Origin of the sequence: Pseudomonas sp. EA_35y_Pfl2_R5, assembly GCF_963970805.1 — a bacterium.
In the GTDB taxonomy this organism is placed as follows: Bacteria; Pseudomonadota; Gammaproteobacteria; order Pseudomonadales; family Pseudomonadaceae; genus Aquipseudomonas.
Window position 1 is genome coordinate 110,746 of the sequence record NZ_CAXAOW010000003.1, and the last position, 57,671, is coordinate 168,416.

A 57,671-nucleotide genomic window follows, 5' to 3' on the forward strand; every position below is an offset into this window, starting at 1 on the left:
CGGTGGCGAACTTCTTAGATTGGCTGGGTGATCACCTGGCTGACTGATGAATTGATTTCAGCTATTCCGCAATAATCGTCGTTGGAAGCCCGGCTAAAGCGCCGCGTACTGTGTGGCCATCTCCCCCACAGGCATAAGGTGCATTCGATGGCGCGTTCTCTGACTTCCCTCCCCAAAGCCGATGGCTTCCGTCTGCCCGGCGAATTCGAACTCAAGGCCGGCTGCTGGCTGGGCTGGCCGGAGCGTACCGACGTGTGGCGCAACGGTGCCAAGCCGGCGCAAAAGGTCTGGGTGGATATCGTCACGGCGATTGCCAGCAGCGAGTCGGTCACCGTATGCGCCTCGGGCAGCCAGTACGGCAATGCTCGTCGCCAGCTGCCGGCCCATGTGCGGGTGGTGGAGATGACCTGCAACGACACCTGGTTCCGCGACAGCGGCCCGGCCTTTCTGGTCAATGACGACAGTGGCGAGGTGCGCGGCGTGGACTTCGAGTTCAACGCCTATGGTGGCCTGGATGGCGGCTTGTATTACCCCTGGGACAAGGACGACCAGATCGCGCAGAAGATCCTCGAAATCGAAGGTTATGACCGCTACCGCGCGCCTTTTATCGCCGAAATGGGCGGTATCCAGACTGATGGCCAACGTACCCTGCTGACCACCGAGCAGTGCCTGCTCAACCGCAACCGCAACGCTCACCTGGGCAAGGACGAGATGACTCGTAGGCTCAGCGACTACCTGGGTGCCGAGCAGGTGATCTGGCTACCACGCGGCTGCAAGTTTGATGAAACCGACGGCCATATCGACGACCTGGCCTGCTTCGTCCGCCCCGGCGTGGTAGTGCAGCAGTGGACCGATGATCGCTCTGATCCGCAGTGGGAAATCTACCAGGAGGCCTACGACATCCTGCGCAGCACCCGCGACGCCCGTGGCCGCGCGCTGGAAGTACACAAGCTGCCGCAGCCGCGCGTGCTGGAGTGGACGGCCGAGGAGGCCGAGGGCCTGGATCAGGATGAATCCACCCACACCCGTCAGGCTGGGACGCAGATCTGCGCCTCCTATATCAACTATTACGCCGGCAACTCGGCCATCGTCGTGCCGTTGTTCAACGACCCCTGCGACCGCGTGGCTCAGGCCACTCTGGCCGAGCTGTTCCCCCAGCACCGCATCCTCGGCATCGACAATTCGCGGGAGATCCTGCTCGGTGGCGGTAACGTTGCCTGCATCACCATGCCGCAGTACGCCGCGCCCAAGCGCGCCTAGGAGGCTCTGATGAAAATGCATGTCAGTCTGTTGGCCTTGAGCCTGGCCGTGAGCGCGCAAGTGCTAGCGGCCGAAATTCCGAAGCAGGTCAATCTGTTTATCTGGGGCGAGTACCTGGCGCCGGACACCTTGAGCAGTTTCGAGGAGAAAACCGGGATCAGGGTGGTGGTCGACCATTTCGACTCGCTGGAAACCGTGGAGACCAAACTGCTTACCGGACGCAGCGGTTATGACCTGGTGCTGACGGCGGGTCAGCATCTGCAACGGGCGATCCAGAGTGGCGCACTGCAACCGCTAAACAAGGCCGCATTGCCGCATTTCAGTGGACTTGATCCGGAGTTCACCGGGCATATGGCTGCCTTTGATCCAGGCAATCGCTATGCCGGTTTGTATGTCTGGGGCACCACGGGTTTTGGCTATCAGCAGCAGGCCATCGCCAAGCGTATGACCAATGCGCCGACTGATAGCTGGGCAATGTTGCTCGATCCACAGGTAGTGGCCAAGTTTACCGACTGCGGGGTGAGTTTTCTCAACGATCCCAATGAGGTGTTCGCAGCGGCGTTCCGTTACTTGGGCCTGGATATCAACCAGCAGAGCCTGGAAGATCTGAAACTGGCCGAGGCGCATCTGGCCAAGGTGCGGCCGTCGATTCGCTACTTTGACAACGACCGTAATATCACCGATTTGGCCAATGGCGATACCTGCTTGGCGATGTCGTGGAACGGCAACGTCTCGATCGCCGCCGGCCAGGCGCAGCAGGCGGGCAAGCCCTATAGCCTGCACTACAGCATCCCGCGTGAAGGCACGCTGATCTGGTTCGATGCGATGGTGATTCCCAAGGATGCGCCGCACCCTGAGGCCGGGCTGGCATTGATGGACCACCTGATGACGCCAGACGTGATCGGCGCGATCACCAACAGCATCTACTACGCCAACGCGGTGCCGGCGGCGAATGCCACAGTCGATCCAGCCATCCTCGGCGACCCTGGCACCTACCCACCGGCCGCCGTGCGTGCGCAGCTATACACTAAAAACGACAACGCCAAGGCGTTCAACCGCGCATTGACCCGCGCCTTTAGTCGGCTCAAGTCGGGGTTGTAGCAGCTGGGTTACGGCCTACTTGAGACCAAGGCCGGATTTGGTGTTCAAGCCCTTGGCCATACGGTCGTAGAGCACCACATTGACGGTGGCGGCGAGGTTCATGCAGCCCTGGGTAGGGATGTAAATTACGTCCTCACACCAGTCGAGAACTTCCTTGCTCAGCGAGCCGTCTTCGGGGCCGAAGATGTAGATGGCGCGGTCGGGGTGGGTGTATTGCGGCAATGGTCGCCCACCTTCGACCAGTTCTACGGCGACCGGCGTACAGCCGATGGGAATGATCTGCTGCAGGTCTTCCACGCCAATCAGCGGAATATCCATGTAGATGCGCTGTGTGTCGGTAATAAAGTCGCGGGCACGGGCATAGCGTTTGCCGCTGTAGAACACCGAGGCGGCGCTATAGCAGCCGGCTGCGCGCATCACTGAGCCGACGTTTTCCGGGGATTTGGGGTTGAACAGGCCGATGCAGGCGTATCTCTTGTTGGCCACGGTGGCACTCGCACAGAATTTTCGAAGGGATGATTGAAGCCGCGCCAAGGGTGCGGGCGACAAAAAAGACGCGAGTATACCTGTATGGTAGCGAGCTGATTTTTTGGAGGAGTCAGCTTGCTGGCGATGCGACTAACCCGTAGATCGCCAGCAAGCGGGTTTCTAGAGGCTTGCGCTACTGCTTTTTCAGCCTTGCAGCCAGGTCGGCGAAGGGGTTATGGGTCGCCTGAGCAGTCTTCGGTGTGCTCAGCGAACCTTCGCTAAAGTACTGCTGGTCGGTGTAACGCGCATGTTCGTTGTCATGACAGTACAGGCATAACAACTCCCAGTTGGAGCCGTCCTGCGGGTTGTTGTCGTGGTTGTGGTCGCGATGGTGCACGGTCAGCTCGCTCAGGCGCTTACCGGAGAACTCGCGGGCGCAGCGGCCGCAGACGTGCGGGTACATTTTCAGTGCCTTGTCGCGGTAGCCTTCTTCACGCGAGCGTTGGGCCTCGGCGAGGATGCGATCAAGCTTGCCTGTGGCGGAAGTGGAGTTATTGCTGCTCATCTGGAGTCTCGTACGCTGGGGCTTTGCGATCAGTCTAGCCCTGCCGGCGGTCAGTGAGAACTGCCCATATGGCACTTAACGGCATAGCCGAGGCTCAAATCAGTAACTGTATGGGAGATAGACGTATGCGTCTGACCACTCTGCTGTTCGTTCTGATTACGTTAGCCAGTACTTCGCTGCTGGCTCAGCAATCGCCGAAAATGCCCGCTATTGCGCCTGCACCAGGCTCCCCAGGGACGGCCACGCCGCAGCCCTATCCGCCGACCGCGCCGCAGCATCTGCCTGCCCCATCCCGCAATAACCCACCGCTGCTCAAGCAGGCGCCGCAAGAGAGCAACCCGCTTCGCCGTGATCAAGATCTGCCGTTGCTGCGAGAACAGCGCGAGCGCAATGCGCAACCCGTGCCGAAAGCCGACGAGTGAGTTACAGGCGGCTAGAGCTGCTGCTCAACCAGCTGCCCATCGGCCATGCGCAAGCGTCGGGACATCGCAATGGCTATGGCGCGAATTACCTTGGCGGCGGTCTTCGGGGCTTCACCGAGCATCTTGTCCAGTGAATCCTTTGCCAGCATCAGCAGGCAGCAGTCACTCACGGCAATACAGCTGGCCGAGCGGCGTTCACCATCGAGTACCGCCATTTCGCCAAAAGCGCGACCCTTGCGCAGTTTGGCCAGTTCGATGGTTTCACCGCTGGAGTTGATCTTGCGCACCGATACCGCCCCTGCGTGGATGATGCACATAAAGGTGCCGGGGTCGCCTTCGCGGCAGATGCTTGCTTCTGGTGCGCATTTGCTGAGGTTGAAATAACCGGCGGCGCAGAGCAGCTCATTGGGCGTGAGGCTGTCGAGCAGGCCGCAATCGAGCAGCATGTCGCGGATTTCATCAATCAGTTGGGATTGGGCGGGCATGGACGGCAGCCTGGATAAACGTAGCGTGAGGTCAGTCGCATAGATTGACCTTAGCCGCCTGCCACTTGGCTCGCCAGCGCCACTCGCGACCTGCTGCCGAGTGGCCTGGACGGTCTAGAAACTGAAGCGCCGCATCACCCCTTGCAAGCGCCCGGACATGGCTTGCAGGGACTGGATGGCCTGGACGATGCCGCCTTGCGCGGCGGAGTTTTCTTCGACGATTTGCGCCACCCGCTCCACGCTCATAGCCACCTGTTCGCTGGCGGCGCGTTGTTCCTGCAGCGACAGCGAAATCACGCTGACGGCCTGCAGCGATTCATTCAGCGCCAGGCGAATTTCCGTCATTGAGCTCCCCGCCTGATCGACCAGCTGAGTGCCGATGATGACCCGTTCACAGCCAGCGGCCATGCTGCTTTTTGCCTTGTGCATGCCGCTGTGAATGGCCTCGACCAGGGTGATGATTTCAGTGGTGGAGTGGGCGGTGCGTCCGGCCAGGCTGCGCACTTCATCGGCGACCACGGCAAAGCCGCGGCCTTGCTCGCCGGCACGTGCGGCTTCGATGGCAGCGTTGAGGGCGAGCAAGTTGGTTTGTTCGGCAATGCCGCGAATCACGTCGACAATCGCGCTGATATTGCGTGATTGCGCGGCCAGGGTTTCGACATCCTGCGAGCTCTCGGCCACCAGCTCGGCGATCTTGTGCATTTCTGTGGTGGCTCGGGCCATCACCTGAATGCCCTCATCGGTCATGTCGCCGGCTTTTTTGGCCATATCGTAGGTTTGCTGAGCGTTTTCGGCGATATGGTTGATGCTCACCGCCAGTTGTTCAACGGTGGCAGCCATGGCCGACGCGGTATCGCTCTGCACGTTGGCGCTGGTCAGCACTTGCTCGGAGGAGGCGGCCAGTTGCAGGGTGGCGCATTCGATCTGCTCGGAGGCTTCGCCAATGTTGCCGATCATGTCCTGCAGACCACGGCGCATGCTCTGCACGGATTTCATCACGCCGGTCATCACCTGATTGCCCAGGCTTTTGCCACCACCTAGACGGCCTTCGGCGATGCGCGCGCTGATTTCCTCCAGCTCGCCGGGCTCGGCGCCCAGCTGCCGGCCCATCAGGCGAATAAAATACAACACCTGCGCCAAACCAATCAGCAGAGCAATCAGCAATACGCTGATGCTCAGGTTGAGGTTGCTGGCATAGGCGGCTTCACCCAGCTGGTATTGATGCTTGGCTTCAAGCAGTTGCACGTCGATCAGTTCGGCAAATTTCTCCGACAGCGGATCAATCAGTGGGTAGAGGCGCTGACTGGCAAAGGCGTCGATGGCTGCTTTATCGCCACGGTTGAGCAGGCTTTGCAGCTCATTCAGTGGTTGCCGGGCCTGTTGCATCAGCGGGTTGATTTGCTCGATCAGCTGGCTTTCTTCGCGGATTAGTTCGGTGGCCAGATACGCCTGCCAGGTTTCCTCGATCCGCACCTGGGCTTGTTCGATGAGCTGTTGCGCGTTTTTTTCATCCAGCTCGCCGCTGCGCGCCTTGTGGGTTGCATCGACGATATTGACGGCGTACAGGTCGGCAATCAGCTTGAGGTCGCGCAGCGGCACCACACGGTCGAGGTAAACCGTTTGCAGTCCTTTGACGGTGGCCTGCAAGCCATACAGGCCAAGGCCGCCGACGCAGAGCAGGCCGAGCAGCAGGCAACCGGAAAGCAGGAATAGGTGGGTTCTGATCTTCCAGTTTTTCATCACAGACCGTCCATGGTGAGCAGGCAGTTGAATGGGTGAGATAGCAGTACGCCAGCGTGTCATTCAGCCTAGCCGAACTTGCACGTCAGACAGGTTAAATCTGCATGAACGGTCAAGTAATTTTTCGCCCTAAACGTCCGCTGTTTAGCGCGAATTACTCTGAGCTTGCGCCGCTCCGTTAGCCCGCATAAGAACGTGCGGCAGAGCGGCGGGCTCTCAAACCAAGCCCAGTACCTTGAGGATAAAGGCGTATTCCAGAGCTGCGTCCTTGAGGGCCTGGTAGCGGCCGCTCATGCCGCCATGGCCGGCATCCAGTTCGGTTTTCAGCAGCAGCAGATTGCTGTCGGCTTTCTGCGCGCGCAGCTTGGCCACCCATTTGGCGGCTTCCCAGTACTGCACGCGGCTATCGTTGTAGCCGGCCACCGCAAGAATCGCCGGATAGGCTTGGGCTCGGACGTTTTCGTAAGGTGCATAAGCTTTGATCCGTTCGAACACCTCGGGCTGGTTGGGATCGCCCCATTCGTCGTATTCGGTGACGGTCAGCGGCAGGTCGGGGTTCTGCATGGTGTTGAGCACATCGACAAACGGCACCTCGGCGATAGCGGCAGCGAATAGCTCGGGGCGCTGATTGAGCACTGCGCCCATCAGCAAACCGCCGGCGCTGCCGCCGCTGATCACCAGCTGCTGCGCGCTGGTGTAACCCTGCGCGATCAGGTGTTCGGCGCAGGCGATAAAGTCGCTGAACGAGTTCTGCTTGTGTTCCAGCTTGCCGGCGCGATACCAGGCTTCGCCCAGCTCGCCGCCGCCACGCACATGGGCGATGGCGAAGATAAAACCGCGCTCCAGCAGACTCAGACGCGCATGGGAAAACCAGGGGTCGAGGCTTTCGCCGTAAGCGCCATAACCGTACAGATAGAGTGGGGCGGACGTGCCGAGCACATCGCGTTTGGCCACCAAGCTGATTGGCACCTGGCTGCCGTCGGCGGCTATAGCCCACAGGCGTTGGCTGACGTAGCTGTCGGCATCGAACGGCCCGAGTACCGGAGTTTGCTTGAGCACCACTTGCTCGCCCGTGGCCAGCTCCAGCTGACGTACCTGCGCCGGGCGATTGAGCGCTTCGTAGCGCAGGCGGATCGCGGGGCTGTCGAATTCCAGGCTGTCTTGTACATACAGGCTGTAGGCGGCGTCCGGTAGCTGCACGCGATAGGCCGCTTGCCCCAGCGGCTGCACTTCGATAATCGGCAAGCCGCCTTCACGCAGGCTAAGCACCAACGCTTGCTGATTAAGGCTAAAGCCTTCCAACATCACTTCTGGGTCATGGGCGCGTAGCAATTGCCAGTGGCTGCGGCTCGGCGCTGCTTCGCAGGCAGCGAACAGGGCGAAGTTGATGCCGTGTTGGTTGCTACGGATCAGCCAGCTCCACTCGCCATTCAGCGTGCCGTGGTCGACGTCATATTCGTGACCTTCTTCGCGCGGGGCCACACAGCTAAAAGCGGCTTGCGGGGTAGCAGCGTTCAGTACCCAGGCTTCGCTGGTGGTCTTGCTACCCAGTTGCAGAATCAGCTGGCGCTCGGAGCTGCTGCGATAGCAACTGAGGAAGAAACGGCCGTCGGGTTCATGGAACACCAGCTCGGCGCTATCTGTGCCGAGGCGGTGGCGATACAGCTTGTGCGGCCGGTGGGTGTCGTCCAGTTCGCCGAAGAACAGGGTTTGGCTGTCATTGGCCCAGGTCATGCTGCCATCGCATTCCTCGAACGGCAGCTCGATCAGGCTGTCGTCGGCCAGCTCTTTGACAAACAGCTGGTAAGTTTCCTCGCCGCTGGTGTCCAGGCTGTAGGCCAGGCGCTGGTGGTCAGGGCTGATGCTGAAGGCGCCGAGCGAGATAAAGCCACCATCGGCCAGGGCATTAGGGTCGAGCAGCAGCTGCTCGCTGGCCTCGTCGACAGTCAGCGATCCATCGGCGGGTTTGCGGCAGCGGTAATGCCGTGGGTATTCATCACCGGCTGTGGTGCGTTGGTAATACAGATATGGCCCCCAGGGCGACGGCAGGCTGAGGTCAGTTTCGCGTATGCGCCCCTTGATCTCCTGAAACAGTGTTTCGCGCAGTTGCAGTTGCTCCCTGAGCTGCTGTTCTAGGTAGGCATTTTCCGCCTTGAGGTAATCAAGCACCTCAGCGCTGTCGCGGTTTTCCAGCCAGCGATATGGGTCGGCAGCGTTGTCGGCGCGGGCGATAGGGGCGTGTAACATGAAACAACTCCTGTAGATGACGGCCGACAGCGGGGACGCCGAAGAACCTGTGCAAAACCTGCTGCGCGTCGGCCCTGCTGCGTTAAAAACAGGCTCGGCAAACTGCTTGTAGCTAACGCGCTTTAGCGCGGCCCGCAGGGCGAGCGAAGCGAGGACTGCTCATTTACAACTTGTAAACTCCGCGCCCTCGCCGTTTTGACCAGCCGGAGGCTGTTACTACATAGCGTCTTGCATGTTTATGGCTCGCGAGCTTTTGAACAGGTTCAAAGCAGGCAAAAGCCGTTATCATAAGCGCCACTTCGCCCGTCGGCTGCTGAAATCTGTGCACTTCTGCGCGTGCGCCGTCTGGTCTTCAATGCCAGAGAATTTGCGTTTTATGATTGAAAACGACTACCTGCTTGCCTGGAGCGCCTATCTGGTGGCTGCCCTTGGCTGCCTATTGGTGTGGTTTCGCCTGACCGGCTGGATGTGGCGCTATGTGCGCGAGCCGCTGCGTGTGCTGGTTGTGGTGCTGCTGTTCAGCCCAACCATCGTCGAGCCCGCTAAGGAGCAGTTCGCCCCTGCGGTAGCGATCACCGCCATGGATCTGCTACTGGGCGTGGGCAATAACGTCTGGCGCGCGGTGGCGGACCTGAGCATGTATGGCCTGATCATGTTCACCCTGTACCTGCTGTTTGTCGCCGTACGCTGGCCCGTGGAACGTTGGTGGCAGGCGCGCAAAGGGCCTGCCCCGATTGCTGCTGACGAGCCGACCCTGCGCGAGATGATGGCGCGCGACGAACAGCGTTTCGGCGACACCCGTTACGATGCCCGTGGCGACCGTCGCCTGCGCGTAGAGCCACGTTTGTAAGTCGCCTAGACGGCGTCGCTCGACGCCGCTGCCCTTGCGCCAAAGCACGCACCCGTTCAGCATGGCCTCTCATTGACTAGGGAGGGGTTTATGGCGTGTGTGTTCTGTGCAATTGCCGCCGAGCGATTGCCTGCTGAGCGTATATATGAGGACGAGCACTTTATCGTCCTGCTGGATATCTTTCCCCTGCGTCCGGCCCATGTGTTGATTGTCAGCCGCGAACACGCGCCCTTTCTCAAAGACCTCTCCGCAGCTGCTTGTGCGCAGCTGCTGCCGCTGGCGCAACGCATGGCTGCCGGCTTGCGCGCGGCTGGTTATGGCGAGCAGGGTATCAATTTTTTGATCAATGACGGGCCGACCTCCAACCAGCATGTGCCGCACCTGCATCTGCACCTGATTCCACGACGCCGCGGCGATGTCACGCAGTTGCTCTGGCGTGCCCTGACGCGGTTTCTGCCGTTGGCGCGTAAACGCATCGAGGCGCGTCTGGCAAATGAAGCGCAGCAGTTGCGCGAGGCGTTACGCAATGTGTGAACTGCTGGGCATGAGCGCCAATGTGCCGACCGATATCGTCTTCAGTTTTACTGGCCTGATGCAGCGCGGTGGACGTACCGGTCCGCACCGCGATGGCTGGGGCATTGGCTTTTATGAAGGGCGCGGTCTGCGCTTGTTTCAGGACCCGCGTGCCAGCAGCGAGTCGGAAGTGGCGCAGCTGGTGCAGCGCTACCCAATCAAGAGCGAAGTGGTAATCGGCCATATCCGCCAGGCCAATGTCGGCCGCGTCTGCCTGGCTAATACCCATCCGTTTGTGCGCGAGATGTGGGGGCGCAACTGGTGCTTTGCCCATAACGGCCAACTGTCCGATTTCGCCCCGCAATTGGATAACTACCGGCCGATTGGCGACACCGACAGCGAAGCGGCGTTCTGTGACCTGCTTAATCGCCTGCGCGATGCCTTTCCCGAGCCGGTAGCGGTAGAGCGGTTGCTGCCGACTCTGGTCAGCGCCTGCGCCGAGTATCGTCAGCACGGTGTATTTAACTGCCTGCTGAGCGATGGCGACTGGTTGTTCAGCTTCTGCAGCAGCAAGCTGGCGCATATCACCCGACGCGCGCCGTTTGGCCCGGCGCACTTGAAGGATGCCGATATGCAAGTAGATTTCCAGGCGGAAACCACGCCCAATGACGTTGTCAGCGTTTTGGCCACCGAGCCGCTGACCGATAACGAGAGCTGGACGCTGTATCAGCCGGGCGAGTGGCGGTTGTGGCGCGGTGGCGAATGTGTGGCGCAAGGCCTAACGGACTGAATTGGGGGGGAGGGGACATGTTAAGAAGCTATCTGCGGTTGGCCTTGTTTGCCTTGGGCTTGCTGGTTGGGGTGCAGGTGCCGGGTTTTATCGATGATTACAGCAAGCGCGTCGAAGCCCATCGCATCGAAGCGGAGCGGGGTCTCAAGGGCTTTCGGGAAACTGCAAAGCGCTTTTTCAAGGGGGATCTGGTGGCTTTGGTCGCCCATTACCAGGCCAGTGCAGACCCGGTGATGCGTAGCGACGCGCAGAGCCTTGGTACGCTGGTCGAACGCTCGGCATTCCTTGAGCGCGAATCCAGGGCCATGCAAGGGCCTTGGTACGGCCAGGTCTGGCATCTGGCGACAGCGGCAGATCATGAGCTGATGGAAGAAACCTTCGCCGCCTACCGCTACCAGGTGCTGCTGGCCCCTGAGGCCATAGCTTGGGGCATTGCCTGCGCCATGTTGCTGGCCTGGTTGCTGGAAAGCCTGGCACTGCTGATCGGCATGCTGTTTGGCGTGGGCCGCAGCCAGAAGGTGCAACAGCGACACTGGCGCTAAGTTGACTCACCCAAGGGCTCGCAACAGCCCTTGGGTGCTTTTGCTGATTCGCGTCTTAAGCCTGCTTGCTGCCTTGCACGCAGGCGGTCTCGCTAACAGTCGGCAGAATCGGCAATCTTTTACGTCTCGACACCAGCAGCACCCCCGCCAGAACCAGCCCGGCACCCGCTAGCTGGGCAAACGACACCGGCTCCGACAACAGCAGCCAGGCGAAGACAATCGTCAGAATTGGTCCCAGTGTGCCAATCAGCACCGTGCGTGCTGAGCCAATCAGGCGCAGTGCTGCGGATTGCCAGAATATCGGCAGCACAGTGGAAAAAATCGCCATCGCCGCGCTGTAGGCATACACCTCTATCGGCTGCTGCAATGCGACAAGCGGCTGAGCGGCGAGGAAGTGAATCTGTGTGGCGAAGGTGGACACGATAATCGCCAGGGCAGCAAAACGAATGGTGCCCAACCGGTGAATCGCCACTTCGGCCCCGGAGCTGTACAGCGCGTAGCACAGGGCAGAACCGAAGACGAAAGCAGCGCCGATCAGCACGGTATGCAGATCCTCCGCAACATGCAGGTCGTGGGCGAACGCCAGGCCGATACCGGCGTAGGTCAGCAGCAGCGCCGCAACCTGGCGTTTCTCCAGGCGCTTACCCATAAACAGCACGCCGATCAGCACGGTCATGGTCGGGTAGATAAACAGAATCAGCCGTTCCAGCGCCGCCGAGATGTACTGCAGGCCAATAAAATCGAGGATGCTGGCACCGTAGTAACCCAGCATGCCCAGGGCGATCAGCATGCCCCAGTCTCTACGCGTTAGCGGCGGCGCGGCGCGGCATAACCACAGGGTGACCCACAGTGCGATTGGCAGGGCAAAGCTCATGCGCAGTGCCAGCAATGTGATCGCGTCCACTGGCGCGGCGGCGTAGGCCAGCTTGACGAAAATCGCCTTGAACGAGAAACCGAATGCGGCGAGCACCGCGAGTGCGATGCCCAACCGTTCGGCTGACCAAGTTTTCCATGGCATGTTGAGTGAGTTTCCAAAGAGTTGTGCTGGGGCGAATGATGCTGGGTATAAAATCCCTATGGAATTGGCTATTTCAGAAGTGATCGTTCGGATCTGACTAATGCTATGCACTATGACCTGATTGATCTACGCCTGTTTGTCGCGATTGCCGAAGCGAAGAATTTAACCCGTGGCGCCGAGCGTGTGCATCTGGCGGCGTCTTCGGCCAGTCACCGCATGCGCCTGTTGGAAGAATCGATTGGCACGCCGCTATTGCTGCGTGAGCCGCGCGGCGTCAGTCTGACCCGCGCCGGCGAGGCGTTGCTGCGTCATGCGCGCCAGGTGTTTGCCCAGCTTGAGCAGATGCATGCAGACCTTACGCCCTACGCCAAAGGTGTGCGCGGCCATGTCAGCCTGTGGGCTAATACCCACGCCACCCATACTTTTCTGCCTGACAGCCTTTCGACCTTTTTGCAGCGTCACCCGCAAGTCAGCATTTCTCTGGAGGAGCACACCAGCCCGGATGTGCTGATGGCGGTAGCGCGAGGGGAAGTGGAGGTCGGCGTGGTGGCCGGGTCGATTGAAGGCGCTGAGGTCGAATTGATCCCGTATCGCGCAGACCGGCTAGTGCTGATTGCCCCGGTCGATCATCCCTTGGCAACGCAGCTCAGCAGTCTGTTTGCCCAGGTGCTGGATTACCCCTTTGTCATGCTGCATTCAGGCTCGGCCATTCACACCTTTACGATGAACGCCGCCGCAGCCCTGGGGAGGCACCTGGAAGTGCGGATTCAGGTGCGCAGTTTTGAGGCGGTGTGCCGCATGGTCAGTGCTGGCGTTGGTATCGGCCTGGTGCCGCGTAGTGCCGTCACCGCTGGCGCGCACCTGGCGGTGATCGAGCTGGAAGAGTCGTGGGCGCAGCGGGACTTGAAGGTCTGCGTGCGTAAGCGCGAGCTGTTGTCGGGGTTTGCCGCAGAGCTGGTCGACTGTCTGACTGGCAGCGATACCAATCCCAGTTAAAGCGCCTCTTGCTCGTTCTTCACCAAAGTGCCTGCCAGCGGCGGGATGCCCTTGGTCTGATCGCGCTCGCGCAGTACCGCTTCGTCATGGTGATCGGCGCCCGGTACGAGGGCTAGTCGCTGTCGTTTGATCTATTGGTGTATTCGGCGCTTCTGCTGGCAGGGTTTGCGATCACCAAGCTGCCAATCGAGAAGCGATCAGCAAGTTTGTGAAAATGTTTCAAAAAGCGTCAAGAAACAGCCAGCAGCTCTATCTCCGCGTGATAGCGTTGTGCCTTCAATTATCTCGTTGTAATGGAGTGTTTATGTCGATCAAGGATCTGATCCTTGCAGCCTTTTTGGCTGTTTCCCTGCCGTTTGCCCACGCCGAATCAACCGAGCCGCAAGCTGAATCTGCGGTTCCGGCCGAGTCGATGGCAGAGCAACAACAAGAAGAGCTGATAGAGGAGCAGGAAGAGCAGGGTATGAGCGAAGAAGAGTTTCTCGCCAGCCTGAACTTTCAAACCGGCAAGGTGGTACTGGGCGACAACCTGGCGAGCCTGAATCTGCCGGAAAACCTGGTGTTCCTCGATAGCAAGGATGCCAACCGGGTATTGGTCGACGCCTGGGGTAACCCACCGACTGATGAGCTGCCACTGGGGATGATTCTGCCGGCCGGCATTTCGCCACTGGCTGATGAATCCTGGGCGGTGACCGTCGAATTCGAAGAAAGCGGTTTCGTCTCCGACGAAGACGCAGCCGATATCGATTACGCCGAGATGCTCGAGCAACTGCAGCAAGAGACGGTCGAGAGCAACGTGTGGCGCGCCGAGAATGGCTACGAGTCGATTGAATTGTTGGGCTGGGCCGCACAGCCGCACTACGATGCCCAAGGGAAGAAGCTGCACTGGGCCAAGGAGCTGCGTTTCGGTGACAGCGACATCAATACCCTGAACTACAACATCCGCGTATTGGGCCGCAAAGGTGTGCTGGTATTGAACTTCATCGCCAATATGGACCAACTGCCGGAGATCCAAGAGAGCGTGCCGGCGGTGTTGGCGATGACCGAATTCAACGACGGCAGCCGCTACGCCGACTTCGATCCGGATATCGACCAAGTGGCTGCCTACGGCATCGGTGCGTTGATCGCCGGCAAACTGGCGGCTAAAGCCGGCCTGTTCGCCACCATCCTGCTGTTGCTGAAAAAGTTCTGGCTGGTACCGGTGCTGCTGTTCGGCTGGTTGGCCAAGCGCCTGACCGGCAAGAAATAAAGTTGTTGCATAAGCCCGCCCCGGTCTGGGGCGGGTTCACTATTTGGAGAGAAACTTCATCCCGTCTTCCAGACCCTGCAGGGTTAGTGGGTACATCTGGTCTTCCAATAGCTCGCGCATGATGTTGGTCGAGGCCGTGTAGTTCCAGGTGTCCTTGGGGTAGGGGTTGATCCAGATAAGCTTCTTGTACTTCTCCATAAAACGCTTGATCCAGACGTAACCCGGCTCCTCGTTCCAGTGCTCGACACTGCCGCCAGCCTGGGTGATCTCGTAAGGCGCCATGGCCGCGTCGCCGACGAACACCACTTTGTAGTCCGCGCCGTACTTGTGCAGCAAGTCCTGGGTGGAGAAACGCTCGCTGGTGCGGCGCAGGTTGTTCTTCCACACCGACTCATACACGCAGTTATGGAAGTAGAAGTACTCCATATGCTTGAACTCGGTTTTGCAGGCGCTGAACAGCTCTTCGCAGACCTTGACGTGGGCGTCCATCGAGCCGCCGATATCGAAGAGGATCAGCAGCTTGACTGCGTTACGCCGCTCGGGGCGCATCTGGATATTCAGCAGGCCGCCGTCTTTGGCGGTGTGGTCGATGGTGCCGCCGAGATCAAGCTCGTCCTCGGCACCTTGGCGGGCGAACTTGCGCAGACGGCGCAAGGCCACCTTGATATTGCGCGTGCCCAGTTCGACCTGGTCATCGAGGTTCTTGTACTCGCGCTGGTCCCAGACCTTGACCGCCTTGCCCTGACGCTTGCCCGCATCACCGACGCGGATGCCTTCCGGGTTAAAACCGCCGGAGCCGAACGGGCTGGTGCCACCAGTGCCGATCCATTTGTTACCGCCTTCGTGGCGTTCTTTCTGTTCTTCCAGGCGCTTCTTGAATTCCTCGATCAGCTTGTCCAGGCCGCCTAGGGATTCGATCTTGGCGCGTTCTTCATCGGTCAGCGAGCGTTCGAACTCCTTGCGCAGCCATTCATCGGGGATCAATGCCTCGATGTGCTGATTAAGGTTTTCCAGCCCCTTGAAGTAGGCACCGAACGCGCGGTCGAATTTGTCGAAATGCCGCTCGTCCTTGACCAGAATGGTGCGCGAGAGGAAGTAGAACTCGTCCATATCGGCGAACACCACGTTGTGTTTCAACGCGTTGATCAGGTCGAGCAGCTCACGTACCGACACCGGCACCTTGGCGGCGCGCATTTCGTTAAACAGGTTGAGCAGCATGGCTGCGCCCTCGTGAATTCATCTGACTATGGCGCTAGGAGCGCCGCTCCAATGGCAGGCCATCATTGATGGCATACCAGTCGGCCTTCGATTCCGGAAAAATATGCTTCTGCGCAATCTCATCCACTGGCGTATCCAGCGTGCCCAGCGCGACTGAAAGCCAGTTCGGGTGGGGCTGTTCGCTGTACCACTGCAGGGTCGAGCCACAATGCTTGCAGAAGGTTCGCGTCACGCCCTGCGAGGACTGGTAGAGGCCCAGTGATTCCTCGCCTTGGGTGAAGTGGAAATCTTTACGCCGCACATTGCCGTAAGTGGCGAATGCTGCGCCGTGGGCTTTGCGGCACATCGAGCAATGGCAGTGGGTTGCCGACTCGATAGGCGCATCGATGCGGTATTTCACTGCTGCGCACAGGCAGCTGCCGCTGTGCATGATTCGCCTCCGGATCGGCCAGTGGGGTTAGCGCGAGGCGCGGCGGCTCATAAAGGCCAGGCGCTCTAGCAGTTGTACATCCTGCTCGTTCTTCACGAGGGCACCGGCCAGTGGCGGGATGGCTTTGGTTGGGTCGCGTTCGCGCAGCACCGCTTCGCCAATATTGTCGGCCATCAGTAGCTTGAGCCAGTCAACCAGTTCGCTGGTGGACGGCTTCTTCTTCAAGCCCGGTACCTTGCGTACGTCGAAGAACACGTCCAGCGCTTCAGCGACCAGATCTTTCTTGATGTTGGGGTAGTGCACATCGACGATCTTCTGCAGAGTCGCGCGATCCGGGAAGGCGATGTAGTGGAAGAAGCAGCGGCGCAGGAAGGCGTCCGGCAGCTCTTTTTCATTGTTCGAGGTGATGATGATGATCGGGCGCTTTTTCGCCTTGATCGTCTCGTCGGTCTCGTAAACGTAGAACTCCATCTTGTCGAGCTCTTGCAGCAGGTCGTTGGGGAACTCGATGTCGGCTTTGTCGATCTCGTCGATCAGCAGGATGACACGCTCTTCGGCCTCGAAGGCCTCCCACAGCTTGCCTTTCTTGATGTAGTTGCGCACGTCGTGGACTTTGTCCGAATCCAGCTGCGAGTCGCGCAGGCGGCTGACCGCGTCATACTCGTACAGACCCTGGTGGGCCTTGGTGGTGGATTTGATGTGCCAGGTGATCAGGCGTGCACCGAAGGATTCGGCCAGCTGTTCGGCCAGCATGGTCTTGCCAGTGCCCGGTTCGCCCTTGACCAGCAACGGACGCTCCAGGGTGATGGCGGCATTGACCGCGAGCTTGAGGTCGTCGGTGGCGACGTACGACTGGGTGCCTTCGAACTTCATCGGTAAATCCTCGAACGGTAACGCGCAGGGCCATACCCGCGGGTTCAGTATTTAAAAACAGACTATAACGCGCAGCCCCGGTGACTGTGAACGTAGACGGGCCATTCAGTCACTGAATGGCGGGTCACACGCTATCGGATGAATAATCGACTGCGTGCCGAGCTTGGCTGGAATCAGGCTGACCTGGCGCAGCATCTGGATGTATCGCGGCTGAGCGTGAATGCCATAGAAACCGGAAAATTTGACCCCAGCCTGCCGCTGGCCTTTCGTATTGCCCGATTATTTGGCCTGCCCATCGAATCAATCTTCAGCGACGAACTGCACAGTTGATCGTCGTGACTTACTGAGGGGCGCGCAGCAATGCAAGGCCTGTAGACATTTCGAGCGGAGACGGCAGTCAGGTAATATCTGTTCCTGCCTTGTAGACTGTGCCCCGGTCTGCGGCAGAAGTACGTCGTATTTTTACCTAACGATCTGATAACGGTTGCCAATGGACTGCAACGTCCACCTAGCTGCGCGTCTCTACCTCTTGGATAGTAGAAAATGAAAAAAATCATTCTGATTGCCGTCAGCGGCATCGTACTCAGCGGTTGCGTTACACCAGGTGTGAAAAATGAGCAGGCCAAGGCAGCTCTGCCGGCGGACACTCGTGAGTGCGCGCAAAATTTCACCTTTGATGGCAGCTTCTGGGCGGGCCGTACATTCAAGAGCCATGCAACGGCGCAGGGCGTATCGCAGGCTACGGGTATGCAGCGTGCTGCTCGCTATCTGACCACCAGCGGCTGGACCATCACCAGCACGGATAAAGATCTTGGCATCATTAGTGCTTCGCAAACTGTCAGCTACGGCCAGGGCAAGACTGTGCCGTTCAACGTGACGATGGAACAGCAGGGCAAAGCCTTGCGAGTAACCACTACCTACGTGCTATCCGGCGGGGTCACGTCCCCCGCAGAGGCCGTTCGTGACGAGTTTTGCAACGTCGTCGGAGCTGTAGCGGGTCAGTAAGATCAAGCCGCTCAATAGCCCTGGGTCGTGATCCAAGGCTATTGAGCGAGCCCGGGCTGATACTCTTTTCCGCTTCTCCCGAACACGAGGGCATTCAGGGGTGATCGGTCTCCCACGTAATGACCCTACCGGTTTTGCCACCGAATGACGGGGCATCAATTCTCCGGTGGGACGTTTTCATAGCGTGCGTTGAACGCCTGGATGAAGCCGTTGCGCAGGATGGCAATAAAGGCCTGTAAGGGGCTGACACTCTGGTCCCCGACGTTGCCGGATAGCTCGACGCGTGTGGCGAACTGGTCCCTGCTCTGGTTTTTCAGCACCGTTTCGCTGCCGCCCACCAGCGCCTCCCAGATGGAGCGGAAGAAGCCCTTGTCGTCGTCCTGCACGTCTTGTTGCCAATTGAATACGTCAACATCGCGCAGCAACGGTTTTATATAGCCACTGAGTTGGCCGTTATCGGCGTTGGCCTCAATTACCAAGTCGCCGGTGCCGGCGTTAAAGTCGAACTTGCCGTAGGCGGCGGAAAAATCATTGAGTTGGCGCAGCTCAATGTCGGTGGCACGCAAGCGCAGCTCAAAATCCTCGAAGTTCTTGAACGGGTCAAACGTCACCGTAGTCTCCAATGGTGCGTGCCTGAGCAACAGCGCTTTGCCTTCAAAGTTCGCCACCCGTTCACCGCTGACATCGGCCACATTGGTCAGGTTGTAGAGGCTGGCATTCACCTGCGTGGCCGCTACGTTCACCGGCGGCTCGGACGTGTAGTTGTGGAATGCTACTTTGCCGTCGACCACGCGAATTTCGTTGAGCGTAATCGGTAACAGCTTGTTCAACTGTTCGCGCCAGTCCACGCCGGTACCACTTTGCGTGTTCTCCTCATCAGCGCCGCCATCAACAAAGTTAACTTCAGGGCCCTCGAAAATAACGCGGGCGACAATCGCCCGGGAGTGCCACAGCGCGTACCAACTCACCGACAAGTCGATGCCGGGCGCCCGCAGCAGAGGGTCGGGTATCTCGCTGTCGGTTTTGACGATCTCCAGGCCGTTAATCCGGTAGGCGCCGCGCCACCACGCCAGGTCCACGTCGACAATGTGGCCGTGGTAGTCGCCCATGTCGGCAAGCTTCTCATTCAGGTAGTCACGCACCAGAATAGGCAAAGCGAAATGCAGAACCAGCAAGGCGCCGATCAGGCCGGCGAGTACCCAAAGGGGAGTGCTATAGCGTCTTTTCATACATAGACTGACTCGTCAGCTGCGGCGGGGTTCCAGCTAATGCATCGCCGTACTGGACTGCCACGTTCTGGGAGCTTAGGCTCGATAGCCCATTCGGCAACGTACGCATAAGGACCTCGCCATGAGCCGCATCTACGCAGACAACGCGCAATCCATCGGCAATACGCCGTTGGTGATGATCAACCGCCTGGGCCCGAAAGGCGTCACCATTCTGGCCAAAATCGAAGGGCGTAACCCTGCCTACTCGGTAAAGTGCCGCATTGGTGTCAGCATGGTTCGCGATGCTGAAGAGCGTGGTGTGCTCAAGCCGGGTATGACGATAGTCGAGCCGACCTCGGGCAATACCGGCATTGGCCTGGCCTTCGTTGCGGCCGCGCGTGGTTACAAGCTACTGCTGACCATGCCGGCCTCCATGAGCCTGGAGCGGCGCAAGGTGCTCAAAGCCTTGGGCGCTGAGTTGGTGCTGACTGAGCCCGCCAAGGGCATGAAGGGGGCCATCGAAAAGGCTGCAGAAATTGCCTCCGATAGCGCGACCTACTTTATGCCGCAGCAATTCACCAATCCGGCCAACCCGGCGATCCACGAACAGACTACTGGCCCGGAGATTTGGCAGGATACCGAGGGTTCTATCGACGTGCTGGTCGCAGGCGTCGGCACTGGCGGCACCATCACCGGTGTCTCGCGCTACATCAAACAGACTCAGGGCAAGCCGATTCTCTCGGTGGCGGTCGAGCCGATCAGCTCTCCGGTGATTACCCAGACCATCGCCGGTGATGAAGTCAAACCCAGCCCACACAAGATTCAGGGTATCGGTGCTGGCTTTGTTCCAAGCAACCTGGACTTGGCTATGGTTGACCGGGTTGAACTGGTGACTGACGACGATGCCAAGGCCGTTGCCCTGCGCTTGATGCGCGAAGAGGGCATCCTTTGCGGCATCTCCTGTGGCGCGGCCATGGCTGCTGCTCTGCGTATCGCTGCCGAACCTGGCATGCAGGGCAAAACCATCGTGGTAATCCTGCCGGACTCCGGTGAGCGCTATCTGTCGAGCATGCTGTTTAGCGATATGTTTACCGAGCAGGAACTGCAGCAATAAGCTTCGTTCGCCATAAAAAGCCGCCTAATAGGGCGGCTTTTTTATGGGCATAGATTTTTGGTCTGCTCAGGCCGGTACTTTGGCGGGGCTAGTTGGGCGTACCACCAGCCAGAGTGCGATGGCGATCAGCACGCCGCCGTACAGGTAGGCCCAGGAAAGTGGCTCATCCAGCAGCAGTGCACCCCACAGCACGCCGAACGGGGGGATGAGGAAGGTCGTGGTGCTGGCCTTGATTGGGCCGATATCGCTGAGCAGGCGGAAATACAGCACGTAGGCGAATGCGGTGCAGATAAAGCCCAACCCGGCCAGTGACAGCCACACGTCGAGCCCGCCCCAGCTAGCGGGCGGCTGGATCAGCAAGGACCCACCGAAGAATGGCAAAAGGAACAGGCTGGCGCCGCACAGGCTGGCAAACGCTGTTAAGCGATTATCCAGGCCGCCGTGTTGGCCGATCCAGTGCCGTGTGAGGAAACCGGCAAAACCGTAACAGGCGGTTGCCACCAGGCAGGCGGCCGCGCCCCAAAGCAGCGGTATATCAAACTCCACCGGGCCGGTGCGGGTCAGTACGGCCACGCCAAACAGGCCAATGGCCACACCCGCGGCCTTGCTTAAGGTCATGGCTTCGGCAAAGAACAGCATGCCGATCAGCACGCCCATCATCGGTGTAGTGGCATTCAGAATTGCTGAGTAGCCCGCCGGCAGTACCAGTGCTGCCAGGCAATACATAGCCGAGGGCAGGCCGGCATTGATCACCCCGAGCATCAGGCAGTGTTTGAGCTTGCCGTTGAAGTCCCAGCGCACGCGCATTAACAGCAGAATCACCAGTAAGCCGAGCATGCCCAGGCTGGCGCGGAAAAACGCCGTCGGCATGCTGCCCAGTACTGGCGCGACGATGCGCATAAACAGAAAACTTGCGCCCCAGATGGCAGCAAGCAACAGCAGACGGATCAGGTCGGCAGGGCGCACAACGGACTCCACGGCGGTAAGAAAGGCCAAGCAGTGTTGCTGGGCTGTCGCGTCAAGGCAATTCGAAATGCACTTTCAAAGCCTTTGCTTGGCAATATTTGGTGGCAGATAAGCGCGTATCCAGGCATTGCCGGCTTTTACTTGGCGCGGTCACTGGATAAGCTCGGCGGATTGTCCGCATTTCATCTGCAGGGGTTTGTTTATGCCACAGCAATGGCCGGCCAGCGCGATTGCCGCGCTGATTCTTGAAGGTTTCGACGATTACCGTGAGCAGTTCCGGCAGATTACCAACGGCGCGCGGGTACGTTTTGAGCAGGCGCAGTGGCAGGAAATCCAGCAAGCTTCAGCGGCACGTATTGCCCTGTATGAAGAGTGTGTTACGGCAGTCGGTGAGCGCCTGCGCAAAGCCTACGAGGCCGAGGTGCTGCTGGACGTGGCGCAGTGGCCGCTGGTCAAGTCGGCTTATATTGCCCTGATCGACCTGCGTTACGACGATGAGCTGGCGGAAACCTGGTTTAACTCGATTTTCTGCGGCTTGTTCAGCCATGACCAGATCAACGATGGCTGCATGTTTATCCACACCACGCGTCCGGCCCTGCGAGTCAATGCACGGACACCGCAAACCCGCCTCTACGAGCCCAAGGGCAATGTTGAGCAGGCACTGCGGCAGATATTCGAGGATTTCAGCTTTGAAGTCGGCTATGAAAACCTCGAACGTGATCTGGCGCGCCTGCTCAAGCAGCTGAACGCCAACCTGCCTGATTGGGTGTGCAAGGACCCTGACCTGCGCATCGAACTGTTCGCCTCGCGCCTGTACCGCAACAAGGGTGCCTACCTGGTGGGGCGTATCTACACTCATGACGAGCAATGGCCACTGGTTATTCCGCTGCTGCACCGCGAAGGTCAAGGCATCCAGATCGATGCCCTGATCACCGACGAGGCCGAGGTATCAATCATCTTTTCTTTCACGCGCTCCTATTTCATGGTGCGCGTTGGCTATCCGGCAGAGTTCGTCGGCTTCCTTAAACGCATCCTGCCGGGCAAGCATGTAGCCGAGCTATACACCTCGATCGGCTTCTACAAACATGGCAAGTCGGAGTTCTACCGCTCGCTGATCAACCACCTGGCCACCACCGATGACAAATTCGTCATGGCCCCCGGTGTGCGCGGCATGGTCATGAGTGTGTTTACCCTGCCGGGCTTCAATACCGTATTCAAAATCATCAAGGACCGCTTCTCGCCGTCGAAGAACGTCGACCGCAACACGGTGATCGAGAAGTACCGCCTGGTTAAAACTGTCGACCGGGTAGGGCGCATGGCCGATACCCAGGAGTTCGCCGATTTCCGCTTCCCATTGAGCAAGTTTGATCCAGAGTGCCTGGCCGAGCTGCTGGAGGTTGCGCCGTCCACCGTGGAGGTCAATGGTGATACGGTGCTGGTGCGCCACTGCTGGACCGAGCGGCGCATGACCCCGCTTAACCTGTATGTGGAAAGCGCCAGCGCAGCCCAGGTGCGTGAAGCGCTGGATGATTACGGCCTGGCCATCAAGCAACTGGCGGCGGCGAATATCTTCCCTGGCGACATGCTGCTGAAGAACTTTGGCGTGACCCGTCACGGCCGCGTGGTGTTCTACGACTACGATGAGATCTGCTTTCTGACCGAGGCGAATTTCCGCCGTATTCCCCAAGCACGCTACCCGGAAGATGAAATGGCCTCCGAGCCCTGGTATTCGGTGGCGCCTCTGGATGTATTTCCCGAGGAGTTTCCGCCGTTTCTGTTTGCTGATATGCAGCAGCGCAAACTGTTCAGCGAGCTGCATGGCGACCTCTATGACTCCGAATACTGGAAAAGCCTGCAGGAGGCGATTCGTGCCGGCAAAGTTATTGACGTGTTCCCCTATCGGCGCAAGGACCAGGCCGACAAGGAGTATTAAAAGCGTGCGCTTGGCTTTTGGGGCGATTGCCGCAGGTCTTTGGCTGTTGGCGGATAGCCGCGCTTTACTGGCGGCCGAGGCTAAAAATACCGCTGTCGAGCTGGCGCCATTGCTGATTACCTCGCCCCGCAGCACCACACGCTGGTTAAGTACCCCGGCCGCCGTGACGGTGGTTGAGACCGGCGCAGCGCCCGGTGAGCAAAAACTTGCGCTGGACACTTTGCTGGCCCGCGTGCCGGGTGTGTTCAGCCTCAACCGTTACAACCTGGCTCAGGGGCTGCGCCCGTCTATTCGTGGCTTTGGCGCGCGCGGCAATTTTGGTGTGCGCGGTATTCGCGTACTGGTCGATGGTGTGCCGTTGACCATGCCAGATGGTCAGACCGAACTCGACGGCCTCGACCTGGGCCTGGTCGAGCGTATGGAAGTATTGCGCGGGCCGGCTTCGGTGCTGTACGGCAATGCGGCTGGCGGCGTACTGGCCATCGAAACCCGTGAGCCGCCGGCCATCCCCTCGATGCAACTGGACCTAAGCGCGGCCGGCCTGGGTTATCAACGTATGCGCGGCGAAATCGGCGGCAGCGACGGTAACCTGGGCGGTTTGCTGGCATTTAACAGCACCGTGCTAGAGGGCTACCGCGAACACAGTCAGGCGCACACCAACAGTCTCACTGGAAAGCTGCAGTGGTATGCGCCCACTGGACGCTTGCGCCTGAACTTCAATGCCATCGACAACCGCGCCGAAGACCCAGGCGGCCTCACGGCTGCGCAAGTGAAGGCGGATCGCCGCCAGGCTGCGCCGAACAACCTGCTTTTTGATGCCGATGAATATATCCGTCAGCAGCGTCTGGGTTTGGTCTGGGATGGTTACGCGGCGGGTGCTGACGAGTATCAGCTGCGCAGTTACCTGGGGCACCGCGAGTTCGGTAATCGACTGGGTTTTACCACAAGTGGGCAGACGACCTTCGAGCGTTATTTCAGCGGTATTGGCGGGCAGTACAGCCATCACCGTGAGCTAATCGGCCTGGCGCATAAGGTCACCACTGGCTTTGACCTTGAGGCGCAACGTGATGATCGTCGGCGCTATGACAATCTGCTTGGCGAGCGCGGGCAGTCACGCCAACAGCAGGATGAATCGGCGCTGAGTCAGGGACTGTTTATCGAGGACCAGCTCGATCTGAGCGAGCAATGGCAAGCCACACTCGGGCTGCGTTATGACCAGGTACGGCTGGCGGTGGATGACTACTATCTGGCCGATAACCGCGACGATTCAGGCTCACGCAGCCTGGAAGACTGGAACTACAGCGCTGGCCTGAGTTATCGCTTTACCGCGCAGCAATCCGTTTATGCGCGGCTGGCCAGCTCTTTTGAAACCCCGACCATCAGCGAGCTGGGTAACCCGCAAGGCGGCGGTTTCAATAGCACGTTGCAGCCCGCGCAGGCGGTCAGTCGCGAGCTGGGCATCAAAGGCGAATGGCCCTCGCTGCGCTATGCCCTGTCGTTTTATCGGATTGAGCTGGAGGATGAGTTGGTGGGGTTTAGCTTGCCAACCCAGCCAGGGCGTAACTTCTACCGTAATGCTGGGCAGTCGCAACGTGATGGCTTGGAACTGAGTCTGGACTGGCAATTTACCGATGCCTGGCGCTGGTCGTTGGCCTATGCCTACAACCGCTACCGTTTCGAGGATTATCAAACGGCAGCGGGCAACTTTTCCGGCAAACGCATCCCCGGTATTCCCCGGCAAACCCTGTTCAGCGAACTGGCTTATGAGCATCAAAACGGCTATGTGCGCCTCGGTTTGACGGCTCAGGCGCAGGTGTATGCCAATGATGCCAATACGCAGTCTGCACCCGGTTATACCTTGTTTAATCTGCGCATCGGCAAGCGCTTTCAGGTCGGTGAGCAGAGCTTGGAGCCTTATCTGGGCATCGATAACCTGCTGGACCGTGACTATTTCGATAACCTACGGATCAACGATGGCAACGCTCGTTATTTTGAGCCGGGGCCAGGACGTACTCTGTATGCGGGTTTACGTGTGCTGTTTTAGTCTGTGGCGGACGGCAATTTTAAGCAGGCTGAACTAGGCTGTTTAAAGGTGTCCAAGCACCTATTCGATGTCCTTGGTTGGAGGCTATTTTATGAGCGCCAAGTTGCAGAGTGCCTTGCTTGATCTGTTGGTTGCCCTAGGCCTGTGTGAGCGGCCAAAACTGCAGCCTATTCCCGTGCGCAGCAATGCGTCTGATGCCAAAGCGCTTCCCCCGCGACGCTAGGCTTTTTCCACTTGCCTGCATTCGCTCGGCTGCGGTCAGGCAGTGTCTGACTGTGGCTGCTGCCCCTTGTTAATTGTCCTGAATCTTTATTGCGCGTTTAAAACCAGCAATAGCTAGCGTGTTGGTACTGCTGTGCTAGACCTATACCTGCGGTTATGCATATAGCTCAGACAGGGATAGCTCCAATGCGCCAGAACCTCCCAGTAACTCAGCGGGAAAGAACGTTCCCCGAGCACGAAAGACTGATCTCCACCACCGATCTGAATAGCAATATCACTTATTGCAACGACGCCTTTGTCGAGATCAGCGGTTTCACCCGTGAAGAATTGATCGGTCAACCCCACAATCTGGTGCGCCATCCTGATATGCCCCCAGGCGTATTCGGTCATATGTGGGAGACCATCAAACAGGGCAAACCCTGGATGGGAATCGTCAAGAATCGCTCGAAAAACGGTGATTATTACTGGGTTAGCGCCTATGTCACGCCGATCTATGAAGGTGGCCGGGTGGCTGGCTATGAGTCGGTGCGCTCTTTGCCCAGTGAGGCGCAGAAGCGTCGTGCCGAAACGCTCTATGCACGCTTGCGTGAGGGCAAACCACCGGTGCCTAAGCTGGAGCTGTGGACGCTGGATATCATCCAGTCATGGCCGCTTATTCTCGCCGCTCTGCTGATTCTCGGGGCGCACGTTGTATTGAGCGGCCCTTGGCTATGGGGGTTTATTGTCGTGACCCTGTTTGGCCTTGGCTCTTATCAGTTGTATGCCAAGAGAAACTTGATTCGACGCACGCTTGCCGAGCACCCCAAGGCGTTTACCAGTGCGCTGGTCGCTCTAACCTATACCGACAGTCGTGGTGCGCAGGCCTTGCTGGATATGGCGATGATCAGTGAGGACGCGCGTCTGCAGACAGCCCTGACGCGCATTGAAGATGCGGGTGCGAGCGTCAAGAACCACGCCAGTCGCTCTGCCGATCTCTCCCGCTCGGGCGCGAAAATGCTTGATCAGCAACGCAGTGAGACCGATCAGTCGGCCACGGCGATTAATCAGATGGCGGCAACCATTCAGGAGGTAACGCACAACGTGCAAAGCACCTCGCACGCCGCCGAGGAGGCGGATCGTTTAGCCAAACAGGGTTTGCAGCTGGCCGGCGGTAGCCTCGATTCCATGCACCATATGGCCAAGGCCGTGGTGGACATCGGCCAGGCGGTCAATGACCTGGCCAACTCCACTCAGTCCATCGGCAGTGTGGCGGATGTGATTACTTCGATTGCTGAGCAGACCAATCTCTTGGCACTCAACGCTGCCATTGAAGCGGCGCGTGCCGGCGAGCAGGGGCGCGGTTTTGCGGTGGTGGCAGATGAGGTGCGTTCGCTGGCTTCACGTACGCGCGAGTCGACCGAGCAGATTCACCAGATCATTTCTTCACTGCGTGCTGGTGCCGAACGGGCGGTGGTAACGGCAGGCAAGGGCGAAGCGATTTCCAAGCAGAGTGTTGAGAGTGTTGAGTCTGTACGCAGCGCGCTGGATGGCATCAGCGAAGCCGTCAGCCGTATCACTGGCATGAGCCAGCAAATGGCCTCGGCTTCCGAAGAGCAAAGCCATGTGGCAGAAGATATCAGTCGGCAGATTACCCAGATTGCCCAGCTCTCTGATCGCAGTGCTGAGCAGGCGCATCAGGGCGCGGCTATTGGTCAGGAGCTGGAAGATATGGCGGACTATCTGCACAGCCTGGCAGAGCGCTTCAACCGCTAAGGAACGGTTCGTTTATATGCGTATCGGGCCCATCGCTGAGGTGGGCCGTTTTTTATCGGCTATGGCAAACTGCGCGGCTGAGGAGACACCGATGCCACGCGCGCAATGCCCACGCTGTACCCGCCCAACCGAGCGCTGTCTATGTGCGCTTATTCCCTGTTTAGCCAGCCGTACTCGGGTGTTGATTCTGCAGCATCCGAGCGAGGTCAAGCATGCGCTAAATACCGCACGCTTGGCGGCACTTGGCTTGAGCAATGTTGAATTGCTGGTGGGCGAAGTATTCGAGTCGCTGCCAGCCTTGTTGCAGCAGCCTGGCTATCGCGCGTGTTTGCTGTTTCCTGGTGAGGAAGCGCAAGCGCTGCTGGAGTTTGCTGAGCAGCACAGCAAGTTGCCGCTGCTATTGGTAGTGCCCGACGGCACCTGGCGCAAGGCGCGTAAGCTGCTGTACCTGAACCCCTTGTTGGCGGCTTTGCCCAGGGTGGTACTGCCAGAAGGTTTGCAATCGCGTTATAGGGTGCGCAGAGCTCCGGTGCCCGGTGCGTTATCAACTATTGAAGCGATTGTTACTGCACTGAATACAGTCGAGGCACCAGCCTGTTTCGATGCCTTGCTCAAACCCTTTGAGGTGCTGATTGAGGGGCAGATCGAGGCGATGGGCGCGCAGACTTTTCAGCGCAATCACGGCACGCCAGATGGATGCTCGTGATCGTGTCAGGTGGCTGGACTGAGCATTTCAGCGCTCGCGCATAGCTTCCGAGCGGGCCTTCAGTACGGGTTTGAGCAGGTAGTCGAGCACGCTTTTTTCGCCGGTAATGATGTCCACGGTGGCGACCATGCCGGGGATGATCAGCAGTGGATGTTCCTCGCTGCCCAAATGGCTTTTATCGGTACGCACCTGGATCAGGTAGAAGCTGTTGCCTTCTTCATCGGTGATGGTGTCGGCGCTGATCAGCTCAAGATTGGCCCTTAGCCCGCCATAGATGGTGTAGTCGTAAGCGGTGAATTTGACCATTGCTTTCTGCCCAGGATGCAGGAAGGCGACATCCTGCGGTCGTACCTTGGCCTCGATCAGCAGGCTGTCGTCCAGCGGCACGATCTCCAGCATGTCATTGCCGGGCTGCACCACGCCGCCAATAGTATTGACCTTGAGTTGGTTGATTACCCCGCGCACGGGCGAGACTACGGTGGTGCGGCTGACTCGGTCGTCGATTGCGACGCTGCTGGCCGTGATTTTTTTCAGTTCGGTGCGAATTTCATTGAGTTCCTTGAAGGCTTCAGAGCGAAAGCTCAGCTCTGACTCTTCCACCTTGCTTTTGATTTCATCCATGGCCGACTCGGCTCTTGGGATTGCCAGGTTAGTGGCGTCCAGCGAGCCGCGCACTTCTACCAAGCTGCGCCGCAGGCGCAGGATTTCCACCTGGGAAATCGCACCGGTAGCCACCAGTGGTTGCGACATATTCAGCTCCTGCTGCAGCAGGCCCATGCTCGAGCGGTATTGCTGAGCCTTCGCGCGAAATTCGGCCAGCTCCTGGGTTTTTTGCCGTAACTGTTCACCGAGGGTGCGTTGTTCACTTTGCAGGCGGTTCTGCCGAGACTGGTAAAGCGCCAGCTCGTCTTCAGCCAGTTGCGGTGCCAGGCGCAAGATATCTGCCGGCATGCTTATGGGGCGACCTTCTGCCTCTGCGGTTAAACGCTCGACCCGGGCTACCAGGGCCAAGCGGTCAGCTTCAGCTTCGCCGCGGTTGGAAATAAAACGTGTGTCATCCAGGCGCAGTAGCACGGCGCCTTTCTCGACGATTTGCCCTTCGCGCACAAATATCTCGCTGACGATGCCGCCTTCCAGGTTCTGGATGACCTGGATTTTACTGGAGGGGATGGCTTTGCCTTCGCCGGTAGTGACTTCCTCAAGCACTGCAAAATTGGCCCAGATCAACGCTGTGAGCAGGCACGCGCTGACCACCCAGACAGTGATGCGGGTGAACCAGGGCGAGTCTTCGAGAATGGCGCCGTCGACTTCCGGCATAAACTCGGTGTCCTGCTTGCGTTGGCGCATGCTGGCGAAGTAGTCGCGAATCGAGGTGCTTATCTGCATGACCGTTCCTATACCGCCGCGGGGCCAACTCGACCTTTGCGTAGCGCTTCAATAACCGCTTCTTTAGGGCCGTCAGCAACAATATGACCGTTATCCAGCACCACCAGGCGATCCACCAGGCTGAGCATGGAAGCACGGTGGGTTATCAGCAGCATGGTTTTTCCTTGTGCCCAGGTTTGCAGGCGGTTGCGCAAGATTTCCTCGCTGGTGTTATCCATCGCGCTAGTGGGCTCATCCAGCAACAGAATGGGCGGGTCGAGTAATAGGGCGCGGGCCAGTAGTACAGCCTGGCGTTGTCCTCCAGAAAGCAGCTGACCACGCTCGCCCACGGGGCGGTCAAAACCTTGTGGATGTTGCCTTGCCAGGTCGACCACACCAGTCAGTTCGGCTACTTCAAGCATGCGTGCATCGCTGACATAGCGTGCGCCCAAGGTCAGGTTGTCGCGCAGACTGCCGGCCAGCAGGGGCAGGTCATGGGCCACGTAACCAATCTGATGGCGCAAGTCGGCTACATCGAGCTGACGCAGGTCGAGGTTATCCAGCAGGATTTGCCCTTTGTCCGGGCTGTAGAAGGCCATCACCAGGCGCGCCAGGGTACTTTTGCCAGAGCCGCTGCGGCCGATGATGCCGATGCGTTCACCTGCACTCAAACGCAGGCTGACCCCGGCAAGTGCTGGGGTACTTTGTCCGGGGTAGCTAAACGTGACATCGCGAACATCGAGTGCGCCATGCAACTGAGTACGGTCAAGTGGGCGTTGTTTGGCCTGGCGTTCTTGCGGCAAGGCCATTAGCGCATCGGTACTGGTCATGGTTAGGCGCGCTTGCTGGTAGCGGGTGATCAAGCCGGCAATTTGCCCAAGCGGCGCGAGGATGCGGCTGCCCAGCATGTAGCAGGCAACCAATGCACCGACACTGAGTTGGCCGGCGATAATGATATAGACCCCAGCCACGATGGTGGCCATGCCGGCGAATTGCTGCAGAAACAATGTGCCATTGGTGGCGATTGCAGCCAGTGAGCGCGCATGGATATCCAGGCGAGTGAGGGCTCCGTGGGTTTTTTCCCACTGATGCTGGCGTTCGCTTTCCGCGCTGCAGGCTTTTAGGGTTTCCAGGCCGCCGAGGGTTTCGATAAGTAGTGCCTGGCGTTGTGAGGCCAGTTGCAGGCTTTTCTCCACCGTGTCGCGTAAGCGAGCTTGAATGATAAAAGCAAAGAGAGCAGTGATCGGGAACGCCAGCAGGGGAATAACCACTAGCCAGCCGCCAATCAGCCATATCACCGTGATCATCAGAAATGAGAAGGGCAGGTCGATCAGGCTGGTGAGGGTGACGGCCGTGAGAAATTCACGCAGGCCCTGAAAGTCATGAATGCTCTGGGCAAATCCGCCGATGGTGGCGGGGCGAGCGTTCATCGACATGCCAGTGATGCGCTCGAACAATGTGGCCGACAGCACCACATCGGTTTTCTTGCCGGCGGTATCGAGTAGGTGCGAGCGCAGGATTTTCAGCAGTAATTCGAAGCCCATGCCGACGAACAAGCCGATGGCCAGTACCCAGAGTGTCGAGGTTGCTTGATTGGGCACGACACGGTCATAGGTCTGCATAACAAACAGCGGCACCATCAGCCCGAGTAGGTTGATCAGCAGGCTGGCGAGGATTGCATCGGTATACAACCAGCGCGACAGCTTCAGGGTGTCGCGAAACCAGGCTTCAATGCGTGGAATGAGTGGTGAGCGTGCTTCTTCCAACTCATGCCGTGGGCGAGCGAAGAAGGCTTGGCCGCTATATTCGGCGGCCAATTGTTCACGGCCTACCCACTGTTCACCGCCGTCGGCTTCGCAGGGCAGGATCTGTGCCTGATTCTTCGGCCCCCATTGGCGCAGCACAGCGCTACGGCCGTCTTTCAACAGCAGCAACACGGGTAGGTTGAGGGTTGAGATACTCGCCAGATCACGTTGCAGTAAACGCCCTTGCAAACCCGCTCGCGCCGCAGCACGAGGTAACAGCTCGGCGGTCAGACGTTGCTCTGGCAACGGCAGACCTGCACTCAAGCTGCCACGGCTGGCTGAGCAGCCGTGGAGTTTGCAAAGAATCAACAAGCCATCAAGCAGCGGATCATCGTGATTAAGACGCGGATCGCTGGATGGCCCCGGCCGTTCCATGGTGGTCAAGGTGTACTACTCCTTAGCCGGTTCTACTTCATTGCCGGCAGACGTGCCTCGCTCTTCACTTCGGTGAGGGCTACAGCCTCTGCCGGTACTACCACTTGCTGTTGACGCAACAAGTCGCCCATCGCTGCGCTTACCCGGTACATCGAGAACTCTTCGCTGAAGCGCACTTCGCTGTAGCGGCGGTTAGCGGTAAAGAGCTCGTTTTCACTGTCCAGCAAATCGAGCAAGGTGCGTTGACCTAGGCCGAATTGCTGTTGGTAGGCTTCGCGAACCCGCGAGGTATAGTCGGCGTAATCTCGCGCTTTGGGGGTTTGCAGTCGGGCATTTTCCATGGCGTTCCAGGCCAGGGAGAGGTTCTCGTTGAGTACGCGCAGGGCGTTGTTACGAATATCCATCGACTCATTGATCTGGTGAGCAGTCGATTGCAGGCGCGCCTTGTCACGCATGCCATTGAACAGGTTGTAGTTCATCACTACGGCCGCACGCCAACCGTTGTTGTGGCCTTCGTCGCCCTGAGTGTTGTTATTGGCGTTGGTGGCCAGTTCAAGGTCAACACGCGGATAGAAGGTGGACTTGGCAACTTCATACTGTTTTTCGGCCGCATTCACATCGGACTGTGCAGACTTCAGGAAGGGGTTGTTGTCGATTACCGCCTGCCGAGCCTCGGCGAGGTTTTCTGGCAATGAACCTTTCAGTGACGCCGGAGAGGACAGCTGATCGGGCATACGGCCAACGGCACTGAAGAAATTGGCTTCAGCGTCGGCCAGGTTTACCTGCTCGGTATAAAGGTTGTTCTCAGCTAGCGCCAAACGCGCTTCGGATTGATCAAGGTCTGCCGTACTGCCAACGCCTTGCTGGCTGCGCAGGCTGATTTGATCACCGATACGTTGGTGAGCCTGCAGGTTGTTACGTGCAAGCTCGACCATTTCGCGGCGCATCAGCAGGTCCAGATAGACCTCGACGGTGCGTAGGGCCAGGCTTTCCGAGGTGCCGAGCAACCGATAGGCCCGTGAATTCACCACGGCTTTGGTGCGCGCCACTTCATTGGGCGTATTAAAACCATCAAAGATCATCTGCCGCAGGCGCAGCTCAGAGGTGCCGTAGTTCAAGGTTTCTGTGTTGTGGTTGCCCAGTGCCCGGGTAGTAGGGCTATCAGTATTTTCTCGGCCATAGCCCATCAACAGGTCAACGGTGGGCAGATAACCACCTTTCGCAATCTTTACTTCTTCGTCCGATGAAAGGCGGCTATTGGCTCCCGCGTGAACTTCGGGGTGGTTATCCAGAGTGCTCTGAATCGCCTCGGATAGGGTTATGCCGTATGCCTGTGTACAGACCATTGCCAGCACAATACTGCTCCATAAAGGGTTAAGTGCGCGCATCTGGTAACTCTCCTTATAAGTTTTCAAAATCCAGTCGCCAAAAAAATGGCTTATTTTTCTTGCTGATTACTTTCAGCCTGTAACATCACAGCTAAGAACAGTTTTAAGCGTAGCTAAGAAAAAATTGTTACAAGGCCTATAAGAAAAAAATCTTATGCAGTCTGGGAAAAGCAGCACATTGTTTTAATTCATAAGTCGCGCGTTTTGTGCTTTTAGATAGCGTGCGCGGCTAAAACAGATGGTCAGATACAATTAAGGGCGGGATCTTGCTGGTGTAGTGAGCGACGTGAGTCAGGGTGACAGTTTTTTGTCGTTTTTGTTTTTGAGCGTGACGTCGTAGTAATCAGCCAGTGGTTTTGTTCTCTCCTCAAGGGTGTTTAGACCTTTTTTGACATACGTGTCGGCGGTGGTCGGCAGCTGTAGTGAGGATGGAATCATGGCTACTTTGATTGGTGTCGTCAGCCAAGTTATCGGCGAAGTCTATGCAGTAGCTGGCGACGGAACGCGTCGGCCACTTAGTGAAGGTGATCGAGTTTTTGCGGGGGAGCAAATTGTTACCGGAGCCGCTGGAGCTATTGCGGTTGCTCTGAGCAATGGACAGCAACTGACCCTGGGTCGCGACAGCAGCCTAAACCTCACAGAGCAAATGCTCGCAGGCAATTCCGATCAGCAAGTACCTACCGCAGAAACGCCTCCGGCAGCGCCGAGTGATGGCGATCTGACCGATGTTGAGCAATTGCAGGCCGCGATTGAGGCCGGCGTCGACCCGACGCTTGAAGGCGAGGCAACCGCAGCGGGCCCAGGTGCTGGTGGCGCAGGCGGTGCGGGTGCTGTTGGCGGCGGCCATTCCTTCGTATTGCTGGGTGAAACGGGCGGCGCGCTTGATCCGATTATTGGCTTTCCAACCGAAGGCTTGAGCAGCGGGCCAGAGTTTCCCGATCCTGAACCTGTGGTGCGTGATGAAGCGCCGGACTCGTCACCCACAATTGAAATTATCTACTTCGACCAGGAAGGCTCTGTTGTTACAGGCCCAGGTGTCGTTGAAGAGGCTGCACTCAATCCCGATGCGGTAACCAACCTTGATGGCCAGGCCGGTTCGAACCCAGGCAGCAACGCAGAAAATGTCTCCGGCTCATTGATCATCAATTCACCCGACGGCATCTCGGCCATTCAGGTGCTGGACAAGGATGGTGTGTGGGTCAACGTGCAAGGCGGTGGGGTGGTTCAGGGCGTTTATGGGCAGTTGGTATTTGATGCCGCCGGCAACTGGACCTACACCCTGGCTGACAACACGCTCAATCATTCCAATCCCGATGGCGTTGGGGCTGATGATCAGCTGCTCGACCCGTTCTTTGTGCGGGTGTTTGACGACGATGGTGATGTATCGCCAACAGTGCCACTCACAATCGCTGTATATGACGATGGCCCCAGCATCCTGCGTTTTGACATATCTGAGCAGGGTGGTCTGCTGGTCGTCGATGAGTCCGTTGGTACAGGTGGCTCGACTAAAGATGAGTCTGGCTATGCCTTGAATAACGATGAAACCAGTTATTCAGGCAGCGAAACCGGTGTAATTGGCTACGCCAGCTTTAACGTGGAAAGTATCTTCTCACTGGCTGTCGACCCAGGTGCCGATGGTGAGAACCTAGAGGCCAGAACTTTCTCCCTGACCTTGTCAGAAGACGGCGCCGATTCGGGCCTTAGCGCCACAGCTGGTGGCCCGATATTGCTATCGTTTGTCGGTGGTGCTGGTGCAGATGCAGGCGACATTCTTGGCATCGCTGACGGCGGCTTGGTGGTGTTCCGTATCAGTATCGACTCAAGCACAGGTACTGTTTCTGTCACTCAATATGCCGCTGTTGACCATGGTGATGACGGTAATAACCACGACACCATGGCCGCTATTGGCGAAGGTCTGATCGGCGTGACCGTGAAGATCTTCGATAACGATGGCGATTCGGCAACTTCTCCCGTCGTCGAGTTGGGCTCGCGTATTGGCTTTGAGGATGACGGCCCACAAGCTTGTATCTTCCTCAAAGGCCCATGGGCACAAGTAACCCATGACGAAAGTGCAGGGCTGCAGAACTTCCTCACCTCCTGGTGGAAACCGGGTGATTGGGACAACGATGTCAGCTTTGTATCCGCATTCAATGCTGTGGCTGACAAGGGTAGTGACATCGACCCTACAGGCTTTGCCCGTAGTCTGACGCCTATCGTGAGCACATTTGGCAGCAGCTATGGCTCAGACTTTGCCGGTGCTACCACGGTCCTCAGCCTCGAACTGACAGGCACGCCGGGCAGTGATTCAGGCCTGAAAACCACCGACGGAACCCCTATTAATCTTTACCTAGAGGACGGCTTGGTTGTGGGCCGTGTTGCCAGTGGCGATTTCGCCGGGCAGGCAGCCTTTGCTGTAGCCATTGGTGCCGATGGATCGATCAGCATTGCCCAGTACATGTCGCTGGAACAACCGGTTGGTGGCAGCAGCTATGACGAAGCGGTAACCCTGGCTGGCAAGATCAATGCCGTGGTCACCGTGACAGATGGTGATGGTGATGTGGCGGTGGATAAAGTCAGCGTTGGCCATGTGATTGGCTTTGAGGACGACGGCCCGGTTGCCAACATAAACGCCGTGCAGGGCGTACGCGTTGTACACGACGAATCGCATGGTTTGCAGAATGCCACGGCGACCCCAGCACCTGCTGGAGACGCCAACGACAACGACATCAATGGCATCTCCAGCCTGTTCAACAGTGTTGTGAACAGAGGCGGTGATCTTTCTCCAAAAGGCTATGCGCAAAGCAATGGTCCGCTGGTTTCGACTGCTGGCAGCAGTTACGGGCAGGATCAAGAAGGCGCGACTTCACAGCTCAGCCTGGCAGTTGTCGGCGGCAATGGCGCTGATTCTGGGCTGGCGACCACTGCTGGCTTTGCCATCAAGCTCTATGTTGAAAACAATCTGGTGGTTGGGCGTATCGTCGGTGGGCCGGATACCGGTAAGGCGGCATTTGCCATCGCCATAGGCGCTGACGGAACAGTCAGTGTGGCGCAGTACGTATCGCTGGAGCATCCAATTGGCGGCAGCAGCTATGACGAAGCGGTAAGCCTGTCTGGCAAGGTGCAGGCAGTACTGACTGTGACGGATGGTGACGGCGATGTGGCGGTCGACAAGGTCAATATCGGTAGCTCGATTCGCTTCGAGGATGACGGCCCCACTGCACACATCAATCTCAAAGGCCCATGGGCCGATGTCACCCACGATGAAACCGCTGGCTTGCAGAACTTCTGGCACACCTGGGCGCTGGGCGATATTACTGACAATGATGTGACTTACCTGTCGGTATTTGATGATGTTGCCAACAAAGGTACAGACATCAGCCCGACTGGCTTTGCCAAGAGTGCAACTCCCGTAGTGACTACCCTGGGTAGCAGTTACGGTGAGGACGAAGAGGGCGCGACTGTCCAGCTCAGCCTGGTGGTGAAGAACGGCAACGGCGATGATTCCGGGTTACGTACCACCGATGGTCACAGCATCACTCTGCACCTTGAAGGTGCATTGATCGTTGGTCGTATCGTGGGTGGGGCGGATGCCGGCAAGGCCGCATTTGCTATTGCCATCGGTGCCGACGGCTCGCTGAGCCTGGCCCAATACGTGTCGCTTGAGCATCCGATTGGTGGCAGTAGCTTCGATGAAGCCGTTAGCCTGGCGGGCAAGATTCAGGCGGTTGTGACTGTCACCGATGGCGACGGCGATGTAGCGGTCGATAAGGTCGATATTGGTAGCGTGATCCGCTTCGAGGATGACGGCCCCACCGCGAACATCAGCCTGGTGAGAAATGCCGGGGTTACCCACGACGAGTCTGCAGGGCTGCAAAATGCAGTCGCCACTCCACTGATTCCGGGGGATGCCAACGACAATGACGTGGCTGATCTGTCAGCACTCTTCGCTGCGGTCGGTACACCGGGTACTGATCTGGATCCGGTCGGCTATGCGCAAAGCAGTGGTGCGGTCGTCAGTGTTGCGGGTAGCAGTGTTGGCCAAGATGAAGAGGGCGCAACAACAGTTCTGAGCCTGGCCCTGCAAGGCAGCAATGGCATGGACTCAGGGCTGAAAACTACAGACGGTTTCACTATTCGTCTGCATGTCGAGGGTGATCTGGTCGTCGGCCGTGTTGATGGCGGCGCCGATAATGGCAAGGCAGCATTTGCCGTAGCCATTGGCAGTGACGGCACGCTGAGTGTTGCGCAATACATCTCCCTTCAACATCCGGATGGCAGCAACCCAGACGAGTCGCTTAGCCTCAGTGGCAAAATCAAAGCAGTGCTGACCGTTACTGATGGCGACGGTGATGTGGCGGTCGACAAAGTCGATATAGGCCATGTGATTCGCTTCGAAGACGATGCTCCAACTGCTGGCCAGGTAGCCGCAGCGGTTGTTCTGGATGATGAAGGCCTGCCTGGCGGTATTAATGGCGGCCCTGGCGATGTTGCGGGCGCAGCTACCAGCACCAGTGGGAATTTGGCATTCAATGCCGGTGCGGATGGCCTCAAATCCATCGCGCTCAGCGGCCCGCTGAGCCTGGGCTCGGAGGCTGTGACATCCAGCTGGGATGCCCCAACCAATACCCTGACCATTAGCTCTGTCCGTGGTGCATTGCTGACAGTGGTGCTCACTGACCCAGCTTCTGGTGCCTACACCATCAACTTGTTGCAACCGCTGATGCACCCGGTAAGCGGCACTGAAGACGATATCACCCTGAACATCGGTTACACGGTGACTGACGGTGATAACGACTCGGCCACGGGCTCGTTGGTCGTGACGATTGATGACGATACGCCGACCATTCAGGCCGGAAGTATTGGCGTTAGCTCCTTTGTCACCTTCCAGGGCACCGATGCTGGTTTCAGCAACTCCTATGGCTACTACAACAAGGCGCCAGATGGTTCACCCGTAGACGGCAAAGTGATCTGGGCCAATGTGCATGGCCAATCCGTTGGTGATGTGGCTGACCTTAGTGGCCTGGATCCAGCCAATACCGGCTTCTTTATCATTCCTAATGGCGGAGCCAATGCAGGCCTGACTAATGGCTCGGTTGTGACCTTCGAGTTTGTCGCCGGACAGTGGCAGGCTCAGCTGGGTGGCGCACCACTAGTAGGTGCTGACGGTGCCAATGTGCTGTTCAGTGATGCCAGCCTGAACCCTGGCGGCTCGCATTTGCAGGACACTGGCAATGCAGGCAATCAGAACTGGGAAGACAAAACGCTTACCTCGGATTACGACTACAACGATGTCAGCACCAATGTCACCTGGGGCTCAGCACTGCAGGTCGATGAGTCGGCCTTCCATATTGATGCCACGGCTAACTTCAGTGGTGTGTTCAACGTGCAGCCTGGGGCTGATGGCCTGCAAAGCCTGACCTACAACCTCAGCGTACAGGGGGCAAACTCCGGCTTGGTCGATACTGAAACCAATCAGGAAGTGATTCTTAGCCTGAATGCAGGAGTTATAGAAGGCCGTACCTCTGGCAGCGACGAACTGGTATTTACCCTGAGTGTCGACGCTGCCGGTGTCGTCACCCTTGACCAGCTACGTGCCATCGTTCACCCAACAGGTGATCCCGACGAAGCCAAGTTCCTTGGCGCTGGGCATGTCAGTCTGAATGCCGTCGTGACTGATGGGGATGGTGACCAGGCCAGCGCCAGCCTCGATATTGGTACGGTCATCAGCTTCAAAGATGACGGCCCAAGTGTGATGCCTAACGCCCTGGTACAACTGGACGATGATGCTCTGGCCAATGGTATTCCGGGCGGCACGAATGATGACGTTGACGCACTAAACGTCAGCGGTACGCTGGGACTTAACTTCGGTGCTGACGGTGCCGGCAATGTGCAGTGGCTTACCAGTGGTGCGCCGGCAGACTTCACCTATTCGGCAAGTCCTGGTGGCTCATTATTGGTCAGTCAGGGCGCAACCCTGGTGCTGACTGTGACGCTCAATAGTGCGACCGGTGCCTACACCGTTACGCAGAATGCGCCAATCCTACATGCCGATGCTGATCAGGAGAATAATCAGGCCTTCATCCTCAACTATCGGGTTACCGATAAAGATGGGGATACAGCCGATGGAACCTTGGCTATTAATGTTGATGACGATACCCCGGTGGCCCAGGCCGATGTGGCCTATGTCAGCACCGGTCAGACCCAGAACATCAATATGGTGTTCGTCCTCGACTTTAGCGGCAGTATCGACAATGACGAGCTGAATGAGATGCTGGACGCTGTACGCACGGCCGGCCAGGAACTGTTCAACAACGCCGCCGGAGCGGTGCAGATTCAGATTGTGGCTTTTTCGAACGACTCGATCGGCTACCCGGTAACCAGCGACATCACTGCGTTCACTAATTTGGTGAACTCGCTCAACCCGTTGGAGCCAGGTGGGGTTCGGCCTCTAGACAGTACTACTGACTTCACCGACGCGATCCAGCAGACCATGATTTCCTATGTGCCACAGCCTGGCTGGAACAATCAGGTCGTGTTTATCAGTGACGGTAACCCCAATGAGCAGACAGGTACTGGAGGCCACTCGCTGACTGACGCAACTGCGACGGCCTGGAATACCTTTGTCGACACTAACGGGATCACTGTCACCACAGTCGGTGTAGGCAACGGCATCACTGATCAGCGTCTAGAGGACGTTGATATGGACGCCGGGCCGAACAACGACCCGCTGCGAGCCGATGATTTTGACGACCTAGTCGACACGCTGCTTGATAACGTGGTGGGCGGTTTGGTCAATGGCAACGTGCTGCATGGCAGCGACGGTGTCGATAATGGCGGTACTGGTGACGATGACGGCTATGGTGCCGATGGCCCCGGCCGGATCATGTCCATTGAGATCAATGGCTTCACCCATACCTGGGATGGTGTGCTGGATGGTGACCAGATACTGAGCAATATCCCCACCACCCATGGCGGTAAGTTGGATTTCAACTTCGCCACAGGTGCTTGGACCTATAAGGCTCCAAGTAGTGGTGATGGCGACAAGGTTGAAACCTTCAGCTATGTCATCGTCGATAAAGATGGCGATCCGTCTGAAGCGACTTTGACTGTGTATGTGGAGGATATAAGCCCGGTCATTGCCAAAGTTGTTGAAGACGAATTGCCTGACGGTATCACTGATGGCGATGGGGAAACTACCATCGCCACCGGCAGCGTCAGTAACTTGGTGGTCGGGCCATCTGCCGGCGTGCTGTTCAGTCTGTCTGGTAATACCAGCGGTTTGGATGGTGCCTCATCCGGTGGGACTCCTCTGGTATACAGCGTGGTTGGCGATACATTGAGCGCCAAGGCAGGTACGGATACCGTCTTCACCCTACAGGTGGAAAGCGACGGCGATTACACCTTCACCTTGCTAAAACCACTCGACCATCCACTGGGCAACGGTGATGACGACGAACTGCTGGTGATGAATTTCGCCAGTATCTTGCAGGCCAGCAACGGGGTTAATCCTGTGCCGCTGGCGGGCAGCTTCCTGGTACAGATTGAAGACGATGTGCCAACCGTCAGTGCCAATGCACCCGTGCAATTGGATGATGATGCACTGGCCAATGGCATTCCAAGTGGGCCAGGAGGTACCGACGATGCCGACTCGGTGAATGCCAGTGGGACTTTGCAGCACAACTTTGGTGCTGACGGTGCCGGTACGGTGAAATGGCTGGAATCCGGAGCGCCGGGCGGCTTCACCTACCAGGCAAGCCCGGATGGCTCGCAGCTGCTGGTCAAGCAGGGCGGAACCACAGTGCTGACGCTTACGCTGAACACCGGTACGGGTGCCTACACCGTCACCCAGAACGCACCGATCCAGCATGCCAATGCCGATCTGGAGAACAACCAGGCCTTCACCCTGAACTATCAGGTAACCGACAAGGATGGCGACAAGGCAACTGGCACACTGTCAGTCAATGTCGATGACGACACGCCGCAGGCCAAAAATGACACTGCTCATGTTGCCGAAGCCAGTGGTTCGGACTTCAACGTGGCCTTTGTTCTCGACTCCAGCGGCAGTATCAGTGACAGCGAATTCAGCACCATGATGAACGCTGTAAAAGCGGCAGGGCAGGCACTTTATGCCGGTACGGAAGGGGATGTGAAAGTCACTGTTGTGGCGTTTTCGTCGACCTCTCTGTCTTATCCATCGGTTACTACCCTGGAGTCTTTCAATGCCCTGATGGATAACATCATTGCCAATCGGCCGTTCAGTGGGCAGACCGACTTTACTGACGCCATCGAGGAGACCATGGCGGTTTACAGCCCAATTTCAGGCTGGAGCAATCAGGTGTTCTTTATCAGCGACGGTAATCCAAACCAGCAAACTGGCCCAGGAAATACCTCACTGACCACAACGGCAGCGACGGCATGGAATAATTTTGTCGATAACAACGGCATCAATGTAACCACCATCGGCGTCGGTGACGGTATCAATGCGGCCCGCCTGCAGGATGTGGATGTCGACGGCAGTGGTTCGCCGATTCTGGTCGCTAACTTCGACGGTTTGATTGATACCCTGCTTGACCAGATCAATGGTGGAGTGGTGAGTGGCAATGTGCTGCTGGGTAGCGACAACGCTGTAGGCGGTGGTGACGATGATGCATTCGGTGCTGATGGTCCTGGGTATGTTCAGTCCATCGTCATCAATGGCGTGACATATACCTGGAATGGCACTGGCACGATAAATGTCAGCAGTGGCGGCAGCATTGCCGGTAATCAACTGACAGATATTTCTACAGGGCTTACAGGGAAACTCAGCTTTAACTTTGCCTCAGGCGCTTGGAGCTATACGGCTCCGCAGAATGTGCTCGCCGATACCAGCGAAAGTTTCGGTTACACCATCGTCGACAAGGATGGCGACCCATCTAGTGCGTCCCTGACCGTCAATATTGAAGACGCCTCTCCGGTTGTCGGGCGGGTGGACGAGGACGAGCTGCCTGGCGGCATCACCGATGGTGACAGCGTCAATACAGTTGCCACCGGCAGCCTGGTGGATTTGCTGGTGGGTACCAATAGTGGGCAGTTCAGCTTGAACACGTCGCCAGCGATTATGCCGACGATAACTTCAGGCGGTGTAGCGGTTACTTACAGCTTCTCCGGTGACACGTTGACCGCTAAAGCTGGCAGTAGCGATGTATTCACCCTTAAGGTGCTGACCGATGGTACTTATACCTTCACGCTGCTGGGCCCGCTGGACCATCCTAGTGCAGGCACTAACGACAATGAGTTCCTTACGCTGAACCTGACCAACGCCATCAAGGCTAGCAATGGTGTTAATCCCTTGCCGATCGCCGGCGATCTGTTGATCCAGGTTGAAGACGATGTGCCGATTGCATTCACCCCGGTTACGGCGCTGCTGGTTGATCAGGTCAGTGAAACCCGCTCCATCATCGCCGATCTGCGTTTCGAGGCTTCGGCGGGTGCTGATGGCCCTGATGAGGTGAACTTCTCTATCGTTCAGGGTGCTGCTGCTCGTGATGCCAGCGGTAATCTACTGAGCCTCAACGGCCAACAGTTGTACCTGTTCTATGGCAGTGACCAGTCCATTATCGAAGCTAAGACCAGCGCTAATGGAACTCTCGGTTATCGCATTGATATGGATGCATCGACCGATAGCTACACGCTGACCACCTATGGCCCAATTGCCAACGGTTCAGAGGTGTCGGCCACGAATCTGACCGGTGTTGGTGGTGGTAACTCCGCCTTCAAAGGGCTGATCGACATGGGAGGGACAACGTTCGATGCTTTGTTGTCAAGCACCTCGGGGCAGAGCATCAATTCCAACAGCACCGAAATTGGCATTAGCGATGGGAACAGCATCAAAAATGGTGAGCAGCTGCGTATCGATCTAGTCAACGGCCTGGCAACAGGAGGTGCCAATGGCACCGGCTTCACCTACACCAACCACAACACCACCAATCGCTTCGCCCAGAAAGTTGCCTGGGTTAGCCCTAGCGGTGCAGGGACCGCAACCTTCGTTATCGCAGTGCTGTTGGCCGACAATGACTACAACTTTATCGGCGACGCTTCAGGTGAAACCACTCGGAACCTAAGTACCAGCAATATCCGCGTTTACGCCATTGAGGGCGGTGTAGAGGTGGACAAAACCAGCGAAGTTGGCCTCACTGATTTGGGTAATTCGATTCGTGTAACGGGCATGGAGGAAGGGTGGTGGTACGAAGTCAGCTCCACCAATAATTTCAGCGCCGTGCAGATCAGTGGTGGTAGCGGTCAAACCTTCAAATTAGGCTTCTTCGAATATGAGCAGGCAAGCACCGGGCAGCCTATTAGCCTTTCTCACAATATCGTAGGGATTGATGGTGACGGCGACAGTGTAAGTAGCGTGCTGAGCGCTATGTTGGTTCCTGATCCGCTGTCGGCGGATGGTACTGCCGGCGTGGATAATTTGGTTGGTACCGCCGGAGTTGATTACCTCTTCGGCCTGGGTGGCAACGACACGCTCAGTGGTTTGGCTGGCAACGATGTGCTGTCTGGTGGTGATGGTAATGACATTCTCATCGGTGGGTTGGGCAACGATATCCTCTCTGGTGGCGCGGGTGCGGATACCTTCCGCTGGCTATCGACTGATACCACGGGGGCTGACAAGGTGCTCGATTTCAAACCTGATGAGGGGGACAAGTTGGATCTCACCCAGTTGCTTATTGGTGAGTCTTACAATGCCGGATCGCTAGATGATTTCCTTAGCTTCTCGGTGGTTGATAACAGCACTATTATTGCGGTTAGCCCTACTGCTGGCGGCGCTGCAACTACAACCATTGAGTTGACTGGCTTTAATGTGGCTGTTGAGTACGGGGTGGCTCCTGGAGGTGGTGGCATCATTTCAGGAGGTGCTGATACAGCCAGTGTCATTAATGGGCTGTTGGGAGATAACGCCTTGCAGGTAGTGTGACGTTAAATTGGTAGCCAAACTAAAGCCCGCAATCCTAACCAGATTGCGGGCTTTTTCTTACTTGGTTTATTAAAAGCTCACTTGGAGGGCGGTTATGTTGCGATTACAGCTTTTGCAGATATGCCACCACATCGGGCGCACCCGCTAAGCGTAGACCTTCACCCAAGGCTGTAGCCTCGGTTGAATGCTTGGGCAGCAGGAGAAATTCCGGTGAGCTTGGGCCGCCCAGCAAGGATAAACGCGCATAGGGCAGGCCGTTATCCAACAGCAGCGCCATAAACGCAGGGTCGCTCCAGGCCGCATTGGGCATGCCCAACACGTGGTAGTGCTGCTGCAGGTCGCAGAGGCCTTGCTCGCTCAGGCGGTAATGGCTGAGTTCCGCCGGTAGGTTGACCTCCAGCCCACGCCGGCGGGCGTAGGCAATGGCGCATGCAAAAGCTTCGCTGTGATGCTCACCCGCCCAGAAGACGCGGTCACCGCGCCAGCTGGCTTGGCGCAGGCTGATGCGCTCACCTGCGAGAAAACGCGGTAGTGGTTGGCTGATAGCTTTGACGAAATCCTTGTAGCTGATTATGCGTACCTGGCGACAGGGCTCGCTGGCGGCGAATGCCTCGAAGCTGGTGTGGTTGGCTTGTTGAGGATTGCAAGTCGACAGGCCGTCGATCATGCGCAGGTCGAATGAAGTCAACTGCTGTTCTTGCGCCTCAATCACCCGCACCAGCATGGCGTGGGCTTGCGCCTTGTCTTCCTGCACCGGGCCGGAGAGTGCGCTGCGCGGTAGGTCTATAAGGCGGTGGAGCTGCGGGCCGTCTTGCCAGCAAATACTGTCACGCAATTGCGGCAGGGGGGTGAAGGGTAGACGAAGCTGGCTAGCGCGCTCGAGTATCTGGCGTTGCCCACGGCCGATAAGGCCTAGCCGTTGCGCTAAGGCACCGAGGCGTGAGCTGAGGGTGGAAGGCTGCTCAGACAGACTCATGGCCAGGTACGAACTCCAAGATCACCATTGCCAGTTTGGCAGAGCCCAAGCGGGCCTGCACAGGCTTTATCGGCCGTCGCGACAGGTTTTTTAAGGACTGCCATCCCGGTCGGCCACCTGTGGGGTCGTTGCTGCGTGGAGTTCAAAAATTCTGCCGGTGCTTTTTTATGGCATCCAGCCCATGGCCGGTCACCTTGCGAGGCGTTGTGAGCGAGGTAAGAAATGGCCCCCGGCCTTTTTTTACCGGGCAGGCGCGCGGCGTATGGCAAGATTGGTGCAGTCAGTTGCAAAGGTGCCTCCATGCCCAGTTTGGTGTTTGATATTGCGTTACCGGCAGAGCGCTTGCGTGTGGTCTATCAAGGGCGTGCCAACCGGATATTAGTGCAAAGTCGCGACGGACGGAGTGTCAGTGTGCCGGCCCACCATTTTCGGCCGTTTCTGACCCATGACGGTGTCTATGGTTCCTTCGAGCTTGAGTTCAGCGCCGCCGGTGAGTTAATCCGCCTGCGCCGCTTGGGTTGATAGCGCTGTGCGCCTCGCCTATCAGGTGCGCAGGCGGCTATAATCGCGGCCTTTGTAACTTTATCGAGCTAAGCCTGCCCATGTATACCCTGGCCCGCGAGCTGCTGTTCAAACTTTCCCCCGAAGCCTCCCATGAACTGTCCATCGATTTGATCGGTGCCGGCGGTCGGCTGGGGCTTAACGGCTTACTGACCAAAAGCCCGGCCGCGCTGCCGGTCAAGGTGATGGGGCTGGAGTTCCCCAACCCGGTCGGGTTGGCTGCCGGCCTGGACAAGAATGGCGACGCCATTGATGGATTCGCTCAGCTGGGCTTCGGTTTTGTGGAAATCGGCACCGTAACGCCGCGCCCGCAACCGGGTAATCCTAAACCACGCCTGTTTCGTTTGCCTGAGGCTGAGGCGATCATCAATCGCATGGGCTTTAACAACCATGGTGTCGATCATCTGCTGGCTCGCGTGCAGGCAGCCCAATACAAGGGCGTGCTGGGCATCAATATCGGCAAGAACTTCGATACGCCGGTCGAGAACGCAGTGGATGACTACCTGCTTTGCCTGGACAAGGTCTATCAACACGCCAGCTACGTCACGGTTAACGTCAGCTCGCCGAACACCCCTGGGCTGCGCAGCCTGCAGTTTGGCGACTCGCTCAAGCAATTGCTCGAAGCCCTGCGCAAGCGCCAAGAAGACCTGGCCGCGCAGCATGGCAAGCGTGTGCCGCTGGCGATCAAGATCGCGCCGGACATGAGTGATGACGAAACCATTGAAGTGGCTAATGCGCTGGTTGAAGCCGGCATGGATGCGGTGATCGCCACCAACACCACGCTGGGTCGCGAAGGTGTGCATGGCCTGGAATGTGCCGATGAGGTGGGCGGGCTGTCCGGTGCGCCGGTGCGCGAGAAGAGCACGCACATTGTTCAGGTACTGGCCGGTGAGTTGAAGGGCCGTTTGCCGATCATCGCAGTGGGTGGCATTACTGAGGGCAAACATGCGGCTGAGAAGATCGCCGCGGGTGCCAGCCTGGTGCAAATTTATTCCGGGTTTATCTACAAGGGCCCTGCATTAATTCGCGAAGCGGTCGATGCAATCGCGGCGCTGCCGCATAAGGCCTGAAATAAAAAGGGCTCCTTAAAGGAGCCCCTGGGCTTGCGCCCGCCGCTCGGATGGAGCGCGCATGGTGAGTCGGTAGGTTCCTGAATCAGCCGACAGCGTGAAGTTCGTTAAGTCGATGGATGCCGGCGGTGCCGGTCATGCCGTCCCAATTGTCACCGCGGCCTTCGCGCCAGCCGTTTAACCAGGCTTGGCGGACAGAGGGGAGGGTGAATGGACAGAGTTCGCGGGATTTACCATTGATGCCGTATTGATAGCCGCGCAAAAAAGCTCTTTCTAACGGATCACGCTTAAGTCTTCTCATAGGGTGAAGCCCTCAATGTTGACTGTTATGTCCCTTAGACCTTGTCAGCAAGGTCAGGCAGAAAAATTCTGCCTACGGAGTCCGCTGCCGGCGTCGCGAGCCTCCTTGCCAACACCGTTGCAGTGCTGGCCTAGGTAGATTTCTAACGAATGCGCGGGTGCCTGTGAATGACTGTTTCGTCATAAGGCCGTAACCTTTTTGCGGGTCAGGCCATAAGGGGTTTGACCAGCGCTCGGTATTTGTTCTGTAAGGCCTATGCTGTGGGCTTATGCGTTGGGTGTGCTGGTGTTGTGCTATCGCGAATGAATTGCGATTGAGACTGTTGTTTATTCCGACGAAGGGTCGCGCCGCGACGCTTTGTCACTTATTTTGGCCGTGCTGATTGGTCTGCGCGCCGTTGATTGCCTTAGGCACTGGAAACTCCCATGTCGGATCGTTACGAACTCTTCCTCACTTGCCCCAAGGGCCTTGAAGGCCTGCTGCTCGAAGAAGCCAGCAGCCTCGGCCTTGAAGATGCGCGTGAGCACACTTCGGCCATTCGTGGCATGGCCGACATGGAAACCGCCTACCGTCTGTGCCTGTGGTCGCGCCTGGCCAACCGTGTGTTGCTGGTGCTCAAGCGCTACAGCGTGCAGGACGCCCAGAGCCTCTACGAGGGTGTGCTGGAGGTTGACTGGTTCGAGCACCTGGAATCCACCGGCAGTCTGGCCGTGGAATTCAGCGGTAACGGCTCGGGTATCGACAACACTCATTTCGGCGCACTGAAGGTCAAGGATGCCATCGTCGATAAGCTGCGCCTGAAAGACGGTACGCGGCCTTCGGTGGACAAGCTCAACCCGGATCTGCGCGTGCACCTGCGTCTGGATCGTGGCGAGGCGATTCTCTCCCTCGACCTGTCCGGCCATAGCCTGCACCAGCGCGGTTACCGCTTGCAGCAGGGCGCCGCACCACTGAAGGAAAACCTCGCGGCTGCCGTATTGATCCGCGCCGGCTGGCCACGTATCGCGGCCGAAGGCGGCGCACTGGCCGACCCCATGTGCGGCGTCGGTACCTTCCTGGTCGAGGCAGCGATGATCGCCGCCGACATCGCACCGAATATGACCCGCGAACAATGGGGCTTCAGCAAATGGCTGGGCCATGTTCCAGCTTTGTGGAAGAAAGTGCATGCCGAGGCCGAGCAGCGCGCCGCAGCCGGCATGGCCAAACCGCCGCTGTGGATTCGCGGTTATGAAGCTGACCCACGGCTGATTCAGCCCGCGCGCAATAACATCGAACGCGCAGGCATGAGCGATTGGATCAAGGTCTATCAGGGCGAAGTGGCGACCTTCGAGCCGCGTCCGGATCAGAACCAGAAAGGCCTGGTGATCTGTAACCCGCCGTACGGCGAGCGTCTGGGCGATGAAGCCAGCTTGCTCTACCTCTATCAGAACCTTGGCGAGCGTCTACGTCAGGCTTGCATGGGCTGGGAAGCGGCGGTCTTTACCGGCGCGCCGGATTTGGGCAAGCGCATGGGTATCCGCAGTCACAAGCAGTACGCCTTCTGGAACGGCGCGCTGCCGTGCAAGCTCCTGCTGATCAAGGTGCAGCCTGAGCAGTTCGTTACTGGCGAGCGCCGCACCCCAGAGCAGCGTGAACGCGAGCGCGAACAGGCCGAAGCCGACAAGGCGCCGCTGGAGCCGCTGGAGCGTCAGTACAACAAGAACGGTAATCCGATTAAGCCAGCTCCGGCACCTGCTCCGGTGGTTGAACTGGCGCGCCTGAGTGAAGGCGGGCAGATGTTTGCCAACCGCCTGCAGAAGAACCTCAAGCAGCTGGGCAAGTGGGCGCGTAAGGAAGGCGTTGAGTGCTACCGCCTGTACGACGCCGATATGCCGGAATATTCCATGGCCGTGGATTTGTATGGTGATTGGGTGCATGTGCAGGAATATGCCGCGCCCAAGTCCATTGATCCGGAGAAAGCCAAGGCCCGCATGTTTGACGCCATCGCCGCGATTCCGCAGGCGCTGGGTGTCGACAAGAGCAAGGTGGTAATCAAGCGCCGTGAGCGCCAGAGCGGCACCAAGCAGTACCAGCGCCAGGCCACCCAAGGCCAGTTTATGGAAGTCAGCGAGGGTGGTGTAAAACTGCTGGTCAACCTGACTGATTACTTGGACACCGGGCTGTTCCTAGACCACCGTCCACTGCGTCTGCGTATTCAGAAAGAGGCCGCCGGCAAGCGCTTCCTCAATCTGTTCTGCTACACCGCCACCGCCACCGTGCATGCGGCCAAGGGCGGCGCGCGTACCACCACCAGCGTTGATCTGTCGAAAACCTACTTGGACTGGGCGCGGCGCAACCTGTCGCTTAACGGCTATTCGGACAAGAACAAGCTGGAGCAGGGCGATGTGATGGCCTGGTTGGCCGAGGATCGCGGCGAGTACGAGCTGATCTTTATCGATCCGCCGACCTTCTCCAACTCCAAGCGCATGGAAGGTATTTTCGACGTGCAGCGCGATCATGTGCAGTTGCTCGATCTGGCCATGGCCCGTCTGACCAAGGACGGCGTGCTGTATTTCTCCAACAACTTCCGCAAGTTTGAGCTCGATGAGAGCCTGGCTGCGCGTTATCAGGTTGAAGAAATAAGTGCCTCGACTCTCGATCCGGACTTTGCCCGCAACCAGAAGATCCACCGCGCCTGGCGTTTTAGCCTGCGCGGCTGATCTTTGTGCGCGCCTTTTAATAGGCGCGTAGCACTAACTCTTGTTGCGAATGAGCGCGCGTAAGGCGAAGCGGTTTGGATGGCAGCCCTGTGCTACATCGGCGGGCACTGGCAGCGGCTCGTTATTCAGCCAGGCAGCAATCAACTCACCAGATAGCGGTGCGGTGATCAAGCCACGCGAGCCATGCCCGCTGTTGATATACAGACCGTCGAGCCAAGGGCAGGGTGTTTGCGGCACTTGGCGCGCGTCCTTGCTCAATACCGAATAGGCTTCGTTAAAGGCGGCGGAGTCGGCTAGCGGCCCCACTATCGGCAGATAGTCCGGGCTGGTACAGCGAAACGCGGCACGGCCTTGCAGTCGTTCGGGGTCAAGTGTTGCGGCGTTTAGCGCGAGGGAAAACTCTGGCGATATATCTTCCAATAACTGCAGATTGCTCGCGTGATCGGCGCTGTTCAGCGTCAAATCGTCACTGTTGAAATCAAAACTCGCTCCCAGGGTATGTTCATCCTGGCGTACCGGGGCGACATAGCCTTCGGCGCAGACCACCGTGCTTAATGCGCGACTGGCTGTTGTGGCGGGCAGGCGGCTGATCTGTCCGCGAATGCGTTTCAGCGGCAGGTTTGCAGCCTGACTAAACCCCTTGATCTCGGCGGCACTGGCCAGCACCACTACGCTGGCGTTGGCTAGCAGTTGCTCGCCATTCCAGGCCTGCCAGCTATCACCATCACGGCGCAGCTCCAGCGCCTCCTGATGCAGTTGCAGCTCGATATTTGGCTGCTGGCTAAGCAGTGCACACAGCGCCGGCGGATGCACCCAACCCGCTTCGGGGTAGAGCAGGCCGCCGGTCGGCAGGGTTATGCCGGCTTTTGCTTCGGCGGCGCTTCTGTCCAGGTTGGTCAGCAGGTCGGCCTGAAAGGCAGCAGCAAGCTGCGCCTGGCGCTGCGCTTCCTTGGCGTCGAAAGCCAGTTGCAGTACGCCGCAGTTGTCCCAGTCTTGGCCTTTGTGCAGGCGCTCCAGTAGCCGGCGTGTATGGCCGAAGCCGCTGACGATCAGGCGTGACAAGGTGGTGCCATGGGCTGAGAGTTTGAGGTAAAGCACGCCTTGCGGGTTGCCTGAGGCTTCCTGGGCGATGGCGTTATGCCGTTCCAGCAGGCAGACCTGCCAGCCGCGTTGGGCCAGGCTGGCGGCGGTGGCGCAGCCGGCCAGGCCGGCGCCGATCACAATGGCGGTGCGCGGGCCAGCAGGCTGCGGCGGGCGGGTAAACCAGGGTTTTTCGGTCGTTACTGGGGTGCCAATAAAGGCACCTTTAAGCACCTCCCATTTTTTCCCCAAACCCGGCACACGCTTCATCTTGAAGCCGGCATCGTTGAGCCGGCGTCGTACATAGCCGGTGCTGGTAAAGGTGCCTAGTGTGGTGTTTGCGTGGGACAGTCTGGCCAGTTCGGAAAACAATTCGGGCGTCCACATATCCGGATTTTTCGCCGGGGCGAAACCGTCGAGAAACCAGGCATCGACTTGGGCGTCCAGCTGCCCGAACAGTTCTAGCGCATCGCCGATCAGCAAGGTCAGGACGACGCGGCCGCCAGCCAATACTAGGCGCTGAAAGCCTGGGTGCAAGGCTACGTACTGCGCCAGCAACTGTTCGGCATAGGGTGCCAGCTCCGGCCATAAGGCCAGTGCACGCTGCAGGTCGGCTTTGTTCAGCGGGTATTTTTCCACGCTGACAAAATGCAGGCGGGCCGCGCTTGCTGCGTGCTGCTCGAACAGCTGCCAGGCGCAGAGGAAGTTCAGTCCGGTACCGAAGCCGGTTTCGCCAATCACCAGTTGTTGATTGGCCGCTAGGGCGGCGAAGCGCTCCGGTAGCTGGTTATTGGCGAGAAACACATAGCGGGTTTCGGCCTGAGCGTTCTCGTTGGAGAAATACACATCGGCGAATTGGCTGGACAGCGGTAGACCCTGCTCATCCCACTCAAGGCGGGCTTGCTGGTGTGGCGCGTCAGGGGCGGGGGGCATGCTCGGCTCCGTCACGGGTAGTCGATCGCGACGATGTACCAGGTCTTCTCGCCGGTTGGAGTTTGCACCCGCACTTCGGCGTCCAGGCTCTTGCCGATCAGGGCGCGGGCCAAGGGTGAGTCGATGCTGATCAGGTTGTTTTTCAGGTCCAGTTCGTCGGGGCCGACGATGCGGTAGCGCGATTCACTGCCGTCTTCATCTTCCAGAGTGACCCAGGCGCCGAAGTAGACCTTGTCCGGGTCACTGGGGCGGGCGCTGACCACCTTGAGGTTTTCCAGGCGCTTGGTCAGAAAACGTACGCGACTGTCGATCTCGCGCAGCATCTTCTTGCCGTAGGTGTATTCGGCGTTCTCCGAACGGTCGCCCTGGGCCGCGGCTTCACTGACCGACTGGGTAACCTGAGGGCGGCGTACATGCCACAGCTCATGCAGCTCGGCACGCATGCGGGCCTCGCCCTCGGGGGTGATCAGGGGGGTACCGGCGGAGCGGGGGGGGCGATAGCGACTCATGGTTCAGCTTGTTAGAGGTGGTGCGCGAGTTTATCAGCCCTCGCGCAGCACCGTCAGCGGGCTGATATTCAAGGCGCGGCGGGTGCCGAGAACGCCTGCTGTGCCGACCAGCAGCGCGCCAATCAGCGGCAGCAAGAGCAGCCAGGGATGCGGTTGCCAGGTGAGGTCGAAGGCGAAACGATAGAGCAGAAAGCTGATCAGCTCACAGCCAAAGGCCGCCAGTAGCCCGCTTGATGCGCCGAGCAGGCCGAATTCGGCGCGGCGCGCCTTGATCAGCAGCTTGCGCTCGGCGCCTAGGGCGCGCAGCAGGGCACCTTGACGGATACGTTCATCCAGGGTCGCCTGTAGCCCGGCGAACAGCACGGCAAGCCCGGCCGCCAGCACGAACAGCAGGACGAATTCGATGGCCAGGGTGACCTGGGCAAGGATGCTGCGCAGTTGTGCCAGTAGCGCCTCGACCTGCAGCAGCGTCACGGCCGGGAAGGCGCGCGACAGTTCAACTAGTTGTTTTTCATACTGCGGTGGCAGGTAGAAGCTGGTGAGATAAGTAACCGGCAGATCCTGCAGGGTGCCGGGCTGGAAGATCATGTAGAAGTTGGGCTGAAAGTTATTCCAGTCGACTTCACGCAGGCTGCTGACCAGCGCATCACGGTTAAGGCCGCCGACACTGAAGCTCAATCGGTCACCCAGTTTCAGTTGCAGGCTTTCGGCCAGTTCGGATTCCACCGACACACCCGGCAATTCGCTGGTATTCGCATCTGCCCACCAGCTACCGGCGACGAGGTTGTTATCTGCGGGCAAATCGGCGGCCCAGGTCAGGCTCAGGTCACGGCGAATGGCCCGCTCACCCTGGGATTCCTTGCTGACGATCTGCCGTACCGGCTCGCCATTGATCATCACCAGGCGCCCAGGCACCACAGGGAACAGTGGTGCGGGATGTGGCGATAGTTCCTTAAGGCGGGCGGCGAAGGCGTCCTTGTCCGCCGGCAGAATATTCAGCGCAAAGTGGTTGGGCGCGTTTTCGGGTAACTGATCCTGCCAGGTGTCGAGTAGCTCGCCACGCAGCAGGGCGATCAGCGCCATGGCCAGAATAATTAGGCCGAAAGCCAGTGATTGCCCGGCTGCCGCGAGTGGATGACGCAGCAATTGGCCCAGGCCCAGCCGCCACGGCAGCGAAGCGCCGGCCAGCATGCTCTGCAGGCTCTGCAGGCCAAGCAGCAACAGACCACCGAGCAGTAGGGCGGTGACCAAACCGCCGCCGAGCAGAGCGAAGGTCAGCTGCAGATCGAGGCTCAAGCGCCACATGATCAGGCCCAGTGCCAACAAGGCCGCGCCATACACCAGCCAGGAACTGGCCGGCACGGGCAACAGGTCGCGGCGCAGTACCCGTAGCGGTGGCACACGGCCCAGTGCGGCCAGTGGCGGTAAGGCAAAGCCGGCCAGCGCCACAAGGCCGGTGGCCATGCCAGCCAGGGCGGGCCACAGGCCGCCGGGTGGGATCTGCGCTGGGAGGAGGTCCTGCAGCAGGTTGAATAGCGCCAGCTGAGCCAGCCAGCCGAGCAGCACGCCGATCAGGCTGGCGGTAATCCCCAGCAGCGCAAGTTGCAGGCTGAACAGGCCGAGCGCCTGATTGCGTGACAGGCCCAGGCAACGCAGCAACGCGCTGGCATCAAAGCGGCGAGCGGCAAAGCGTGCCGCCGACAAGGCTACGGCAACCCCGGCCAGCAGCACGGCAGCCAGGCTGGCGAGGTTGAGATAACGTTCGGCACGGCCCAGGGCGCTGCCAACCTGGCGATTGCCGTCTTTTGCGTCTTCCAGGCGCTGGTTGGGCGCGAGGGTGATGCCTTGTCGGTATTGCGCCAAGGCATCCGCTTCGCCGCGCCAGAGTTCCTGATAGCGCACGCGGCTTCCCGGTTGCACCACGCCGGTGGCGGCCAGGTCGTCGAGGTGCATTAGCAGGTGCGGGGTCAGGCTATAGAAGTCGCCGGCTTCATCCGGGAGGAAGGTCAGTACTCGGGTCAGGCGCAGGGTTTTCGCGCCAACCTCAACGCTGTCGCCGGGTTTGAGGTTAAGCGCGACAAACAGTCGGGCTTCAGCCCAGGCTTCACCGGGCTGTGGGCCGGTACCGGTTTGTTCAGCTTCATACAGAGCGGCGGCACTCTTCAGTTCGCCGCGCAGCGGGTAAGCGCTGTCCGCTGCCTTGATGCTGGCCAGCTGAATGCCGGCATCGCTGGCGACCACGCTGGAGAACTCGACCAACTGGGCATGCTCCAGCCCCAGTTGTTTGCCACTGCTGATCTGTTCGGGGGCACTGGGTGAGCTGCCAGTCAGCCGCAGATCGGCGGCGAGAAACTCGGTGGCCCGTAGCAACATGCCGTCATTCAGGCGGGCGCTGAAGTAACCGATGGCCGTGCTGGCGGCGACGGCAATCAGCAAGGCGAAAAACAGCACGCGCAGCTCGCCAGCGCGGGCATCGCGCAGCAACTGACGGCTGGCAAGGGAGAGCAGGCGGGTAAACGGCAAATGGTTCATCAGGGTTCCACGTGGTCGACCAGATGGCCGCCCTCCAGACGGATCAGGCGTTGGCAGCGATGAGCCAGGCGCTCGTCGTGGGTGACCAGTACCAGGGTCGCGCCGCGCTCCTTGTTCAGGTCGAACAACAGGTCGCTGATGCGCTCACCGGTATGGCTGTCGAGGTTGCCGGTGGGCTCGTCGGCAAACAGCACTGCAGGCTCGGCAGCAAAGGCTCGGGCAATGGCCACGCGTTGCTGTTCACCACCTGAGAGCTGACGCGGGTAATGGGTAAGGCGCTGGCCCAGGCCTACGCGGTCGAGCAAGTTGCGGGCGCGCTGGCGGGCATCGGCACGGCCTTCAAGCTCCAATGGCAGCATGACGTTTTCCAGGGCGTTCAAACTGTCGAGCAACTGGAAGGATTGGAAGACAAAGCCGACGTGTTCAGCGCGAACGCGTGCGCGTTGATCTTCATCGAGGCTGGCCAGGTCGTTATCGGCCAGTACCACGTTGCCACTGCTGGGCAGATCAAGCCCGGCGAGTAAGCCGAGCAAAGTGGATTTGCCCGAGCCGGAGCTGCCGACAATCGCCAGGCTGTCACCGGAAACCAGCTCCAGCGACAGATCATGGAGTATGGTTAGCTCGCCTTCCGTGCTGGGGACCACTTTGCTAAGGTTTCGCGCGGTGAGAATACTTGAGCTCATGGAGAATCCAATGCGTAAGTGGTTGATCGGTACTGCCCTGAGCCTGCTGCTGTGGGGGCCTGCGGCGTTCGCGGGTACCGTACTGGTCGTCGGCGATAGTATCAGCGCGGCTTTTGGCCTGGATACCCGCCAAGGCTGGGTCGCTTTGCTGGAAAAACGCCTGGTCGAGGAGGGTTTTAATCATCAGGTGGTCAATGCTTCGATCAGTGGCGATACCAGTGCAGGCGGTGCCGCACGGCTGCCTGCGCTGCTTGCAGAGCATCAGCCGGAGCTGGTGATTATCGAGCTGGGAGGCAACGATGGCCTGCGTGGTCAGCCACCTGCGCAATTGCAACAAAACCTTGCGGCCATGGTGCAGGCATCGCAGGAAAAAGGCGCCAAGGTGCTGATCCTGGGCATGCGGCTACCGCCTAACTACGGCGTGCGCTACACCACGGCATTTGCTGAGGTATTTCCCAAAGTGGCGCAGGCGCATGACGCCGCTCTGGTGCCTTTCGTGCTCGAAGGCGTAGGTGGCGTGCCTGAGATGATGCAGAACGATGGCCTTCACCCTGCTGCCGTAGCGCAACCCAAGCTGCTGGAAAACGTCTGGCCGACCCTGAAACCTTTGCTCTGACAGGCTTTTCTGTAACCTGCCTTTCGGCTAATGTGGCGGCCCCGCACTGGAGCCCTCAATGCCGCGCCCTGCCTGGTCCTTACATGCTTACCAACTGATCGAACCAGACGAGCAGCTTGACCTGTTTGCCTGCCGAGAAGTGCGCGTGCATCTGTTAGCGCGTCAGCTTGAGTTGGGCCAGTTTGCCGATCGAACGTTATGCGGGGGGTTATTGCCTGCTCAACCGGTGTGGCGCGATCTGGATAAGACGATGCTGCGTGACAAGCGTTTATGTCCGGCGTGTCGGGCAACACTTGAGGCGCAGAGGCGCGGTGATCGTCCAGCATTACCGGGGCGTTGAGCTATCCAAGCCGCTGATCAATCGGTGTACAATCGCGGCTTACATTTACCAACCATTTTCGTCAGGAATATCCGGATGTTGTCGCGTGCCCTTGCCGTCACCCGCTGCCTGCCGCTTGCCGCTCTCTTCGCGGTAGCGTCTGCCAATGCGCTTGAGTTTCCTTTGCCGCCGCCTGGCGAGGATATCGTTGGCGAAGTGCAGGTGATCCAGGCCAAGTATGAAGATACCTTTGCCGATCTTGGGGTGGTCAATGATCTGGGGTATCTGGAAATGGTCGTGGCCAACCCAGGTGTTGATGCGTGGTTGCCGGGTGAAGGTACCGAGATCATTTTGCCGACGCGCTATATCCTGCCGCCTGGCCCACGTGAGGGGGTGGTGATCAATCTCGCCGAGTACCGTCTGTACTATTACCCCAAAGGGCGTGATGTGGTTTACACCTACCCGTTGGGGATTGGGCGTGAGGGCTGGAGCTCGCCGGTTGCCAATGCGCGCATTACGGCCAAGACACCAAACCCAGGTTGGACGCCGCCAAAATCGATTCTTGCAGAGCATGCGGCTGCGGGTGATCCGTTGCCGGCTTATGTGCCGCCAGGCCCGGATAACCCACTGGGGCCCTACAAGCTTGGCCTGTCAGTGCCGGGTTACCTGATTCATGGATCGAACAAGAAATTCGGTATCGGAATGCGGGTTAGCCATGGCTGTTTCCGTATGCTCAACCACAACGTACTGAAGTTGGCTTCGATGGTTTCTGTGGGCACCCCGGTGCGCATTATTAACGAGCCTTACAAGTTTGGTCGCAGTGGCGGTAAGGTCTACCTTGAGGCGCATGCACCGTTGGATGATTCCGGTGATGCTTCGGTCGTTGATAAGCACACTGCGGTGATCAATGCGCTGCTGAAAAATGATCAGTTCGCTGATCTGCGTCTGGATTGGGACATGCTGCGCGAAGTGGTAGCTGCTGAAGATGGTTTACCGGTTGAAATTGTTCAACCTGATCAGGTTATGGTGGCGACTGAGCCTGCTATCTGACTTCGTTTGTTTCAAAAACCCGTTATGCGTAATCGCTGACGGGTTTTTTATTATCAATTGATTGGCTGGAGTTCTTCTGTGGCCAATAAAAAAGCCGACCCAGAAACTGGGTCGGCTTTTCATAGCCTTGTGAGCTATTACTTGCGGCTGGCTTTTTCCAGCATACGCAGAGCGCGCTCATTGGCTTCGTCAGCAGTTTGCTGAGCCTTCTGAGCAGCGGCCATAGCGTCATCAGCCTTGCGGTAGGCTTCGTCAGCACGGGCTTGAGCGCGAGCAGCTGCATCTTCAGTTGCAGTCAGGCGAGCTTCAGTTTCTTTGGACATGCTGCTGCAACCGGTAGCCAGAACTGCGGCCAATGCCAGAGCAGAGAATTTCAGAACGTTGTTCATCGTGTTCCCCTATGAGGTGGAGTTTTCCATAAAAGCAATTTCCTGATAGTAGGAAATTAGCCGGCGTACATACTACCTGTAACTTGTAGTAAGTAAACGGAGGCAAGGCAAGCCGTGCAGTTTTTTTTCTATTTGCTCTACTGTTGCCTGAATACGGGGCAGTTTTGGTTGAAAATCAGTCAGTTCTGGGGTGGCTGGCAGCTATTGGCGCAGTGTGTACTGTCACTTTGGGGGCGTAGGAAAAATTCTCTCGCGTGAATTATTAAAGAGCGCAGGATCTAAATGCATTGATCAGAAATGCAATGCCCGGGTTACAGGGATGTTGAAATGCCTACGCCTGTGATCT

General features: G+C 58.4%; 45 protein-coding genes and 5 pseudogenes (1 of these 50 running past the window's edge). 27 read left to right on the forward strand and 23 right to left on the reverse strand.

What is annotated here, in order from left to right; all coding sequences use genetic code 11:
- The 3 genes from AACX99_RS07750 to AACX99_RS07760 all read left to right on the forward strand — a co-directional run.
- Positions 1-47, forward strand: partial view of a LysR substrate-binding domain-containing protein gene (locus AACX99_RS07750; protein WP_339410769.1) — the final stretch only. The gene continues 838 nt to the left of window position 1, outside the view; only the last 47 of its 885 coding nucleotides appear in the window; the start codon falls outside the window, past its left edge; its stop codon occupies positions 45-47.
- A 100-nt stretch (positions 48-147) separates the two neighbouring features.
- On the forward strand, positions 148-1,260 hold the full coding sequence (gene aguA / locus AACX99_RS07755) for an agmatine deiminase (protein WP_339410770.1): 1,113 nt from the start codon (positions 148-150) through the stop codon (positions 1,258-1,260).
- 9 nt (positions 1,261-1,269) lie between these two features.
- On the forward strand, positions 1,270-2,361 hold the full coding sequence (locus tag AACX99_RS07760; protein WP_339410771.1) for an extracellular solute-binding protein: 1,092 nt from the start codon (positions 1,270-1,272) through the stop codon (positions 2,359-2,361).
- 15 nt (positions 2,362-2,376) lie between these two features.
- Here AACX99_RS07760 and AACX99_RS07765 read toward each other — a convergent pair whose 3' ends face one another.
- Positions 2,377-2,847 carry an RNA methyltransferase gene (locus AACX99_RS07765; protein ID WP_339410772.1) on the reverse strand — a complete coding sequence of 157 codons (471 nt, stop codon included), beginning with the start codon at positions 2,845-2,847 and terminating at the stop codon, positions 2,377-2,379.
- A 175-nt stretch (positions 2,848-3,022) separates the two neighbouring features.
- On the reverse strand, positions 3,023-3,394 hold the full coding sequence (locus tag AACX99_RS07770; RefSeq protein ID WP_339410773.1) for a YajD family HNH nuclease: 372 nt from the start codon (positions 3,392-3,394) through the stop codon (positions 3,023-3,025).
- 125 nt (positions 3,395-3,519) lie between these two features.
- On the opposite strand from AACX99_RS07770, the gene AACX99_RS07775 reads away from it, so the two are divergent.
- A complete protein-coding gene (locus AACX99_RS07775) occupies positions 3,520-3,816 on the forward strand; it encodes a hypothetical protein (RefSeq protein WP_339410775.1) in 297 nt (98 codons plus the stop codon).
- Between the two features lie 11 nt (positions 3,817-3,827).
- On the opposite strand, the gene AACX99_RS07780 is transcribed toward AACX99_RS07775, so the two are convergent.
- From AACX99_RS07780 to AACX99_RS07790, 4 genes and pseudogenes are all read right to left on the reverse strand, one after another.
- Entirely contained in the window at positions 3,828-4,301 is a 474-nt protein-coding gene (locus tag AACX99_RS07780; protein WP_339410776.1) for a cyclic nucleotide-binding domain-containing protein, read from the reverse strand.
- A 114-nt stretch (positions 4,302-4,415) separates the two neighbouring features.
- Entirely contained in the window at positions 4,416-5,411 is a 996-nt protein-coding gene (locus tag AACX99_RS22165; RefSeq protein WP_445261853.1) for a methyl-accepting chemotaxis protein, read from the reverse strand.
- 102 nt (positions 5,412-5,513) lie between these two features.
- Positions 5,514-6,104 (reverse strand): annotated as a pseudogene (locus AACX99_RS22170) (Tar ligand binding domain-containing protein); the annotation flags it as partial.
- Positions 6,105-6,257: 153 nt separating this feature from the next.
- Positions 6,258-8,288, reverse strand: a complete 2,031-nt coding sequence (locus AACX99_RS07790) for a S9 family peptidase (protein WP_339410778.1) — start codon at positions 8,286-8,288, stop codon at positions 6,258-6,260.
- A gap of 376 nt (positions 8,289-8,664) precedes the next feature.
- Here AACX99_RS07790 and AACX99_RS07795 point away from each other — a divergent pair, with 376 nt between their 5' ends.
- The 4 genes from AACX99_RS07795 (at position 8,665) to AACX99_RS07810 (ending at position 10,983) form a co-directional block, all read left to right on the forward strand.
- Positions 8,665-9,138, forward strand: coding sequence for an MFS transporter (locus AACX99_RS07795; RefSeq protein ID WP_339410779.1), 474 nt, complete (start codon positions 8,665-8,667; stop codon positions 9,136-9,138).
- 90 nt (positions 9,139-9,228) lie between these two features.
- Positions 9,229-9,672, forward strand: a complete 444-nt coding sequence (locus AACX99_RS07800) for an HIT family protein (protein ID WP_339410780.1) — start codon at positions 9,229-9,231, stop codon at positions 9,670-9,672.
- Positions 9,665-10,441 (forward strand): class II glutamine amidotransferase, encoded by a 777-nt coding sequence (locus tag AACX99_RS07805; RefSeq protein ID WP_339410782.1) that lies wholly within the window; start codon positions 9,665-9,667, stop codon positions 10,439-10,441. Before AACX99_RS07800 ends, AACX99_RS07805 begins: the two co-directional genes overlap by 8 nt.
- Positions 10,442-10,458: 17 nt before the next feature.
- Positions 10,459-10,983: a DUF2937 family protein gene (locus tag AACX99_RS07810; protein ID WP_339410783.1), complete on the forward strand. Its 525-nt coding sequence runs from the start codon at positions 10,459-10,461 to the stop codon at positions 10,981-10,983.
- A 55-nt stretch (positions 10,984-11,038) separates the two neighbouring features.
- Here the strand turns inward: AACX99_RS07810 and AACX99_RS07815 are convergent, their stop codons facing one another.
- A complete protein-coding gene (locus AACX99_RS07815; protein ID WP_339410785.1) occupies positions 11,039-12,001 on the reverse strand; it encodes a DMT family transporter in 963 nt (320 codons plus the stop codon).
- Between the two features lie 105 nt (positions 12,002-12,106).
- Here AACX99_RS07815 and AACX99_RS07820 point away from each other — a divergent pair, with 105 nt between their 5' ends.
- Positions 12,107-12,997, forward strand: coding sequence for a LysR substrate-binding domain-containing protein (locus tag AACX99_RS07820; RefSeq protein WP_339410787.1), 891 nt, complete (start codon positions 12,107-12,109; stop codon positions 12,995-12,997).
- On the opposite strand, the pseudogene AACX99_RS07825 reads toward AACX99_RS07820, so the two are convergent.
- A pseudogene (locus tag AACX99_RS07825) lies at positions 12,994-13,095 on the reverse strand (AAA family ATPase); the annotation flags it as partial. The gene AACX99_RS07820 and the pseudogene AACX99_RS07825 sit on opposite strands and share 4 nt — an antisense overlap.
- Here AACX99_RS07825 and AACX99_RS07830 point away from each other — a divergent pair.
- Positions 13,078-13,209, forward strand: a pseudogene (locus AACX99_RS07830) (EamA family transporter); the annotation flags it as partial. The pseudogenes AACX99_RS07825 and AACX99_RS07830 overlap by 18 nt on opposite strands.
- Positions 13,210-13,301: 92 nt before the next feature.
- Entirely contained in the window at positions 13,302-14,246 is a 945-nt protein-coding gene (locus AACX99_RS07835) for a DUF2167 domain-containing protein (protein WP_339410789.1), read from the forward strand.
- Positions 14,247-14,285: 39 nt separating this feature from the next.
- Here the strand turns inward: AACX99_RS07835 and AACX99_RS07840 are convergent, their stop codons facing one another.
- The 3 genes from AACX99_RS07840 to AACX99_RS07850 are packed head-to-tail and all read right to left on the reverse strand — an operon-like array spanning position 14,286 to position 16,767.
- Complete coding sequence (locus AACX99_RS07840) at positions 14,286-15,464, reverse strand: vWA domain-containing protein (RefSeq protein WP_339410791.1); 1,179 nt, start codon at positions 15,462-15,464, stop codon at positions 14,286-14,288.
- A gap of 34 nt (positions 15,465-15,498) precedes the next feature.
- The gene (locus AACX99_RS07845) at positions 15,499-15,894 is read right to left on the reverse strand and encodes a GFA family protein (RefSeq protein WP_339410793.1); all 396 of its coding nucleotides are present in this window, start codon (positions 15,892-15,894) and stop codon (positions 15,499-15,501) included.
- A 27-nt stretch (positions 15,895-15,921) separates the two neighbouring features.
- Positions 15,922-16,767, reverse strand: a complete 846-nt coding sequence (locus AACX99_RS07850) for an AAA family ATPase (protein WP_339410795.1) — start codon at positions 16,765-16,767, stop codon at positions 15,922-15,924.
- Positions 16,768-16,905: 138 nt separating this feature from the next.
- Here AACX99_RS07850 and AACX99_RS07855 point away from each other — a divergent pair, with 138 nt between their 5' ends.
- Both AACX99_RS07855 and AACX99_RS07860 read left to right on the forward strand, forming a co-directional pair.
- A complete protein-coding gene (locus tag AACX99_RS07855; protein ID WP_339410797.1) occupies positions 16,906-17,097 on the forward strand; it encodes a helix-turn-helix transcriptional regulator in 192 nt (63 codons plus the stop codon).
- Positions 17,098-17,310: 213 nt separating this feature from the next.
- Positions 17,311-17,772, forward strand: coding sequence for a hypothetical protein (locus AACX99_RS07860; RefSeq protein ID WP_339410799.1), 462 nt, complete (start codon positions 17,311-17,313; stop codon positions 17,770-17,772).
- Between the two features lie 155 nt (positions 17,773-17,927).
- Here the strand turns inward: AACX99_RS07860 and AACX99_RS07865 are convergent, their stop codons facing one another.
- Complete coding sequence (locus AACX99_RS07865; RefSeq protein WP_339410801.1) at positions 17,928-19,001, reverse strand: DUF748 domain-containing protein; 1,074 nt, start codon at positions 18,999-19,001, stop codon at positions 17,928-17,930.
- A 121-nt stretch (positions 19,002-19,122) separates the two neighbouring features.
- Here AACX99_RS07865 and cysK point away from each other — a divergent pair, with 121 nt between their 5' ends.
- On the forward strand, positions 19,123-20,094 hold the full coding sequence (gene cysK / locus AACX99_RS07870) for a cysteine synthase A (protein ID WP_339410803.1): 972 nt from the start codon (positions 19,123-19,125) through the stop codon (positions 20,092-20,094).
- Positions 20,095-20,160: 66 nt separating this feature from the next.
- On the opposite strand, the gene AACX99_RS07875 is transcribed toward cysK, so the two are convergent.
- Positions 20,161-21,060 carry a DMT family transporter gene (locus tag AACX99_RS07875; protein ID WP_339410805.1) on the reverse strand — a complete coding sequence of 300 codons (900 nt, stop codon included), beginning with the start codon at positions 21,058-21,060 and terminating at the stop codon, positions 20,161-20,163.
- A gap of 202 nt (positions 21,061-21,262) precedes the next feature.
- Between AACX99_RS07875 and aceK the strand changes: the two genes are divergently transcribed.
- From aceK to AACX99_RS07900, 6 genes and pseudogenes are all read left to right on the forward strand, one after another.
- Complete coding sequence (gene aceK, locus AACX99_RS07880) at positions 21,263-22,993, forward strand: bifunctional isocitrate dehydrogenase kinase/phosphatase (protein ID WP_339410807.1); 1,731 nt, start codon at positions 21,263-21,265, stop codon at positions 22,991-22,993.
- A gap of 4 nt (positions 22,994-22,997) precedes the next feature.
- Positions 22,998-25,037: a TonB-dependent receptor family protein gene (locus AACX99_RS07885; RefSeq protein ID WP_339410809.1), complete on the forward strand. Its 2,040-nt coding sequence runs from the start codon at positions 22,998-23,000 to the stop codon at positions 25,035-25,037.
- 91 nt (positions 25,038-25,128) lie between these two features.
- Positions 25,129-25,260 carry a PA1414 family protein gene (locus AACX99_RS07890; RefSeq protein ID WP_339410811.1) on the forward strand — a complete coding sequence of 44 codons (132 nt, stop codon included), beginning with the start codon at positions 25,129-25,131 and terminating at the stop codon, positions 25,258-25,260.
- Positions 25,261-25,445: 185 nt separating this feature from the next.
- Positions 25,446-25,724, forward strand: a pseudogene (locus tag AACX99_RS22175) (PAS domain-containing protein); the annotation flags it as partial.
- A gap of 312 nt (positions 25,725-26,036) precedes the next feature.
- Positions 26,037-27,011: pseudogene (locus AACX99_RS22180) on the forward strand (methyl-accepting chemotaxis protein); the annotation flags it as partial.
- Between the two features lie 91 nt (positions 27,012-27,102).
- Positions 27,103-27,717 (forward strand): tRNA-uridine aminocarboxypropyltransferase, encoded by a 615-nt coding sequence (locus AACX99_RS07900; protein WP_339410814.1) that lies wholly within the window; start codon positions 27,103-27,105, stop codon positions 27,715-27,717.
- A gap of 27 nt (positions 27,718-27,744) precedes the next feature.
- On the opposite strand, the gene AACX99_RS07905 is transcribed toward AACX99_RS07900, so the two are convergent.
- The 3 genes from AACX99_RS07905 to AACX99_RS07915 are packed head-to-tail and all read right to left on the reverse strand — an operon-like array spanning position 27,745 to position 32,650.
- Positions 27,745-29,103, reverse strand: coding sequence for an HlyD family type I secretion periplasmic adaptor subunit (locus AACX99_RS07905; RefSeq protein WP_339410816.1), 1,359 nt, complete (start codon positions 29,101-29,103; stop codon positions 27,745-27,747).
- An 8-nt stretch (positions 29,104-29,111) separates the two neighbouring features.
- Positions 29,112-31,262 (reverse strand): type I secretion system permease/ATPase, encoded by a 2,151-nt coding sequence (locus AACX99_RS07910; protein WP_339411452.1) that lies wholly within the window; start codon positions 31,260-31,262, stop codon positions 29,112-29,114.
- Positions 31,263-31,294: 32 nt separating this feature from the next.
- Positions 31,295-32,650 (reverse strand): TolC family outer membrane protein, encoded by a 1,356-nt coding sequence (locus AACX99_RS07915; protein WP_339410818.1) that lies wholly within the window; start codon positions 32,648-32,650, stop codon positions 31,295-31,297.
- A gap of 436 nt (positions 32,651-33,086) precedes the next feature.
- Here AACX99_RS07915 and AACX99_RS07920 point away from each other — a divergent pair, with 436 nt between their 5' ends.
- Positions 33,087-43,607 carry a retention module-containing protein gene (locus AACX99_RS07920; protein WP_339410820.1) on the forward strand — a complete coding sequence of 3,507 codons (10,521 nt, stop codon included), beginning with the start codon at positions 33,087-33,089 and terminating at the stop codon, positions 43,605-43,607.
- Between the two features lie 103 nt (positions 43,608-43,710).
- Here AACX99_RS07920 and AACX99_RS07925 read toward each other — a convergent pair whose 3' ends face one another.
- Positions 43,711-44,583, reverse strand: coding sequence for a DUF6685 family protein (locus AACX99_RS07925; protein ID WP_339410822.1), 873 nt, complete (start codon positions 44,581-44,583; stop codon positions 43,711-43,713).
- A gap of 300 nt (positions 44,584-44,883) precedes the next feature.
- Here AACX99_RS07925 and AACX99_RS07930 point away from each other — a divergent pair, with 300 nt between their 5' ends.
- A complete protein-coding gene (locus AACX99_RS07930) occupies positions 44,884-45,105 on the forward strand; it encodes a DUF2835 domain-containing protein (RefSeq protein WP_339410824.1) in 222 nt (73 codons plus the stop codon).
- Between the two features lie 80 nt (positions 45,106-45,185).
- Positions 45,186-46,214 carry a quinone-dependent dihydroorotate dehydrogenase gene (locus tag AACX99_RS07935; protein ID WP_339410826.1) on the forward strand — a complete coding sequence of 343 codons (1,029 nt, stop codon included), beginning with the start codon at positions 45,186-45,188 and terminating at the stop codon, positions 46,212-46,214.
- A gap of 85 nt (positions 46,215-46,299) precedes the next feature.
- Here the strand turns inward: AACX99_RS07935 and rmf are convergent, their stop codons facing one another.
- Positions 46,300-46,515, reverse strand: coding sequence for a ribosome modulation factor (gene rmf / locus AACX99_RS07940; protein WP_233685155.1), 216 nt, complete (start codon positions 46,513-46,515; stop codon positions 46,300-46,302).
- Between the two features lie 425 nt (positions 46,516-46,940).
- Here rmf and rlmKL point away from each other — a divergent pair, with 425 nt between their 5' ends.
- Positions 46,941-49,214, forward strand: coding sequence for a bifunctional 23S rRNA (guanine(2069)-N(7))-methyltransferase RlmK/23S rRNA (guanine(2445)-N(2))-methyltransferase RlmL (gene rlmKL, locus AACX99_RS07945; RefSeq protein WP_339410828.1), 2,274 nt, complete (start codon positions 46,941-46,943; stop codon positions 49,212-49,214).
- A 33-nt stretch (positions 49,215-49,247) separates the two neighbouring features.
- Here rlmKL and mnmC read toward each other — a convergent pair whose 3' ends face one another.
- The 4 genes from mnmC to AACX99_RS07965 are packed head-to-tail and all read right to left on the reverse strand — an operon-like array spanning position 49,248 to position 54,951.
- Positions 49,248-51,227 carry a bifunctional tRNA (5-methylaminomethyl-2-thiouridine)(34)-methyltransferase MnmD/FAD-dependent 5-carboxymethylaminomethyl-2-thiouridine(34) oxidoreductase MnmC gene (gene mnmC / locus AACX99_RS07950; RefSeq protein WP_339410829.1) on the reverse strand — a complete coding sequence of 660 codons (1,980 nt, stop codon included), beginning with the start codon at positions 51,225-51,227 and terminating at the stop codon, positions 49,248-49,250.
- Positions 51,228-51,238: 11 nt separating this feature from the next.
- Positions 51,239-51,736, reverse strand: a complete 498-nt coding sequence (greB, locus tag AACX99_RS07955; protein WP_339410830.1) for a transcription elongation factor GreB — start codon at positions 51,734-51,736, stop codon at positions 51,239-51,241.
- A 33-nt stretch (positions 51,737-51,769) separates the two neighbouring features.
- A complete protein-coding gene (locus AACX99_RS07960) occupies positions 51,770-54,268 on the reverse strand; it encodes an ABC transporter permease (protein ID WP_339410831.1) in 2,499 nt (832 codons plus the stop codon).
- Entirely contained in the window at positions 54,268-54,951 is a 684-nt protein-coding gene (locus AACX99_RS07965) for an ABC transporter ATP-binding protein (protein WP_339410832.1), read from the reverse strand. Before AACX99_RS07965 ends, AACX99_RS07960 begins: the two co-directional genes overlap by 1 nt.
- Positions 54,952-54,961: 10 nt before the next feature.
- Between AACX99_RS07965 and AACX99_RS07970 the strand changes: the two genes are divergently transcribed.
- From AACX99_RS07970 to AACX99_RS07980, 3 genes are all read left to right on the forward strand, one after another.
- Positions 54,962-55,567, forward strand: a complete 606-nt coding sequence (locus AACX99_RS07970; protein WP_339410833.1) for an arylesterase — start codon at positions 54,962-54,964, stop codon at positions 55,565-55,567.
- Between the two features lie 58 nt (positions 55,568-55,625).
- Positions 55,626-55,907, forward strand: coding sequence for a hypothetical protein (locus AACX99_RS07975; protein WP_339410834.1), 282 nt, complete (start codon positions 55,626-55,628; stop codon positions 55,905-55,907).
- A 75-nt stretch (positions 55,908-55,982) separates the two neighbouring features.
- The gene (locus AACX99_RS07980) at positions 55,983-56,936 is read left to right on the forward strand and encodes a L,D-transpeptidase family protein (RefSeq protein WP_339410835.1); all 954 of its coding nucleotides are present in this window, start codon (positions 55,983-55,985) and stop codon (positions 56,934-56,936) included.
- Between the two features lie 137 nt (positions 56,937-57,073).
- On the opposite strand, the gene oprI is transcribed toward AACX99_RS07980, so the two are convergent.
- Positions 57,074-57,325: an outer membrane lipoprotei OprI gene (gene oprI / locus AACX99_RS07985; protein ID WP_090242095.1), complete on the reverse strand. Its 252-nt coding sequence runs from the start codon at positions 57,323-57,325 to the stop codon at positions 57,074-57,076.
- Between the last annotated feature and the right edge of the window lie 346 nt (positions 57,326-57,671).

What these genes read in the sequence shown, in the direction of transcription:
- AACX99_RS07865 (WP_339410801.1), bottom strand. Translation starts at nt 19,001, where the DNA reads ATGAAAAGACGCTATAGCACTCCCCTTTGGGTACTCGCCGGCCTGATC.
- AACX99_RS07960 (WP_339410831.1), bottom strand. Translation starts at nt 54,268, where the DNA reads ATGAACCATTTGCCGTTTACCCGCCTGCTCTCCCTTGCCAGCCGTCAG.
- AACX99_RS07845 (WP_339410793.1), bottom strand. Translation starts at nt 15,894, where the DNA reads ATGCACAGCGGCAGCTGCCTGTGCGCAGCAGTGAAATACCGCATCGAT.
- AACX99_RS07810 (WP_339410783.1), top strand. Translation starts at nt 10,459, where the DNA reads ATGTTAAGAAGCTATCTGCGGTTGGCCTTGTTTGCCTTGGGCTTGCTG.
- AACX99_RS07760 (WP_339410771.1), top strand. Translation starts at nt 1,270, where the DNA reads ATGAAAATGCATGTCAGTCTGTTGGCCTTGAGCCTGGCCGTGAGCGCG.
- AACX99_RS07905 (WP_339410816.1), bottom strand. Translation starts at nt 29,103, where the DNA reads ATGCAGATAAGCACCTCGATTCGCGACTACTTCGCCAGCATGCGCCAA.
- AACX99_RS07910 (WP_339411452.1), bottom strand. Translation starts at nt 31,262, where the DNA reads ATGGAACGGCCGGGGCCATCCAGCGATCCGCGTCTTAATCACGATGAT.
- AACX99_RS07795 (WP_339410779.1), top strand. Translation starts at nt 8,665, where the DNA reads ATGATTGAAAACGACTACCTGCTTGCCTGGAGCGCCTATCTGGTGGCT.
- AACX99_RS07805 (WP_339410782.1), top strand. Translation starts at nt 9,665, where the DNA reads ATGTGTGAACTGCTGGGCATGAGCGCCAATGTGCCGACCGATATCGTC.
- mnmC (WP_339410829.1), bottom strand. Translation starts at nt 51,227, where the DNA reads ATGCCCCCCGCCCCTGACGCGCCACACCAGCAAGCCCGCCTTGAGTGG.
- AACX99_RS07980 (WP_339410835.1), top strand. Translation starts at nt 55,983, where the DNA reads ATGTTGTCGCGTGCCCTTGCCGTCACCCGCTGCCTGCCGCTTGCCGCT.
- AACX99_RS22165 (WP_445261853.1), bottom strand. Translation starts at nt 5,411, where the DNA reads ATGGGCCGGCAGCTGGGCGCCGAGCCCGGCGAGCTGGAGGAAATCAGC.
- aceK (WP_339410807.1), top strand. Translation starts at nt 21,263, where the DNA reads ATGCCACAGCAATGGCCGGCCAGCGCGATTGCCGCGCTGATTCTTGAA.
- oprI (WP_090242095.1), bottom strand. Translation starts at nt 57,325, where the DNA reads ATGAACAACGTTCTGAAATTCTCTGCTCTGGCATTGGCCGCAGTTCTG.
- AACX99_RS07850 (WP_339410795.1), bottom strand. Translation starts at nt 16,767, where the DNA reads ATGAAGTTCGAAGGCACCCAGTCGTACGTCGCCACCGACGACCTCAAG.
- AACX99_RS07890 (WP_339410811.1), top strand. Translation starts at nt 25,129, where the DNA reads ATGAGCGCCAAGTTGCAGAGTGCCTTGCTTGATCTGTTGGTTGCCCTA.
- AACX99_RS07975 (WP_339410834.1), top strand. Translation starts at nt 55,626, where the DNA reads ATGCCGCGCCCTGCCTGGTCCTTACATGCTTACCAACTGATCGAACCA.
- AACX99_RS07900 (WP_339410814.1), top strand. Translation starts at nt 27,103, where the DNA reads ATGCCACGCGCGCAATGCCCACGCTGTACCCGCCCAACCGAGCGCTGT.
- AACX99_RS07840 (WP_339410791.1), bottom strand. Translation starts at nt 15,464, where the DNA reads ATGCTGCTCAACCTGTTTAACGAAATGCGCGCCGCCAAGGTGCCGGTG.
- AACX99_RS07820 (WP_339410787.1), top strand. Translation starts at nt 12,107, where the DNA reads ATGCACTATGACCTGATTGATCTACGCCTGTTTGTCGCGATTGCCGAA.
- rmf (WP_233685155.1), bottom strand. Translation starts at nt 46,515, where the DNA reads ATGAGAAGACTTAAGCGTGATCCGTTAGAAAGAGCTTTTTTGCGCGGC.
- AACX99_RS07925 (WP_339410822.1), bottom strand. Translation starts at nt 44,583, where the DNA reads ATGAGTCTGTCTGAGCAGCCTTCCACCCTCAGCTCACGCCTCGGTGCC.
- rlmKL (WP_339410828.1), top strand. Translation starts at nt 46,941, where the DNA reads ATGTCGGATCGTTACGAACTCTTCCTCACTTGCCCCAAGGGCCTTGAA.
- AACX99_RS07770 (WP_339410773.1), bottom strand. Translation starts at nt 3,394, where the DNA reads ATGAGCAGCAATAACTCCACTTCCGCCACAGGCAAGCTTGATCGCATC.
- AACX99_RS07965 (WP_339410832.1), bottom strand. Translation starts at nt 54,951, where the DNA reads ATGAGCTCAAGTATTCTCACCGCGCGAAACCTTAGCAAAGTGGTCCCC.
- AACX99_RS07930 (WP_339410824.1), top strand. Translation starts at nt 44,884, where the DNA reads ATGCCCAGTTTGGTGTTTGATATTGCGTTACCGGCAGAGCGCTTGCGT.
- AACX99_RS07970 (WP_339410833.1), top strand. Translation starts at nt 54,962, where the DNA reads ATGCGTAAGTGGTTGATCGGTACTGCCCTGAGCCTGCTGCTGTGGGGG.
- AACX99_RS07935 (WP_339410826.1), top strand. Translation starts at nt 45,186, where the DNA reads ATGTATACCCTGGCCCGCGAGCTGCTGTTCAAACTTTCCCCCGAAGCC.
- AACX99_RS07835 (WP_339410789.1), top strand. Translation starts at nt 13,302, where the DNA reads ATGTCGATCAAGGATCTGATCCTTGCAGCCTTTTTGGCTGTTTCCCTG.
- AACX99_RS07780 (WP_339410776.1), bottom strand. Translation starts at nt 4,301, where the DNA reads ATGCCCGCCCAATCCCAACTGATTGATGAAATCCGCGACATGCTGCTC.
- cysK (WP_339410803.1), top strand. Translation starts at nt 19,123, where the DNA reads ATGAGCCGCATCTACGCAGACAACGCGCAATCCATCGGCAATACGCCG.
- AACX99_RS07790 (WP_339410778.1), bottom strand. Translation starts at nt 8,288, where the DNA reads ATGTTACACGCCCCTATCGCCCGCGCCGACAACGCTGCCGACCCATAT.
- aguA (WP_339410770.1), top strand. Translation starts at nt 148, where the DNA reads ATGGCGCGTTCTCTGACTTCCCTCCCCAAAGCCGATGGCTTCCGTCTG.
- AACX99_RS07775 (WP_339410775.1), top strand. Translation starts at nt 3,520, where the DNA reads ATGCGTCTGACCACTCTGCTGTTCGTTCTGATTACGTTAGCCAGTACT.
- AACX99_RS07860 (WP_339410799.1), top strand. Translation starts at nt 17,311, where the DNA reads ATGAAAAAAATCATTCTGATTGCCGTCAGCGGCATCGTACTCAGCGGT.
- AACX99_RS07920 (WP_339410820.1), top strand. Translation starts at nt 33,087, where the DNA reads ATGGCTACTTTGATTGGTGTCGTCAGCCAAGTTATCGGCGAAGTCTAT.
- AACX99_RS07915 (WP_339410818.1), bottom strand. Translation starts at nt 32,650, where the DNA reads ATGCGCGCACTTAACCCTTTATGGAGCAGTATTGTGCTGGCAATGGTC.
- AACX99_RS07855 (WP_339410797.1), top strand. Translation starts at nt 16,906, where the DNA reads ATGAATAATCGACTGCGTGCCGAGCTTGGCTGGAATCAGGCTGACCTG.
- AACX99_RS07800 (WP_339410780.1), top strand. Translation starts at nt 9,229, where the DNA reads ATGGCGTGTGTGTTCTGTGCAATTGCCGCCGAGCGATTGCCTGCTGAG.
- AACX99_RS07815 (WP_339410785.1), bottom strand. Translation starts at nt 12,001, where the DNA reads ATGCCATGGAAAACTTGGTCAGCCGAACGGTTGGGCATCGCACTCGCG.
- greB (WP_339410830.1), bottom strand. Translation starts at nt 51,736, where the DNA reads ATGAGTCGCTATCGCCCCCCCCGCTCCGCCGGTACCCCCCTGATCACC.